42 protein-coding genes and 5 pseudogenes are annotated in these 55,498 nt (G+C 70.1%); 29 read left to right on the top strand and 18 right to left on the bottom strand.

Annotation, left to right across the window (positions count from 1 at the left end; translation table 11 throughout):
• The 8 genes from ACZ7G3_RS26470 to ACZ7G3_RS26435 all read right to left on the bottom strand — a co-directional run.
• Nucleotides 1-942 (bottom strand): carbohydrate kinase family protein (locus tag ACZ7G3_RS26470; protein WP_470928511.1); only part of this gene is annotated, 942 nt, incomplete at its 3' end.
• Nucleotides 939-2,072: a sugar phosphate nucleotidyltransferase gene (locus ACZ7G3_RS26465; RefSeq protein ID WP_470928510.1), complete on the bottom strand. Its 1,134-nt coding sequence runs from the start codon at nt 2,070-2,072 to the stop codon at nt 939-941. The genes ACZ7G3_RS26465 and ACZ7G3_RS26470, both read right to left, overlap by 4 nt.
• Nucleotides 2,065-4,158 (bottom strand): glycosyltransferase, encoded by a 2,094-nt coding sequence (locus ACZ7G3_RS26460; RefSeq protein WP_470928509.1) that lies wholly within the window; start codon nt 4,156-4,158, stop codon nt 2,065-2,067. Before ACZ7G3_RS26460 ends, ACZ7G3_RS26465 begins: the two co-directional genes overlap by 8 nt.
• A gap of 2 nt (nt 4,159-4,160) precedes the next feature.
• Nucleotides 4,161-5,630, bottom strand: coding sequence for a phosphotransferase (locus ACZ7G3_RS26455; protein WP_470928508.1), 1,470 nt, complete (start codon nt 5,628-5,630; stop codon nt 4,161-4,163).
• 7 nt (nt 5,631-5,637) lie between these two features.
• The gene (locus ACZ7G3_RS26450; protein WP_470928507.1) at nt 5,638-6,438 is read right to left on the bottom strand and encodes an ABC transporter permease; all 801 of its coding nucleotides are present in this window, start codon (nt 6,436-6,438) and stop codon (nt 5,638-5,640) included.
• A complete protein-coding gene (locus tag ACZ7G3_RS26445) occupies nt 6,435-7,244 on the bottom strand; it encodes an ABC transporter permease (protein ID WP_470928506.1) in 810 nt (269 codons plus the stop codon). Before ACZ7G3_RS26445 ends, ACZ7G3_RS26450 begins: the two co-directional genes overlap by 4 nt.
• Nucleotides 7,241-8,281, bottom strand: coding sequence for an ABC transporter ATP-binding protein (locus ACZ7G3_RS26440; protein ID WP_470928505.1), 1,041 nt, complete (start codon nt 8,279-8,281; stop codon nt 7,241-7,243). Before ACZ7G3_RS26440 ends, ACZ7G3_RS26445 begins: the two co-directional genes overlap by 4 nt.
• Nucleotides 8,282-8,283: 2 nt before the next feature.
• Nucleotides 8,284-9,576, bottom strand: a complete 1,293-nt coding sequence (locus tag ACZ7G3_RS26435) for an aspartate aminotransferase family protein (RefSeq protein ID WP_451691766.1) — start codon at nt 9,574-9,576, stop codon at nt 8,284-8,286.
• Nucleotides 9,577-9,835: 259 nt separating this feature from the next.
• Here ACZ7G3_RS26435 and ACZ7G3_RS26430 point away from each other — a divergent pair, with 259 nt between their 5' ends.
• A complete protein-coding gene (locus ACZ7G3_RS26430) occupies nt 9,836-10,903 on the top strand; it encodes a glucose-1-phosphate thymidylyltransferase (RefSeq protein WP_470928504.1) in 1,068 nt (355 codons plus the stop codon).
• Nucleotides 10,900-11,877 carry a dTDP-glucose 4,6-dehydratase gene (gene rfbB, locus ACZ7G3_RS26425; RefSeq protein ID WP_470928503.1) on the top strand — a complete coding sequence of 326 codons (978 nt, stop codon included), beginning with the start codon at nt 10,900-10,902 and terminating at the stop codon, nt 11,875-11,877. The genes ACZ7G3_RS26430 and rfbB overlap by 4 nt, the downstream gene beginning before the upstream one ends.
• A gap of 70 nt (nt 11,878-11,947) precedes the next feature.
• Here rfbB and ACZ7G3_RS26420 read toward each other — a convergent pair whose 3' ends face one another.
• Nucleotides 11,948-12,985: a LacI family DNA-binding transcriptional regulator gene (locus tag ACZ7G3_RS26420; RefSeq protein WP_470928502.1), complete on the bottom strand. Its 1,038-nt coding sequence runs from the start codon at nt 12,983-12,985 to the stop codon at nt 11,948-11,950.
• Between the two features lie 243 nt (nt 12,986-13,228).
• On the opposite strand from ACZ7G3_RS26420, the gene ACZ7G3_RS26415 reads away from it, so the two are divergent.
• From ACZ7G3_RS26415 to ACZ7G3_RS26365, 11 genes and pseudogenes are all read left to right on the top strand, one after another.
• A complete protein-coding gene (locus tag ACZ7G3_RS26415; RefSeq protein ID WP_470928501.1) occupies nt 13,229-14,503 on the top strand; it encodes an extracellular solute-binding protein in 1,275 nt (424 codons plus the stop codon).
• Between the two features lie 25 nt (nt 14,504-14,528).
• The gene (locus ACZ7G3_RS26410; RefSeq protein WP_470928500.1) at nt 14,529-15,551 is read left to right on the top strand and encodes a carbohydrate ABC transporter permease; all 1,023 of its coding nucleotides are present in this window, start codon (nt 14,529-14,531) and stop codon (nt 15,549-15,551) included.
• Nucleotides 15,548-16,432 carry a sugar ABC transporter permease gene (locus ACZ7G3_RS26405; RefSeq protein WP_470928499.1) on the top strand — a complete coding sequence of 295 codons (885 nt, stop codon included), beginning with the start codon at nt 15,548-15,550 and terminating at the stop codon, nt 16,430-16,432. Before ACZ7G3_RS26410 ends, ACZ7G3_RS26405 begins: the two co-directional genes overlap by 4 nt.
• A gap of 27 nt (nt 16,433-16,459) precedes the next feature.
• On the top strand, nt 16,460-18,145 hold the full coding sequence (locus ACZ7G3_RS26400; RefSeq protein ID WP_470928498.1) for a glycoside hydrolase family 13 protein: 1,686 nt from the start codon (nt 16,460-16,462) through the stop codon (nt 18,143-18,145).
• Nucleotides 18,133-19,191 (top strand): LacI family DNA-binding transcriptional regulator, encoded by a 1,059-nt coding sequence (locus ACZ7G3_RS26395; protein ID WP_470928497.1) that lies wholly within the window; start codon nt 18,133-18,135, stop codon nt 19,189-19,191. Before ACZ7G3_RS26400 ends, ACZ7G3_RS26395 begins: the two co-directional genes overlap by 13 nt.
• 413 nt (nt 19,192-19,604) lie before the next feature.
• Nucleotides 19,605-21,305: a carbohydrate-binding module family 20 domain-containing protein gene (locus ACZ7G3_RS26390; protein WP_470928496.1), complete on the top strand. Its 1,701-nt coding sequence runs from the start codon at nt 19,605-19,607 to the stop codon at nt 21,303-21,305.
• A gap of 148 nt (nt 21,306-21,453) precedes the next feature.
• Complete coding sequence (locus ACZ7G3_RS26385; protein ID WP_470928495.1) at nt 21,454-24,594, top strand: alpha-amylase family glycosyl hydrolase; 3,141 nt, start codon at nt 21,454-21,456, stop codon at nt 24,592-24,594.
• Nucleotides 24,595-24,695: 101 nt separating this feature from the next.
• Entirely contained in the window at nt 24,696-29,999 is a 5,304-nt protein-coding gene (pulA, locus tag ACZ7G3_RS26380) for a pullulanase-type alpha-1,6-glucosidase (RefSeq protein WP_470928494.1), read from the top strand.
• A gap of 434 nt (nt 30,000-30,433) precedes the next feature.
• Nucleotides 30,434-30,751 (top strand): alpha-amylase, encoded by a 318-nt coding sequence (locus ACZ7G3_RS26375; protein ID WP_470928493.1) that lies wholly within the window; start codon nt 30,434-30,436, stop codon nt 30,749-30,751.
• 700 nt (nt 30,752-31,451) lie between these two features.
• Nucleotides 31,452-32,030, top strand: a pseudogene (locus tag ACZ7G3_RS26370) (tyrosine-type recombinase/integrase); the annotation flags it as partial.
• Nucleotides 32,031-32,124: 94 nt separating this feature from the next.
• Nucleotides 32,125-32,361 (top strand): annotated as a pseudogene (locus ACZ7G3_RS26365) (CGNR zinc finger domain-containing protein); the annotation flags it as partial.
• Nucleotides 32,362-33,276: 915 nt separating this feature from the next.
• Here the strand turns inward: ACZ7G3_RS26365 and ACZ7G3_RS26360 are convergent.
• Nucleotides 33,277-34,011 carry an SDR family NAD(P)-dependent oxidoreductase gene (locus ACZ7G3_RS26360; RefSeq protein WP_470928492.1) on the bottom strand — a complete coding sequence of 245 codons (735 nt, stop codon included), beginning with the start codon at nt 34,009-34,011 and terminating at the stop codon, nt 33,277-33,279.
• A gap of 149 nt (nt 34,012-34,160) precedes the next feature.
• On the opposite strand from ACZ7G3_RS26360, the gene ACZ7G3_RS26355 reads away from it, so the two are divergent.
• Nucleotides 34,161-34,793 carry a TetR/AcrR family transcriptional regulator gene (locus ACZ7G3_RS26355; RefSeq protein WP_470928491.1) on the top strand — a complete coding sequence of 211 codons (633 nt, stop codon included), beginning with the start codon at nt 34,161-34,163 and terminating at the stop codon, nt 34,791-34,793.
• A gap of 35 nt (nt 34,794-34,828) precedes the next feature.
• Here ACZ7G3_RS26355 and ACZ7G3_RS26350 read toward each other — a convergent pair whose 3' ends face one another.
• Nucleotides 34,829-35,098 carry a rhodanese-like domain-containing protein gene (locus ACZ7G3_RS26350; protein WP_470928490.1) on the bottom strand — a complete coding sequence of 90 codons (270 nt, stop codon included), beginning with the start codon at nt 35,096-35,098 and terminating at the stop codon, nt 34,829-34,831.
• A gap of 489 nt (nt 35,099-35,587) precedes the next feature.
• On the opposite strand from ACZ7G3_RS26350, the pseudogene ACZ7G3_RS26345 reads away from it, so the two are divergent.
• Both ACZ7G3_RS26345 and ACZ7G3_RS26340 read left to right on the top strand, forming a co-directional pair.
• Nucleotides 35,588-35,796, top strand: a pseudogene (locus ACZ7G3_RS26345) (transposase); the annotation flags it as partial.
• A 23-nt stretch (nt 35,797-35,819) separates the two neighbouring features.
• Nucleotides 35,820-36,020 (top strand): GntT/GntP/DsdX family permease, encoded by a 201-nt coding sequence (locus ACZ7G3_RS26340; RefSeq protein ID WP_470928560.1) that lies wholly within the window; start codon nt 35,820-35,822, stop codon nt 36,018-36,020.
• A 760-nt stretch (nt 36,021-36,780) separates the two neighbouring features.
• Here ACZ7G3_RS26340 and ACZ7G3_RS26335 read toward each other — a convergent pair.
• The gene (locus tag ACZ7G3_RS26335; RefSeq protein WP_470928489.1) at nt 36,781-36,981 is read right to left on the bottom strand and encodes a DUF6233 domain-containing protein; all 201 of its coding nucleotides are present in this window, start codon (nt 36,979-36,981) and stop codon (nt 36,781-36,783) included.
• Between the two features lie 282 nt (nt 36,982-37,263).
• Between ACZ7G3_RS26335 and ACZ7G3_RS26330 the strand changes: the two genes are divergently transcribed.
• Entirely contained in the window at nt 37,264-37,680 is a 417-nt protein-coding gene (locus ACZ7G3_RS26330) for a VOC family protein (RefSeq protein WP_470928488.1), read from the top strand.
• A gap of 52 nt (nt 37,681-37,732) precedes the next feature.
• On the opposite strand, the gene ACZ7G3_RS26325 is transcribed toward ACZ7G3_RS26330, so the two are convergent.
• Complete coding sequence (locus ACZ7G3_RS26325; RefSeq protein WP_470928487.1) at nt 37,733-38,341, bottom strand: ABATE domain-containing protein; 609 nt, start codon at nt 38,339-38,341, stop codon at nt 37,733-37,735.
• 92 nt (nt 38,342-38,433) lie between these two features.
• Between ACZ7G3_RS26325 and ACZ7G3_RS26320 the strand changes: the two genes are divergently transcribed.
• Both ACZ7G3_RS26320 and ACZ7G3_RS26315 read left to right on the top strand, forming a co-directional pair.
• Entirely contained in the window at nt 38,434-39,222 is a 789-nt protein-coding gene (locus ACZ7G3_RS26320; RefSeq protein ID WP_470928486.1) for an MBL fold metallo-hydrolase, read from the top strand.
• 32 nt (nt 39,223-39,254) lie between these two features.
• Entirely contained in the window at nt 39,255-39,767 is a 513-nt protein-coding gene (locus tag ACZ7G3_RS26315) for an ester cyclase (RefSeq protein WP_470928485.1), read from the top strand.
• Nucleotides 39,768-39,943: 176 nt separating this feature from the next.
• Here the strand turns inward: ACZ7G3_RS26315 and ACZ7G3_RS26310 are convergent, their stop codons facing one another.
• A complete protein-coding gene (locus ACZ7G3_RS26310; RefSeq protein ID WP_470928484.1) occupies nt 39,944-41,449 on the bottom strand; it encodes a SulP family inorganic anion transporter in 1,506 nt (501 codons plus the stop codon).
• A 398-nt stretch (nt 41,450-41,847) separates the two neighbouring features.
• On the opposite strand from ACZ7G3_RS26310, the gene ACZ7G3_RS26305 reads away from it, so the two are divergent.
• Nucleotides 41,848-42,276, top strand: coding sequence for a MerR family transcriptional regulator (locus ACZ7G3_RS26305; RefSeq protein WP_470928483.1), 429 nt, complete (start codon nt 41,848-41,850; stop codon nt 42,274-42,276).
• 56 nt (nt 42,277-42,332) lie between these two features.
• Here the strand turns inward: ACZ7G3_RS26305 and ACZ7G3_RS26300 are convergent, their stop codons facing one another.
• Together ACZ7G3_RS26300 and ACZ7G3_RS26295 are read right to left on the bottom strand one after the other, a co-directional pair.
• Entirely contained in the window at nt 42,333-43,037 is a 705-nt protein-coding gene (locus ACZ7G3_RS26300; RefSeq protein WP_470928482.1) for a VOC family protein, read from the bottom strand.
• Nucleotides 43,038-43,098: 61 nt separating this feature from the next.
• Complete coding sequence (locus ACZ7G3_RS26295) at nt 43,099-43,755, bottom strand: TetR/AcrR family transcriptional regulator (protein WP_470928481.1); 657 nt, start codon at nt 43,753-43,755, stop codon at nt 43,099-43,101.
• A gap of 64 nt (nt 43,756-43,819) precedes the next feature.
• Between ACZ7G3_RS26295 and ACZ7G3_RS26290 the strand changes: the two genes are divergently transcribed.
• The 3 genes from ACZ7G3_RS26290 to ACZ7G3_RS26280 all read left to right on the top strand — a co-directional run bounded on the left by ACZ7G3_RS26290 (nt 43,820) and on the right by ACZ7G3_RS26280 (nt 48,279).
• Nucleotides 43,820-45,238: an MFS transporter gene (locus tag ACZ7G3_RS26290; protein WP_470928480.1), complete on the top strand. Its 1,419-nt coding sequence runs from the start codon at nt 43,820-43,822 to the stop codon at nt 45,236-45,238.
• A gap of 2,022 nt (nt 45,239-47,260) precedes the next feature.
• Nucleotides 47,261-47,623, top strand: coding sequence for a hypothetical protein (locus ACZ7G3_RS26285; protein WP_386491576.1), 363 nt, complete (start codon nt 47,261-47,263; stop codon nt 47,621-47,623).
• Nucleotides 47,620-48,279, top strand: coding sequence for a nucleotidyl transferase AbiEii/AbiGii toxin family protein (locus tag ACZ7G3_RS26280; RefSeq protein WP_470928479.1), 660 nt, complete (start codon nt 47,620-47,622; stop codon nt 48,277-48,279). The genes ACZ7G3_RS26285 and ACZ7G3_RS26280 overlap by 4 nt, the downstream gene beginning before the upstream one ends.
• Before the next feature lie 102 nt (nt 48,280-48,381).
• On the opposite strand, the pseudogene ACZ7G3_RS26275 reads toward ACZ7G3_RS26280, so the two are convergent.
• Nucleotides 48,382-48,725, bottom strand: a pseudogene (locus ACZ7G3_RS26275) (pPIWI_RE_Y domain-containing protein); the annotation flags it as partial.
• A gap of 229 nt (nt 48,726-48,954) precedes the next feature.
• On the opposite strand from ACZ7G3_RS26275, the gene ACZ7G3_RS26270 reads away from it, so the two are divergent.
• From ACZ7G3_RS26270 to ACZ7G3_RS26245, 6 genes and pseudogenes are all read left to right on the top strand, one after another.
• Nucleotides 48,955-50,394, top strand: coding sequence for a class I adenylate-forming enzyme family protein (locus ACZ7G3_RS26270; protein ID WP_470928478.1), 1,440 nt, complete (start codon nt 48,955-48,957; stop codon nt 50,392-50,394).
• Between the two features lie 50 nt (nt 50,395-50,444).
• Entirely contained in the window at nt 50,445-51,395 is a 951-nt protein-coding gene (locus ACZ7G3_RS26265; protein ID WP_470928477.1) for an ACP S-malonyltransferase, read from the top strand.
• Complete coding sequence (locus tag ACZ7G3_RS26260) at nt 51,395-52,666, top strand: cytochrome P450 (RefSeq protein ID WP_470928476.1); 1,272 nt, start codon at nt 51,395-51,397, stop codon at nt 52,664-52,666. The genes ACZ7G3_RS26265 and ACZ7G3_RS26260 overlap by 1 nt, the downstream gene beginning before the upstream one ends.
• A 201-nt stretch (nt 52,667-52,867) precedes the next feature.
• Nucleotides 52,868-53,347 (top strand): annotated as a pseudogene (locus ACZ7G3_RS26255) (arginase family protein); the annotation flags it as partial.
• Between the two features lie 116 nt (nt 53,348-53,463).
• Complete coding sequence (locus tag ACZ7G3_RS26250) at nt 53,464-53,853, top strand: arginase family protein (protein ID WP_470928475.1); 390 nt, start codon at nt 53,464-53,466, stop codon at nt 53,851-53,853.
• An 89-nt stretch (nt 53,854-53,942) separates the two neighbouring features.
• Complete coding sequence (locus ACZ7G3_RS26245) at nt 53,943-54,689, top strand: thioesterase II family protein (protein WP_470928474.1); 747 nt, start codon at nt 53,943-53,945, stop codon at nt 54,687-54,689.
• A gap of 128 nt (nt 54,690-54,817) precedes the next feature.
• Here the strand turns inward: ACZ7G3_RS26245 and ACZ7G3_RS26240 are convergent, their stop codons facing one another.
• Complete coding sequence (locus ACZ7G3_RS26240) at nt 54,818-55,015, bottom strand: hypothetical protein (RefSeq protein ID WP_470928473.1); 198 nt, start codon at nt 55,013-55,015, stop codon at nt 54,818-54,820.
• Nucleotides 55,016-55,498: the final 483 nt, after the last annotated feature.

The raw sequence follows: 55,498 nt of genomic DNA, 5'->3' as shown, positions 1-55,498 counted from the left end.
TCTACCCCCCCTCCCCCCCCCCCCCCCCCCCCCCCCCCCCCCCCCCCCCCCCCCGCGCAGGCCGGGCAGGTCGATGAACTCGGTGTGGGTGCCGGCGGCACCGCAGGCGAAGGCCCCGGACACCGATCCGGCCAGGACGCACTCCTCCACCGGCCGCCCTTCGAAGTGGGCGTGGAGGAACGCGGTGACGAAGGCGTCGCCGGCTCCGTTGGAATCGACGACGGGCCGCTCCGGCCGCACGGCCGGGAAGTGGCGCACCCCAGCCTCGCCCCGCACGAGCACGTGGCAGCCGTCCGCTCCGTCGGTGGCCACGACGAAGCGGGCCCGGCCCTCGTCGACGATGCCGTGCAGGACCTCCGGAAGCCGGTCGCGGACGGCCGCGGCGCTCATGAAGACGTAGTCGGAGGCGAGGGCGTAGGTGCGATGGTGGGGGTCGACACCGTCCCAGTCGTGCAGGTCGGTGGAGCTGGTCACCCCGAGCCGGTGGACGTCCTCGTACAGGTCGCGGTTGTGCCCCACGATGGAGAGGTGGACATGGCGCGCCCGCTCCAGGTGGGGCAGGTAGAAGGCGCGCGGCAGCCGCAGGTCCGCGGGGTGCCGGGAGTCGTAGAAGGAGAAGCGGCGGCCCTGCGCGTCGACCAGGTTGACGCCGCGCGGGGTGCCGTGCGGGGAGACCACGTGGCTGAAGTCCAGACCGTGCCCGGCGTACGCGGCGAGCACCGCGTGACCCTGGGGGTCGTCGCCGAGGAAGTCGATGAACTTGGTGGTGAGGCCCAGGGCGTGCCAGCCGAGCGCCACGCCGTTGCCGGTGTGCGCCACGTAGTCGTACACCGGAGGCACGTGCAGCGAGTCGCCCGGGGGGACCTCCAGTTTCTCGACGCGGACGACGGTGTCCACGCCGGCTCCGCCGACCACCAGGACGTCGTAAGGGGACGGGCTCATGTACGGGCTCCTTCCGCGACGGCCGCGGGGTCCTCGACCCGCTGCACCTGTCCGTTCTCCAGGACCACCGCCGAGTCGATGTCCTGACCGGGGCCGACCGTGGCACCGGGCAGCAGTACGCTGCGCCGGACCCGGGCGCCCGCCCCGACGGTGACTCCGGGGAAGAGCACGCTGTGCTCCACCCGGCCGTCGTTGACGAGGTCCGCCGGGACCAACGAGGCGACCACGCCCGGGGCGTCGGCCACCCAGCCCCGGTCCACCCCGGGCCGGACGGTCCTGGGCATCCGTTCGACCGGGAGCCCGGCCCGCGGCCCGCCGGCCGCGAGCATCAGGTGCGCCCGGTGGTAGCGCTCGACGGTGCCGATGTCCTCCCAGTGGCCGGCTACCTCGTGGCCGCGGATGTCCTCGCCGCCCGCGAGCATCGCGGGGATGACGTCCCGGCTGATGTCGTGCTGCCAGTCGGTGCCGTCCAGCTTCTCCAGGTAGCGGTGCAGCACCGCGGCGTCGAAGACGCAGAACGCGGCGAACACCAGGTCGCTGGTCGGTTCGGCCGGCTTCTCCACGAACTCGGTGAGCCGGCCCGCCCGGTCGAAGCGGACCATCCCGAACAGGTGGACCCAGCGCCGCTCGATCCGCTGGTAGGCGACGGTCAGGGCGGCGCCGGAGGCCCGGTGCTCCGCGATCAGCGGCCGGTAGTCGAAGCGGTAGACGTGGTCCGCGTGCAGCACCAGGACCTGCTCGCGGTCACCGCCGAAGACGTGCCCGGCCTTGCGGATCAGGGCGTCCGCGGTACCGCGCTCGGCCGGCCAGGTACGTGCGGGCAGCTCGCGGGGGAGCCCGGCGCCCGCGGCCCGGTAGGCGTCGTCGTACGGCCCGAAGTGCACTCGGAAGCCCGGGTCGCCGTTCCACACCCGGTACAGGTCGTCCATCAGCCGGCGTTCCTCGTACTGGGACAGCAGCAGTACTTCCCCCAGTCCCGAGTCGCGCGCGTTGGCGAGGCTGAAGTCGATCAGGCGGCAGGCGCCTCCGTACGGGACGAGCGGCTTCAGGCGCCCCTCGCCCAGCGGCCCCATGCGCCGTCCCTCGCCGCCCGCCAGCAGCACCGCGCGCACCCCTCCCCGCTCAGCCATGACGGGCCTCGTCCCAGGTGACCCGGCCGGAGGACAGCGTCAGCAGCAGCCGCGCCCCCGGCCGCGGCGGCGGTCCCTCGAACACGCCGGGCGCGGTGCGGCGCAGCTCCCGCACCCCGGGCAGCGCCCGGACCGCCGGGCCGCGCGGGGCCGGGATCACCAGCTCCACCCGCTCGGCGTGCGGCAGCCGGTACACCAGCCCGCCGTCGCCGCCGACCGAGCACCGCTCCCGCAGGGCGCGCACCTCCTCGGCGGCCACCGCGGCCGGGTGGCGGTCCACGATCCGTTCGCATGTACGGAAGTCGGCCCGCTCCCAGGCCGCGTGGAAGAACCGACGGGCGACCGGGGCGTCGACGGGGGCGCGGCGCGCGTACGCCGCCGGGTCGCCGTGGGCGAGGGCCGCCTCCTCGGTGATCTCCTCGTCCTTCAGCAGGTCGAACCAGCCGTGCCGCAGGGCGCGTTCGGCGGGCAGCTCGGCCGGCTCGCCCCGCCACAGGCGGCCGAACGCGGCGAGATGCAGGTCCGCGCAGTGTTCCCAGGTGAACTGCCGGGCGACCGCCGCCGCGCGCCGGGACAGCTCGCGGTAGCGGGCCGGGTCGTCGGACCACAGCGCCACCGCCTCCCGGATGCGCGCGGCGAGCGCGGCGGTGAGCAGCGGGTCGTCCTCGGCGAAGGAACGGTTGACGGCGAGGCCGGTGGTCTCCGGCTCGGGCCGGGCGTGCCGGAAGTGCGCCATGCCCTCCTGCGCCGTCGCGATGGGCACCGCCCCGCACACCATCGCCTCGCCCTGGGCGATGAGGAAGGTGTCCATCTCGAACTTGGAGGGGAACAGGCAGAAGTCGGCGGCCGACGCGTACTCGAACACCCGCCGCTCGTCCACCCGCTCCGACTCCAGGTGCAGCCGGCCCCGGTGCCGCTCGGCGACCTCGCGGAAGTAGGGGTCGTCGAGCGGGGCGCCGGAGATGCAGCGCACGACGACGTTCGCGGCCAGGCCGTCGCCCAGCACCCGGTCGACGGCGCGCATCAGCTCCAGCTGGCCCTTGTGGTGCAGGGCGTAGCGGGCGTTGTGGAAGAACGTCGGCAGCGCGGGATCCAGTCCCAGCCCTTCGAGCACCGCCGACCGGTTCACCTCGCCCGGGTCCCAGGCGAGCCACTGGTCGGATATGGCGCAGCCCCCGACGAACATCTTGTGCGCGTTCTCCTTCACGGCCTGCGCCAGGGGCAGGTGCGCGAAGAGCGCCTCGAAGGGCGTGTCCCGGAAGGAGGCGTAGAAGTCGAGCTGGCCGGGCGAGAGGAAGTCGATCAGGTCGGCGTTCTCCAGGACCAACCGGTAGACGGCCACGTGGTCCGGCGGGTACTCGTAGTGCAGATGGGTCAGTTGCTGGTACTGGCGTACCGCTTCGAGGTCCGGCCCGGCCGGCGGGTGCTCCTGCGGCAGGCCGTCCGGTGTGCCCAGGAGCTCGAGCAGGCGTCGGACCTCGGGCGCGTAGACCTTCTTGGTGATCGGCATGTTGCTCTGCACCGTGCTGACGACGTGCTTCGTCGGGTCGTCGCGCAGCGCTGCCGGCAGCAGGTAGTGGTAGAAGGGCTCGTGGGCGTGGACGATCGCCCGCTCCCCGCCGAACCAGTGACGCAGGAAGCGCACGCTGTCCACCTGGAAGACCAGCGGCTTGAAGAAGACCAGGTCCCGGCCCTTGGCGGAGTACGGCGGGTAGAAGGTGTCCGGGAGCCGGTCGAGGTGCTCGTTGGACAGGAAGTACAGGTCCACGCCGTCGAGGCGGATGCGGTGCGCGGTGGTGCGCACGGGCAGTCCGGTCTCGGCGGGGAAGCCGTGCCACACCTCCGGGTCGAGGACCAGCGGCAGCACGTACTCGTCCGAGTAGCCGAGGTCCTCCACCTCGTACCTGCCGCGCAGGTCGTCGAGTCTGCCGTGTGCGGGGGTGACGAGGGAGACCCGGTGCCCGCGGGCGGCGAACTCCCGGGAGAGGTTCCACAGGTACACCGAGGTGCCGCCCTGCAGGAAGGTGTGGTCGAAGCCGCAGCATTCGAAGTAGGTCTCGATGATGTGCATCGGGGGCTCGGTCACGTTCACGTCCTTGCTGGGAGGGCCGGGGCCGGGGTGCGGGCGCCGAGCGCGAGGGCGTGGCGCAGGTCGATCGCGGCGTGGTAGGGGCGGGCGTGGTCGGTGTTGTAGGCGAGTTCGTGCAGCAGCCGGTCCAGGTACAGCAGCCGGCGCAGGGGGTCGTCCACCGTGCGTCCGAGGAGCAGCCGCAGCACGTGCGCCCGCCAGACGTCGGCGGCGTGGAAGACCGGGCGCAGTGCGGAGCGCTGCCCGGGCGGCCGGTCGCCGGCGCCGTCCAGCGCGTCCCGCATCGTCTCCATGGAGTCGACGCCGAGGCGCCGTGCGCTCTCGAAGGCCGCCTCGTCGGCGGTGAAGTACTCCAGGGCGCGCTGGACGGCGACCAGGTCCTGGACCGGCGACTGCGCGGCCCAGCCCGTCTCACCGGGGCCGAGGGCGGGGGTGGACATGTCGATGACGTTCATCGACCAGCCTCCGTCGTCGCGCGGCCGGCACAGCAGGTGGGACAGGTGCAGGTCGCCGTGGCACGGCCCCGAGGGGAACCCCGCCGGGGCGGCGTCGAAGGCGCTCCGCAGCGCGGCGGTCTCCTGCCGCAGGGCCGTGAAGGCGGCGGTGCGCGGGGCCTCGGGCAGGTCGATGTTCGCCGAGGCCAGTGCGTCCGTGCGGGCGGTGGCCCGGGCCAGCATCTCCCGTACCGGGTACGGCGGCACGGGACCCCGGCCGAGCCGGCCGGCCAGGTCGCGGTGGAAGCCGGCCAGGAAGCGCCCGGCGTCGCGCAGGTTGTCCGCGAGCGGGCGCAGGTGTGCCCGCACGACGTCGTCGAGTGGGCCGGGGGCCCGTCCGCCGGTCACCTTCGGCCACAGGGACCGCATGCTGTGTCTCAGCGGCAGGTCGATCCCGTCTCCGGGGGCGTACCGGTAGAACACGCCCAGCGGGCGGTGGGTGCCGTCCGCCGGGTCGGCGTAGGCGTAGTCGCCCGCCCAGTCGGGGGTGCGGCCGGTCCCTTTCATCAGCCGCAGGAGTTCCGGCTCCCGGATGGTCTCGTCCAGCCGCCGGTAGGTCTTGTGGACGTAGGCGGTCCCGTCGCTCTCCACCAGGGACAGCACGTTGGAGGACCAGCCCCGCTCGAACGGCAGCCGGCGCACCGAGTGCGCGGTGAGTCCCGCGCCGCGGAAGAGCACCCGGCCGCCGCGGGCGGTGGGCAGCCGGCGTCCGGCGCGGACCGCGTCCAGCACGGCGGAGTCGAACTCGACGCTTCCGTGCGCCTCTTCGGCGCCGTGCCCCGTGGGTGCGGACCGCACCGGCACGAAGTAGCGCCGTCCCGACGCCGGCCCGCCGACGGCGGCCACGACCAGCAGGCGGGCGGTGGCGCCGAGGTCCGCGTGGTCGACGCACTCGAAGCGCTCGGCCCGCCGGCCGTCCTCGGGCATCCACGGGGCGGTGCGCAGTAGGGGGCCCAGATCGTCGTTTCTCAACATGCCAGGCTCAACTCCCGGTCATCTCGTAGCGGTTGACGCCGCGGCGCCAGACGGTCAGCGCGAGGGCCAGGGCGCCGGAGGTCACCACGGGCAGCCAGCCGAGCAGGCCGGTCCCGCCGCTCAGCAGGTAGACGCAGGGCACGTAGGCGGTGAAGGCGAAGGGGAGGACCCAGGTGAGCAGGGCCTTCAGCGAGGGGTGGTAGATGTCCAGGGGGTAGGCGGAGAACTCCGACACCTGGTTGGCCGCGTACATCGCGGGCATGCTCGTCACCGTCCAGAAGGACAGGGAGGCGAAGAGCAGCTTCACCGAGGTGTGCAGCAGCGCCCCGCACAGCACCAGCACGGGCGCCAGCAGCCACTGCACGGGGCTGAGCGACAGGCCGAGCTCGTTCCCCGCGTACCCCACCAGGACGGCGCCGACGACGAGTTCGCCGAGCCCGTCGGGGTGGAAGAAGCGCTCCGACAGCAAGGAGAACAGCGGGTCGACCGGCCGGACGAGGTAGCGGTAGAACTCTCCGCGCTGGACCAGTTTGCGGCCCAGTTCCCACAACTGGTCGGTGAAGAGGTGGTCGAGCCCGCGCGGCAGCAGGGAGAACCCCAGCAGGAACAGCACCTCGTGGTACGACCAGCCGCCCACGGCGGGGACCTGCCGGAAGACGAGGCCGACGACCGCCGTCTGGATGCCGACCCGCACCAGGAAGGCGCCCGCGCCGAGCACGAAGTCCATGCGGTACGTCGCCAGCCGGTGCAGGCCCACCCCACCCAGGAACCAGGCCAGCCGCAGGTACCGCGTCATGGTGCGCGTCATCCGCCGAGCACCTCCAGCCGTCCCAGGGCGGTGCGCCACAGCGCGGCGCACAGCAGCGACAGCCCCACTGCCCAGGCCAGTTGCTGGGCGACCAGCCCAGCGGCCTCCGCCCAGCCGTCGTAGCGGCCGAGCAGCAGGGTCAGGGGACTGTCGATCATTCCGCGGAAGGGCAGGGCCTTCGCGAGCGCGGCCAGCGGGCCCGGCATCAGCGCGAGCGGCACGAGCTGTCCGGCGAAGAAGGCGACGACGCTCTGCTTGACCATCCGCACGCCCCAGGTGTTGGTGGTGAGGAAACCGGTCATGCCGGTCAGCAGGTTCACGCAGAACGCCAGCAGCACCGACAGGACGGTGGAGACGGTGAACAGCAGCAGGTCCGCCGGCCGGGGCGCGGTGAGCGGGACGAGCAGCGCGAACAGGCCGAGGACCGGCAGGCCGACCAGGACGGCGTTGGCCCCCACCACGGGCAGGCAGGCGAAGAACCGCATCACCGGGTAGCTGACGGGGCGCACCAGCATGACCGCGACGTCACCCCGGTACACCTCGGCCGCGACCTCGTCGTCCACCCGGTTGGTGTGCAGCACCTGCAGGATCTGGGCCACCAGCAGGTAGGTGGTGATGTCCTCCACGGTGAAGCCGCCGGGCCCGCGGCCGGGTGTGCCCGCGTACACGGCGCGCCACAGGAAGACGGTCACCGCCGCGCCGGCGGCCGCGGTCATCGCGGTCATCGCGAACATCGAGCGGTACTGCAGCAGGGACTGCAGGCCGCTGGTGGCGAACGGCGTGTAGCGGCGCAGGCGGGCGGTCATGCGGCACCGTCAGGTGTACGGCCGGCCCCGCCGGGTGTGTCGCCGGGAACGCGTGCGCGGCCGTAGATCTTGCGGAGCACGTCCTCCAGGCCGGGTTCGGGGGCGTACCAGTCGGCGAGGTCGAAGTGGTCCAGGAGGAAGGTGAGGACCTGTCGGGAGGTGTAGCGGCCGGCCGGGTAGTCGACGCGGATGCGGCCGCCGTCGTCCGGTGTGGCGCGCACGCCCGGCAGACCGGCCTCGATGCGGGCGCGGACGGTACCGGCCGCGGTGCCGTCCCGGTGGTCGAAGACGACCGAGCGGTGGTCGGCGGTGCGCAGCAGGTCCTTCAGGGTCCCCTGGTGGACGACCCGGCCGTGGTCGACGACCAGGGCGCTGTCGCAGATCGCGCCGATGTCGGCGATGTCGTGGCTGGTGAGCACCACGGTGGTGCCCAGCTCCCGGTGGGCGCGGTTGACCAGGTGGCGCACCGCGTCCTTGAGCACCATGTCGAGGCCGATGGTGGGCTCGTCCCAGAACAGGACGGCGGGGTCGTGCAGCAGGCTCGCCGCGATCTCGGCGCGCATGCGCTGGCCGAGGCTCAGCTGCCGTACGGGGGTCGAACCCAGCGCGTCGATGTCGAGGAGCTCGCGGAACAGGTCGAGGTTGCGCCGGTAGACCGGCTCGGGGATGTCGTAGACGCGGCGCAGGATGCGGAAGGAGTCCGGCACCGACAGGTCCCACCACAGCTGGCTGCGCTGGCCGAAGACGACGCCGATGGTGCGGGCGTTGCGCTGCCGGTGCCGGTACGGCTCCAGGCCGGCGACCGTGCAGCGGCCGGAGGTGGGGGTCATGATGCCGGTCAGCATCTTGATCGTGGTCGACTTGCCGGCCCCGTTGGCGCCGATGTAGGCCGTCTTGGTGCCGGCCGGTATCTCGAAGGAGACGTCGTCGACCGCACGCACCACGCGGTGGCGGCGGGTGAGGAGGGTGGAGAGGCTGCCGAGCAGGCCGGGTTTGCGTTCGGCCAGCCGGAACTCCTTGACGAGGTGCTCCGCCACGATCACGCGATCACCCGTTCGAGGGCCTTCTCCAACAGCCGCAGACCCTCCTCGAGCAGGGCCTCGTCGAGGGTGAACGGCGGGGCCAGGCGCAGGATGTGGCCTCCGAGGGAGGTGCGCAGTCCCAGGTCCAGGGCCGTGGTGTAGACGGCCCGGGCCGTCTCCGGCGCGGGTGTGCGGGCGGCGGGATCGGTGACGAACTCCAGGCCCCACAGCAGTCCGAGGCCGCGCACCTGGCCCAGCCGGTCGAAGCGGGACTCCAGGACGCGCAGCCGGTCCTCCATGATCTCGCCGAGGACGCGTACGCGGTCGATCAGCCGGTCGCGCTCGACGACCTCGAGCGTGGCGCGGGCGGCGGCGATGCCCAGCGGGTTGCTCGCGTACGTCGAGGCGTACGCCCCCGAGGTGGCCGCTTCCGGCCTGCGCAGCAGCTCCGCACGGCCGGCGAGAACGGCGAAGGGGAACCCGCTCGCGGTGCCCTTGGACAGCATCGCAAGGTCCGGTTCGACGCCGAAGAGGTCACTGGCGAGGAAGGCCCCCGTACGTCCGCCGCCGGTGAGCACCTCGTCCGCGACGAGCAGGACGCCGCCCTCCCGGCAGGCGTCCGCGATGCGTTCCCAGTAACCCGGCGGCGGCACGATGACCCCCGCCGCGCCGAGGACGGGTTCGAAGACCAGCGCGGAGACGTTGGGCTTCTCGGCGATGTGCCGGCGCACCAGCGTCGCGCAGCGCACGTCGCACGACGGGTACTCCAGCTCCAGGGGGCAGCGGTAGCAGTAAGGGCTGTAGCCCAGCACGCTGTTGCCGCTGAACGCCTGGTGGCCGATGTCCCAGTGCACTAGCATCCTGGCCCCCATGGTCTTGCCGTGGAAGCCGTGCCGCAGGGCGCCGATCCGGTTGCGTCCCGGTGGCGCGGTGGCCTGGACGACCCGCAGTGCGGCCTCGACCACCTCCGCGCCGGTGGAGAAGAACGCGTAGGTGTCGAGCCGCTCGGGCAGCAGCCTGGCGAGCAGGTCCAGCAGGCCGGCGCGGTCCGGAGTGGCGCTGTCGTGGACGTTCCACAGACGGCGGGCCTGGGCGGTGAGCGCCTCGACCACCTCCGGGTGCCCGTGGCCCAGGGACTGGGTGAGGGTGCCGGCGGCGAAGTCGAGGTACTGGTTGCCGTCGAGGTCGGTCAGCACGGGACCGTGCCCCTCGGCGAACACCCGGCGTCCGTGAACGGCTTCCTCGGAAGCGCCCGGCGCCAGATGCCGGGCCTCCCGTGCCAGGTGCTGGGTCTGCCGTAAACCTGTCATCGCTGTCCCTGCTCGTCGGACCGGCTGTACGCGATCACCGGCGAACTGCGGTGTGACACACCACGGTTGGCGGTTCGACTTGAGTCAAACACTTGAACACAGATGACTGCAAGAGCTTGCGGATCGTTTCAGAAACTTGTTGCGAGAGGGTGCGGCAGTCTGCTTGAGTCGATGTGCCCACGGCGACGCCACGCCTCTCATGCGAGGAGAGACCTGTGAGAAAACGCCCCCCGACCGGTCCGCCCCCGCGGAGGCCGAGGTGAAGGCCCTGGTCCTGGCAGGCGGAACCGGCAGCAGACTGAGGCCGTTCACGCACACCGGCGCCAAGCAGCTGCTCCCCATCGCCAACAGACCCGTGCTGTTCTACGCGCTGGACTCCCTCGCCGCGGCGGGCATCCGGGAAGTCGGCGTCGTCGTGGGGTCGCACGGCCGCGAGATCCGCGAACTGACCGGCGAGGGCGCAGAGTTCGGGTTACGCATCACCTACCTGCAACAGTCCCGCCCGCTCGGCCTCGCGCACGCGGTGCGCATCGCCCGCGACTTCCTCGGTGACGACGACTTCCTGCTGTACCTGGGCGACAACTACCTCCCGCAGGGGGTCACCGACTTCGTGCGTCTTGCCGCCGCCGATGCTGCGGCGGCCAGGCTGCTGCTGACCCCCGTAGCGGACCCCTCCGCGTTCGGAGTCGCGGAGGTCGACGCCGAAGGGAACGTGCTGCGCCTGGAGGAGAAGCCCGACACACCGCGCAGCGCGCTCGCCCTCATCGGCGTGTACGCCTTCAGCCCGGCCGTGCACGAGGCGGTGCGCGCCATCGCCCCCTCGGCACGCGGCGAGCTGGAGATCACCCACGCCGTGCAGTGGATGGTCGACCAAGGGCTGCGCGTGCGCGCCGAGACCACCACCCGGCCCTGGCGCGACACCGGCAGCGCGGAGGACATGCTGGAGGTCAACCGCCACGTCCTCGACGGGCTGGAGGGCCGGATCGAGGGCAAGGTCGACGCGCACAGCACGCTGATCGGCCGAGTCCGGGTGGCCGAGGGCGCGGTGGTGCGCGGGTCACGCGTCGTCGGCCCGGTGGTCATCGGCGCGGGCGCCGTCGTCAGCAACTCCAGCGTCGGCCCGTACACCTCCATCGGGGAGGACTGCCGGGTCGAGGACAGTGCCGTCGAGTACTCCGTCCTGCTGCGCGGCGCGCAGGTCGAGGGGGCGTCCCGCATCGAGGCGTCCCTCATCGGTCGCGGCGCCGTCGTGGGCCCGGCCCCCCGTCTTCCGCAAGCTCACCGTCTGGTGATCGGCGACCACAGCAAGGTGTACCTCACCCCATGAACGCAGCGATCCTCGTCACCGGCGGGGCGGGTTTCATCGGCTCCGCCTACGTCCGCCACCTCCTGTCACCCCGAGGACCCGGGGGCACGGCGGTGACCGTCCTCGACAAACTCACCTACGCCGGCAGCCTCGCACACCTCCACGCGGTGCGAGACCACCCCGACCTCACCTTCGTCCAGGGCGACGTGTGCGACGCGTCCCTGGTGGACGCGCTGGCCCGACGCCACGACCAGATCGTGCACTTCGCCGCCGAGTCGCACGTCGACCGTTCCATCGCCGACGGCGGCGCCTTCACCCGCACCAATGTGATGGGCACCCAGGTGCTGCTCGACGCCGCGCTCCGCCACGGCGTGCGCACCTTCGTGCACGTCTCCACCGACGAGGTGTACGGCTCCCTCCCCCAGGGGGCCGCCAAGGAGAGCGATCCCCTGCGGCCCACCTCGCCGTACGCGGCGTCGAAGGCGGCCTCGGACCTGATCGCCCTGGCCCATCACCGCACGCACGGACTGGATGTCCGGGTGACCCGCTGCTCGAACAACTTCGGGCCCCATCAGCACCCGGAGAAGCTCATCCCGCGCTTCCTGGCCCGCCTGCTGTCCGGCGGCACCGTCCCGCTCTACGGCGACGGACGGTACGAGCGCGACTGGCTGTACGTCGACGACCACGTCCGGGCCGTCGAACTCGTCCGCGTGTCGGGCCGGCCGGGGGAGGTCTACAACATCGGGGGCGGCACCTCGCTGTCCAACCTGGAGCTCACGCACCGGCTGCTCGCCCTGTGCGGAGCGGGCCCGGAGCGGATCGAACACGTCGAGGACCGCAAGGGGCACGACCGGCGCTACGCGGTCGACCACAGCAAGATCATCGCCGAACTCGGATACCGGCCCCGCACCGACTTCGCGGCGGCCCTGGCCGAGACCGCCCAGTGGTACGAGCGCCACGCGGACTGGTGGCGTCCGCTGCTCGCGCCCGCGTGACGCCGGGCCGGACCGGGACCACGGGACCTCGGCCGCTCCGGCGTGTCGTGTCCGGGTGGTGGCCGGCGGGTCAGTGCCGGTCCGGCGGGCGCCGGCCGTCCCGCGGAGTGGCGGCGGTGGACCCCCGGACCACCAGTTCCGGCATGAGGACGAACTCGGTGCGCGGCGGCGGCGTTCCGGACATCTCCTCCAGCAGCGCGTCCACGGCGATCTGCGCCATCGCCTTGACGGGCTGTCTGACCGTGGTCAGCGGAGGGTCGGTGAAGGCGATGAGCGGCGAGTCGTCGAAACCGACGACCGAGAGGTCGCCGGGAACCCCGAGGCCCCTCTGGCGCGCGGCCCGGACGGCGCCGAGGGCCATCATGTCGCTGGCGCACACGACAGCCGTGCACCCCCTGTCGATCAGTGCGGACGCCGCTGCCTGGCCCCCCTCCAGAGAGAACAGCGAGTGCTGGATCAGTTCCCCGGCCTCCTGCGCGGACAGCCCCAGGTGCTCGTGCATACCGACGCGGAAGCCCTCGATCTTGCGCTGGACCGGCACGAAGCGCTCCGGTCCGAGCGCGAGCCCGATGCGCTCGTGTCCCAGCTCGGCCAGATGCGCCACGGCCAGACGCATGGCGGCCCGGTCGTCCGGGGAGACGAAGGGCGCCTCGATCCGGGGGGAGAACCCGTTGACGAGCACGAAGGGTACCCGCTGCCGGTGCAGCCGGTCGTAGCGTCCGGTGTCTGCGGTGGTGTCGGCGTGCAGCCCGGAGACGAAGACGATGCCGGCCACCCCGCGGCCCACGAGCATCTCGGTGAGTTCGTCCTCGGTCGATCCCCCCGGCGTCTGCGTGGCCAGGACGGGCGTGTACCCCCGGCGCGTGAGCGCCTGCCCCATCACTTCGGCCAGCGCGGGGAAGACGGGGTTGTCCAGCTCCGGTGTGATCAGGCCGACCAGCTCCGCACGCCGCTGCCGTGACGGGTACTCGTACCCCAGCGTGTCGAGTGCGGCGAGCACGGAGTCGCGGGTGTCCGTGGCCACACCGCGCGCGCCGTTGAGCACGCGGCTGACCGTGGCCTTGCTGACGCCCGCCTGGGCTGCGATGTCGGCGAGCCGCATGGTCATGGCAGGGCACTTTACCCGCTGGCCACCGCTGTGCCCACTGCGTGGGGAAAACGACGGGGCTGCGCAGTACGCCTGCCCATCGTCCGCACAATGGCTGAAATGACTTGCAGCAAAATGCTGCAACGCCTTTCGGTGTCCTTTCGTCCCTGTTACGTTCCTGGCAACCCCGGCGCCGCGCAGGAGCGGTTGGCGTGAGGCCTCGACGCCTCCGCCCAATTCCGGGAAGAAACAGGGGAGTTCACAATGCGGCGTGGCATTGCGGCCACCGCGCTGGTCGCGGCTCTGGCCATGACGGCTTCGGCATGTGGCGGGGACGACGACGGCCGGAACGGTGCCGGCGGGGGCAGCGGGGAGCTGTCGGGAACCGTCACCTTCTGGGACACCTCCAACGAGGCGGAGAAGGCGACGTACCAGGCCCTCGCGGAACGTTTCGAGGAGGAGCACCCGAAGGTCGACGTCAAGTACGTCAACGTGCCGTTCGGCGAGGCGAACGCCAAGTTCAAGAACGCGGCGGGCGGCAACTCCGGTGCCCCGGACGTGATGCGCACGGAGGTGGCCTGGGTCGCGGACTTCGCCAGCATCGGCTACCTCGCCCCGCTCGACGGCACGGCCGCCCTCGACGACGCGTCGGACTACCTCCCACAGGCCGCGGCCAGCACGAAGTACGAGGGGAAGACCTACGCGGTCCCGCAGGTGATCGACACCCTGGCGCTCTTCTACAACAAGGAGTTGCTGAAGAAGGCCGGCGTCCCGGCGCCCGCCTCCGTCGCCGAGCTGAAGACGGCCGCCACCAGGATCAAGGAGAAGACCGGCGCGACCGGCCTCTACCTGCGGGGCGACGACCCGTACTGGTTCCTGCCCTACCTCTACGGCGAGGGCGGCGACCTGGTCGACGAGAAGAACAAGACCGTCACCATCGACGACGAGCCCGGTGTGAAGGCGTACCGGATCCTCAAGGACCTGGTGGACAGCGAAGCGGCCATCACGGACGCGTCCGACGGCTGGAACAACATGCAGAACGCCTTCAAGTCGGGCAAGGTCGCCATGATGCTCAACGGTCCGTGGGCCATCGAGGACGTCAAGGCGGGAGCCCGGTTCAAGGATCCCGCCAACCTCGGAGTGGCCCCCGTCCCGGCCGGCAGCGCCGCCCAGGGATCACCTCAGGGCGGGTGGAACCTGTCGGTGTACGCCGGCTCGAAGAACCTCGACGCCTCCTACGCCTTCGTGAAGTACATGAGCTCCGCCGAGGTGCAGCAGGAGACCACCGAGAAGCTGAGCCTGCTTCCCACCCGCACCTCTGTGTACGAGGTGCCGGCCGTCGCGGACAACGAGATGGTGAGGTTCTTCAAGCCGGCGGTCGACAAGGCCGTGGAGCGGCCGTGGATCGCCCAGGGCAACGCCCTCTTCGAGCCCGTCCGGCTGCAGATGGCCAACGTGCTGGCCGGCAAGACCAGCCCGGACGAGGCGGCGTCGAGCACCGGCGACGCCTACCGCAAGCTGCTCAAGGACTACAAGTAGCCACGGGAAGGCGGACCGACGACCCATGGCTGTCGAGACCGGCCAGTCGGTGACGAAGGCCGCGGGCACACAGGGTGCCCCCGGCCGGGCCCACCGCACCGGCCACAAGAACCCCAGGACCCCGGGACGTCTGCGCAGGGCCCTGGCCACCCACTGGTACGCCTGGAGCATGGTCGCCCCCGTGGTGGCCGTGATCGGCGTGATCATCGGATACCCCCTCGCGCGCGGCGTCTGGCTGTCCTTCACCGACGCCAACGAGGCCAACGTCGAGCGCACCATCGGCGCCAACCACATCCCCGCGACGTACGAGCACGTCGGACTCGCCAACTACCGGGCGATCCTCAGTGACGGGGTCTTCTGGGACCGGCTCGGCTGGACCGTGGTGTGGACGGTCAGCTGCGTGGCGCTCTCCTTCGCCCTCGGGCTGGCCCTGGCCGTCATGCTCAACCGCACCTTCAAGGGCCGCACCCTGTACCGCACGGCCCTGGTCCTGCCCTGGGCGGTACCGGCGTTCGTCTCCGTGTTCACCTGGCGCCTGCTGTTCAACGAACGCAGCGGCCTGTTCAACGAACTGCTCACCGGCGCCGGGTTCGACGGGATCTCCTGGCTGAACGACCCCACCTGGGCGAAGATCTCCGTCATCGCGGTGAACGTCTGGGTGGGCGTGCCGTTCATGCTCATCGCCCTCCTCGGCGGCCTGCAGTCCATCCCCGGAGACCTCTACGAGGCCGCGGAGATGGACGGGGCGAGCCCCTGGCAGCGCTTCCGCCACATCACCCTGCCCGGACTGCGGTCCGTCTCGAGCACGGTCGTCCTGCTCAGCACCATCTGGACCTTCAACATGTTCCCGGTGATCTTCCTGCTGACCCGGGGCGGCCCGGGCGACGCCACCGAGATCCTGGTGACGTACGCCTACCGCCTGTCCTTCGTCATCAGCCCGCGGGACTACTCCACGTCCGCCGCCTGGGGCGTGCTGATCCTGCTCCTCCTGGCCCTCGTCACCGCGGCCTACCGCCGCGCACTGCGCACCCAGGGAGACACCTGGTGACCGACACGATCACGCGCACCCCCGTACGCACCGAGCCGCCGGCCTCCGTGCGCAAGCGCGGCGAGCGCGGCCCGCTGGCCTCGCTCGGACTGCACCTGACGCTGCTGACCGCCTCCGTCGTCGCGGTCTTCCCCCCGCTGTGGCTGCTGGCCACCTCCTTCAAACCGAAGACCGACGCGTTCGACACCTCGCTCGTCAAGGACTTCACGTTCGGCAACTACAGCCACGTCGTACGTGACACCGACTTCCTGTCCTGGCTGCAGAACTCGCTGGTCGTCGTCGGACTGACCACGCTGATCGGCGTCTTCATCTCCGCCACCACCGGCTACGCGGTGAGCCGTTTCCGCTTCCCCGGCATGCGCCCCCTGATGTGGATGCTCCTGCTCACCCAGATGTTCCCGGTCGCGGTGCTCATCGTGCCGCTGTACAACCTGCTCGCCGGCCTCGGGCTGCTCAACCAGCCGATCGGACTGGTCGTCACCTATCTCACCGTCGCCGTGCCGTTCTGCGCCTGGATGATGAAGGGCTACTTCGACGGCATCCCGGTCGAGATCGACGAAGCCGGCCGGGTCGACGGGCTCACCCCGTTCGGCACGTTCTGGCGGCTGGTGCTGCCCCTGGCCAAGCCGGGGCTCGCCGTCACCGCCTTCTACACCTTCATCACCGGCTGGGGCGAAGTGGCCTACGCGTCCGCCTTCATGACCGGCGAGGAGAACCTCACGCTCGCCGGAGGCCTCCAGACGTTCGTCAACCAGTACACGAGCGACTGGGGCGCGCTGACCGCGGCCGCCGTGATCATCGCGGTCCCCGCCGCGATCGTCTTCGGACTCGTCCAGCGGCATCTCGTCTCCGGCCTGACCGCAGGCGCCACCAAGTCCTGACCGTCCCCCAACGCAGGCAGGAGAACCATGACCCAGTACCTTGCCGAACCCGGCACCCGTACCCGACCCTCCGGTCCCGGCGAGCGTCCGGGCTGGTGGCGGGAGGCCGTGATCTACCAGGTCTATCCCCGCAGCTTCGCCGACAGCGACGGCGACGGGGTGGGCGACCTCCAGGGCATCCGCTCCCGGCTGCCGTACCTGAGGGACCTCGGCGTCGACGCCGTCTGGCTCAGCCCCTTCTACGTCTCGCCCCAGGCCGACGGCGGTTACGACGTCGCCGACTACCGGGCCGTCGACCCCGTGTTCGGCACGCTGCTCGACGCGGACGAACTGATCCGTGACGCGCACGCCGTGGGACTGCGCGTGATCGTCGACGTGGTCCCCAACCACTGTTCGGACCAGCACGACTGGTTCCAGCGTGCCTTGCGTGAGGGTCCCGGCTCCCCGCTGCGCGACCGCTTCCACTTCCGGCCGGGACGCGGGACCGCCGGGGAGGCTCCCCCCAATGACTGGGAGTCCATCTTCGGCGGCCCCGCCTGGACGCGCACGAAGAACCCGGACGGCACACCGGGGGAGTGGTACCTCCACCTCTTCGCTCCCGAGCAGCCCGACTTCAACTGGGACAACCCGGCCGTGCGGGACGAGTTCCGCTCCGTCCTGCGCTACTGGCTCGACATGGGCGTCGACGGCTTCCGCGTCGACGTCGCCCACGGCCTGGTCAAGGCCGCGGGGCTGCCCGACATGGGGCGCACCGGGCAGCTGCACCTGCTGGGCACCCAGCCCCTGCCCTTCTTCGACCAGGACGGCGTGCACGAGATCTACCGCTCCTGGCGCAGGATCCTGGACGAGTACCCGGGAGAGCGCGTCGGCGTCGCCGAGGCGTGGACACCGAGCGCCGAGCGCACGGCCAACTACCTGCGGGCGGACGAGCTGCACCAGGCGTTCAACTTCAACTACCTGGGAGCCGGCTGGGACGCCGGCGCCCTGCGCCGGGCCATCGACGAATGCCTCGACGCCATGCGCCCGGTGGGCGCGCCCAGCACCTGGGTGCTGTCCAACCACGACGTCGTCCGGCACACCACCCGCCTCGCCGTGGACGGTCCCGAGCAGGGGGTGCGCCGGGCCCGCGCGGCGACGCTGCTGATGCTGGCCCTGCCGGGGTCCGCCTACCTCTACCAGGGTGAGGAACTCGGCCTGCCGGAGGTGACCGACCTGCCGGACGAGGTGCGGCAGGACCCCTCGTTCTTCCGGGACAACGGGCAGGACGGGCTGCGGGACGGCTGCCGGGTGCCGATCCCGTGGTCGGGGACCGAGGCGCCGTACGGCTTCGGACCCGTCGAGGGCGGACCGAGCTGGCTGCCGCAGCCGGCGAGCTGGAGGCACTTGTCGGTCGAGGCGCAGTCCGGTGACCCGGGCTCGACGCTGGAGCTCTACCGCAGTGCCCTGGCACTGCGCCGGGAGCACCCCGCCCTGGGCGCCGGCGACGGCGTCGAGTGGCTGGAGGCCCCCGAGGGCGTCCTCGCCTTCCGCCGCACCGCGCGGGTCCCGGGCGGCCGGGCCTGGGACGGCGATCTGGTCTGCACCGTCAACCTGACCGGTGCGCCGGTGCGGTGGACCCCGCAGGGGCGGCCGCTGCTCAGCAGCTGCGAGCCGGTGACCGAGGGCGACGCGGCCGTGCTCCCCGCGGACAGCACCGTCTGGTGGGCGGTGTGACCCTCTCCCTGACGCGGGGTGCCGAGCACGGCACCCCGCGGCTCACCGACATCGCCGCGCAGGCCGGGGTGAGTGAGGCCACGGCGAGCCGCGTGCTCAACGGGAAACCCGGAGTCGCCCCCGCCACCCGGCGGCGGGTGGTGGCCGCACTCGACGTACTGGGCTACGAGCGGCCCGTACGGCTGCGCCAGCGTAGTGCCGGCCTGATCGGGCTGGTGATCCCGGAGCTCACGAACCCGATCTTCCCGGCTTTCGCCCAGGTCATCGAGCAGGTGCTGGCCGGGCACGGATACACGCCCGTGCTGTGCACGCAGATGCCCGGCGGGTCCACCGAGGACGAACTGGTGGAGCAGATGGAGGACCGGGGCGTCACGGGCATCGTCTTCCTGTCCGGGCTGCACGCGGACACGACGGCCGACCCGGTCCGGTACCACAAACTCGCCTCCCGAGGACTGCCGTTCGTTCTGGTGAACGGCTACAACGAGCGCATCACGGCGTCCTTCGTGTCGTCCGACGACCGGTCCGCGGTACGGATGGCGGTGCGGCACCTGGCCGACCTGGGGCACACGCGGGTCGGACTGGCCGTCGGCCCCACCCGTTTCGTGCCGTCGCGGCGCAAGGCCGAGGGCTTCCCCGCGGCCGTGCGCTCCTTCTGCGGGATGCGGGCGGAAGAGGCCGAAGCGCACATCGAGCGCACCCTGTTCACGGTGGAGGGAGGCCATGCGGCCGCGGCGGCGCTGCTGGACAGGGGGTGCACCGGCCTGGTCTGCGGCAGTGATCTGATGGCCCTGGGGGCGATCCGCGCGGTGCGCGAACGGGGCCTGTCGGTTCCGCACGACGTCTCGGTGATCGGGTTCGACGACTCTCCGCTGATCCCGTTCACCGACCCACCGCTCACCACCGTGCGTCAGCCGGTGCAGGCGATGGCGACCGCGGCGGTGGGGGCGCTGCTGGAGGAGGTCGGCGGAACCCCCGTGCAGCGGACCGAGTTCGTCTTCCAGCCGGAGCTGGTCGTGCGCGGTTCCACGGCGCGGCGCGGCGGGTGAGCGCACCGGCCCGGGGAAGAGGCTCCGCAGCCGGCCCGGTCGGGGCTGCGGGGCGGCATGAAGGCTGCGGAGCCCCGGCTGGAGCCCGGTCCGGCGGGCCGGGCGCGTGGGCTCCGACAGCTGTCGAGGCCTCCGGTCCGCCGGACCGGGCGGTGATTGAACGTAACACCGCTGAAACGCTTGCGAAAGACTTTGCAGAGCATCAATTTTGCCTCGTGCCAGTGATGTTGAGGTTTCCGGAGGGAGAAGCAAGAGTCCCGTCGTGAAGGGTTGACCGATGGTGAGGGGGCTCGTACGGTCTCGATCGCAACAACTTGCTGACGTGTTTCAGCAAGTCCCCCCACAGGCCTGCCGGGCAAGGCGCGTTGCTGCGTGAAGGCCTCTCATCCGCATCAGGTGGATCAGGAGGAACTATGGCCAACAAGACCGTGGCCACTGCACTCGCCCTCGTGGCGGGAGCCGCTGTGGTCGTCACGGCACCCGGGACCGCGCAGGCGGACCCGCCCGGCGACAAGGACGTCACCGCGGTGATGTTCGAGTGGAACTTCAACTCCGTCGCCAAGGCCTGTACCGACGACCTCGGGCCGGCCGGGTACGGGTACGTGCAGGTGTCACCGCCGAACGAGCGGGTCCAGGGGCCGCAGTGGTGGACCGCGTACCAGCCCGTCAGCTACAAGATCGGCACGAGACTGGGCGACCGCACCGCCTTCAAGAACATGATCGGCACCTGCCACGCCGCCGGCGTCAAGGTCGTCGTCGACACGGTCATCAACCACATGGCCAACAGCGCCGGCACCGGAACCGCAGGTTCCTCCTACAGCAAGTACAACTATCCCGGCCTGTACTCGTCGTCCGACCTGGACGACTGCACGAGGGACATCGACAACTACGGGGAGAGCTGGAACGTCCACCACTGCGAACTGTCCGGCCTGCCCGACCTGGACACCGGCGAGGAGCACGTCCGCAAGACGATCGCCGGGTACCTGAACGACCTGCTGTCCCTCGGGGTGGACGGCTTCCGCGTCGACGCGGCCAAGCACATCCCACCGGGTGACCTCGCCAACATCAAGGGCAGGCTCAGCAACCCGGGTGTCTACTGGAAGCAGGAGACCATCGGGGCGCCCGGCGAGGCCGTGCAGCCCGGCCAGTACACCGGCACCGGTGACGTCCAGGAGTTCTCCTTCGCCAAGGACCTGAAGCGCGTCTTCTCCGGCGAGAAGCTGGCGTACCTGAAGAACTTCGGGGAGGCCTGGGGCCACGTCCCCAGCGGCAAGGCCGCCACCTTCGTGACCAACCACGACACCGAGCGCCACGACACGACGCTGACCTACAAGGACGGGGCCAACTACACTCTCGCCCACGTCTTCATGCTGGCCTGGCCGTACGGCTCACCGGACGTCCACTCCGGCTACGAGTTCAGCAACGATGCGGGCGGCCCCAACAACGGCCAGGTCAACGCCTGTTACACCGACGGGTGGAAGTGCCAGCACGCCTGGCGCCAGATCGCGAGCATGGTCGAGTTCCGCAACACCGCCGGCAGCGCGGGTGTCACCAACTGGTGGGACAACGGCAACAACGCCATCGCCTTCGGCCGCGGTGACAAGGCCTACGTCGCGATCAACCACGAGTCCGGCTCGCTCAACCGCACCTTCCAGACGTCGCTGCCCGCCGGCACCTACTGCGACGTCCAGAGCGGCAAGCCCGTCACCGTGAACGGCTCCGGGCAGTTCACCGCGACCCTCGGCGGCAACACGGCGCTCGCCCTGCACACGGGAGCGACCAGCTGCTCCGACACCGGCCCGGACCCCGACCCCGAGGCCAAGGCCGGGGCCTCGTTCAGCGTCGACGCCACCACCGCCTGGGGCGAGAACATCTACGTCACCGGCGACAACGCCGCGCTCGGCAGCTGGAACCCCGCCGCCGCGCTCAAGCTCGACCCGGCGAGCTACCCCGTGTGGAAGCTCGACGTCGCCCTCCCGGCCGGCACCTCCTTCGCGTACAAGTACCTCCGCAAGGACGCCTCCGGCAAGGTCACCTGGGAGAGCGGCGCCAACCGCACCGCCACCGTCCCGTCCAGCGGCAAGACGCTCCTGAGCGACTCCTGGCGCAGCTGAACCAGGCAAGCGCTCCGTCTCGCCGACCGAAGGACCGCCCGGTCCGCCTCCCTCGAGGCGACCGGGTGGCCCGCCTTGTTCGCGCCGGCCCCCGCCGCCGCGCACCAGGCCGCCCGTCCCGTTCGACCGGTGAGGAGAAGAAGGCCCCATGACCGGTTTACCGTCCCGGCGCAGAACCGCCCGATTGTCGGCCGTCGCACTGATCCTGTCCGTACTGCCGGCCCTTCCGTCCACCACCCCGCCCGCGGACGCCGCGACCCCGCGACCGCCGTCCGATCACGCGCTCGCCCGCGCCCCGTCGCGCCCCGCCCCGTCGCGCGAGCAGTTCTACCTGGTGCTGCCCGACCGCTTCGCCAACGGGACCGCCTCCAACGACGAGGGCGGCCTGACCGGCGGCCGCTCGCGGACCGGCCACGACCCGACCGACAAGCACTTCTACCAGGGCGGTGACCTGAGGGGCCTGATCGAGAAGCTCGACTACATCAAGGGTCTGGGCACCACCGCCCTCTGGATGGCCCCGGTCTTCAAGAACCGGCCCGTGCAGACCATGAGCGGCACCGAGATGGCCAGCTACCACGGATACTCCATCACCGACTTCACCCGGGTCGACCCCCACTTCGGAACCAACGCCGAACTGGCGGAACTCGTCGACAAGGCCCACGCCAAGGGCATGAAGGTCTTCTTCGACGTCATCACCAACCACACCGCCGACACCGTCGACTACGCGGAGAAGACGTACGGCTACCGCTCCAAGGGAGCGTTCCCCTACCTGGACGCCGAGGGCCGCCCCTTCGACGACAGCTCCGGCATGCGCGAGGTCGACGAGGACGGCTTCCCGTACACGCCGCGCCCCCGCCCCGGCGAACACGACACCAAGGTGCCGGCGTGGCTGAACGACCCCACGATGTACCACAACCGGGGTGACTCCACCTTCGCCGGCGAGAGCGCCCTGTACGGCGACTTCAAGGGCAACGACGACCTGTGGACCGAACGGCCCGAGGTCGTCGAGGGCATGCGGCGGATCTACGAGACGTGGGTCAGGGACTTCGGCATCGACGGCTTTCGCGTCGACACGGCGAAGAACGTCAACATGGCCTTCTGGACCCAGTGGGCCACGGCGCTGGACGCCTACGCGGCCCGGCAGGGGAAGCGGGACTTCTTCATCTTCGCGGAGGCCTTCTCGGCCGACCCCGTCGTCATGGCGCCCTACCTGACCGAGGGCAGGCTCGACGCCACGCTCGACTTCCCGCTGCAGGCCGCGCTCCGCAACTACGCGTCGCGCGGGGGTCCCACGCGCGACCTCGCGCACGTCCTGGCCCAGGATTACCGCTACACCACGGACAAGGCCAACGCCTACGGCGAGGTGACCTTCCTCGGCAGTCACGACATGGGCCGCATCGGGAGCTTCGTCAGCCAGGACAACCCGGGCGCGGGCGATGCCGAGCTGCTGCGCCGGGACCGGTTCGCGCACGAGCTGATGTTCCTTTCGCGGGGCAATCCGGTGATCTACGCGGGCGACGAGCAGGGCTTCACCGGATCGGCGGACGATGTGTACGCCCGGCAGACGCTGTTCGCGTCGAAGGTCCCGGAGTACCTGGACGACGACCAGATCGGCACGGAGCGCACGCATGCCTCGGACGCGTACGACCCGGCGCATCCGCTGTACCGGTCGATCGCGAAGCTGTCGGAGCTGACGAGGCGTCATCCGGCGTTGCGTGACGGTGTGCAGGAGGAGCGGTACGCGGACGACGGCCCGGGTGTGTACGCGTTCTCGCGCACGGATGCGAGGCAGCGGGTGGAGTACGTCGTCGCGGTGAACAACGCGGCGGAGGCCCGGACGGTCGGGGTGCCGACGTACTCGGCGGGGATGGACTTCCGTGGGGTGTACGGGTCGTCGGTGCGGGTGCGCAGTGGTGCGGACCGGAAGGTGAGGGTGGAGGTGCCGCCGCTGTCCGCGGTGGTACTGAAGGCGGCCAGGCCGCTGGCCACTGCGGCCACCGGGCCGTCGGTGTCGGTGCAGGCTCCGGCGGCCGGTGCGACCGGTGACGTGGAGATCTCCGCCGAGGTGGACGGTGGCGGGCTGAACCGGGTGGTGTTCGCCGCCCAGGTCGGCAACAGGCCCTGGCGCACGCTGGGTTCCGCCGACCACGCCCCGTACAGGGTGACCCAGCACCTGCCGGACACGGTGCGTGCCGGGACGCCGCTGCGCTACAAGGCCGTCGTCGTCGACGGCGCGGGACGCACCGCGAGCGACACCGCCGCCACCACCGCCGGGCAACCCCCCGCCCCCGAGAAACCGACCGCGAAGCGACACCACGTGGTCGTCCACCACCGGCGCGCGGACGGCGACTACGACGGCCTGCTGCTGCGGACCGCCGACGGTACGACGATCCGGTTCACCGGCCGCGACGCCTACGGGGCCTTCGCGTGGATCACCCCCGGCTCCGGTACCGGCGCCATCCGGTTCACCATCGAGAAGGACGGAGTCCCCGACGGACCCGAGCGCGTCCTCGACGTCGCCGTGTCCGGCGAGGTGTGGACCGAGCAGAACAACACGACGGTCCTGACGGCCAGACCCCAGTCCGCCTACCCGCCCCAGGACGGCACCAAGGCCGTGCTGCACTACCACCGGCCCGACGGCGACTACGACGGCTGGGGCCTGCACACCTGGACGGGGTCCGCCGACCCGCCCGAGTGGAACGACCCCATCCTGCCGGTGCGCGAGGACCCCTTCGGGCTCGTCTTCGAGGTGCCGCTGAACGACGGAGCCGCCTCCCTCAGCTACATCCTGCACAAGGGGCAGGAGAAGGACATCCCCGACGACGAGGCCCTCGACTTCTCCCTCTACGGGAACGAGGTCTGGCGCGTGGCGGGCGACCCCACCTATCTGACGCCCTCTCCCGGTGGCGCCTTCGGCCTCGACCTGCGCGCGGCGGAGGCCACCTGGATCGGTGACGACACCGTCGTGTGGGCGGGCGAGGGCAGCGGCGTGGCCAGTCAGCAACTGGTGTACGCCACCGACGGCGACCTCACGATCGAGAACGGCGCACTGACCGACGAGGGACAGTGGCTGCGGCTCGTACCGACCGAGCTGACCGAGACCCAGAGGTCCCGCTACCCCCAGTACGCACAGGCCTCGGCGTTCCGCGTGGACCCGCGGGACCGCGACCGCGTCGGCCAGGCACTCCGCGCCCGGCTGATCGCCACCCAACGCGCCGACGACGGGGCCCTGCTGGGCGCGACCGGCGTGCGCATCGAAGACACCCGACCGGAAGGAACCGGCAAGTGATCGGCTCGCTCCCAGACCGAAGAGGCCGAAGAAGACGAAGAGGCCGCCCCGGCGGCACGAACCACGGAACCGTGCCGGGACCCACGGCCGGCCCTACGACCATGGCCGCCGCAGTCGTCGTGGCCGCACTGCTCGCCACGGCGCTGGGCACACCCCAGCAGGCAGCCGCGGCACCGCCGCCTCCCGGTCCGCCGTCCGACGCCCGGCTCGCCGCCGAGCCGGCCCGCCACGACCTGACCCGGGAACAGGCGTACTTCCTGCTGCCCGACCGGTTCGCCAACGGATCCCGGGCCAACGACCGCGGAGGGCTCGGCGGCGACCGGACCGCGACGGGATTCGACCCGACGGACAAGGGCTTCTACCAGGGGGGTGACCTGAGGGGCCTGATCAAGAAGCTCGACTACATCAAGGGCCTGGGCACCACCGCGATCTGGATGGCGCCGATCTTCAAGAACAAGCCGGTGCAGGGAGGTGGCGAGTCCGCCGGCTACCACGGCTACTGGATCACCGACTTCACCCAGGTCGACCCGCACTTCGGCACCAACGCCGAGCTCGCTGAACTCATCGACAAGGCCCACGCCAAGGGCATGAAGGTCTTCTTCGACGTCATCACCAACCACACCGCCGACACCGTCACGAACACCGAGAAGAAGTACGGCTACCGCCCCAAGGGTTCCCATCCCTACCTCGACACCCAAGGACGTCCGTTCAACGACAGCTCCGGTATGGGCAAGGTCGACCGGGACAGCTTCCCCTACACGCCCGTGGCGAACGAGGACGAGGCCGACGCCAAAGTCCCGGCGTGGCTGAACGACCCCACGATGTACCACAACCGTGGCGACTCGACGTTCGTCGGCGAGAGCGGCCTCTACGGCGACCACACCGGTCTCGACGACCTGTGGACCGAACGGCCCGAGGTCGTCGAGGGCCTGGAGAAGATCTATCAGAGGTGGGTCAGGGACTTCGACGTGGACGGCTTCCGCGTCGACACGGTCCGCAACGTCGACATGCCGTTCTGGACGCAGTGGGCGACCGCGATCGACGCCTACGCCGCGAAGAGGGGACGCGAGGACTTCTTCGTCTTCGGCGAGACCCTCTCCTCGGACCCGGCCGTCACGGCGCCCTACGTGACCGAGGGCCGGCTCGACGCCACGCTCGACTTCCCGCTGCAGAACGCCATCCGCGGCTACGCCTCCCAGGACAAGCCTGCGAGCACCCTCTCCGGCGTCCTGGCCCAGGACTACCGCTACACCAGCGACAAGGCCAACGCCTACGAGCAGGTCACCTTCCTCGGCAACCACGACATGGGGCGCATCGGCAGTTTCATCAGTCAGGACAACCCGGGCGCGGGCGATGCCGAGCTGCTGCGCCGGGACCGGTTCGCGCACGAGCTGATGTTCCTGTCGCGGGGCAATCCGGTGATCTACGCGGGTGACGAGCAGGGCTTCACCGGACCGGGCGGGGACAAGGGTGCCCGGCAGACGCTGTTCGCGTCGAAGGTCCCGGACTATCTGGACGACGACCAGATCGGCACGGAGCGTACGCATGCCTCGGACGCGTACGACCCGGCGCATCCGCTGTACCGGTCGATCGCGAAGCTGTCGGGGCTGACGAAGCGGCATCCGGCGTTGCGTGACGGTGTGCAGGAGGAGCGGTACGCGGACGACGGCCCGGGTGTGTACGCGTTCTCGCGCACGGATGCGAGGCAGCGGGTGGAGTACGTCGTCGCGGTGAACAACGCGGCGGAGGCCCGGACGGTCGGGGTGCCGACGTACACGGCGGGGATGGACTTCCGTGGGGTGTACGGGTCGTCGGTGCGGGTGCGCAGTGGTGCGGACCGGAAGGTGCGGGTGGAGGTGCCGCCGCTGTCCGCGGTGGTACTGAAGGCGGCCAGGCCGCTGGCCACTGCGGCCACCAGGCCGTCGGTGTCGGTGCAGGCTCCGGCGGCCGGTGCGACCGGTGACGTGGAGGTCTCCGCCGAGGTGGACGGTGGCGGGCTGAACCGGGTGGTGTTCGCCGCCCAGGTCGGCAACGGCCCCTGGCGCACCCTGGGTTCCGCCGACCACGCCCCGTACAGGGTGACCCAGCACCTGCCGGACACGGTGCGTGCCGGGACGCCGCTGCGCTACAAGGCCGTCGTCGTCGACGGCGCGGGACGCACCGCGAGCGACACCGCCGCCACCACCACAGGACAACCCCCCGCCCTCGAGAAACCGACCGCGGTGGACCGTCCCTACGCCGTGGTGCACTACCGGCGGACGGACGGCGACTACGACGGCTGGCAGCTCAAGTCGTCTGCGGGAACCGCGGACTTCACCGGCCGCGACGCCTACGGAGCCTTCGCCTGGGTGAAGCTGGACGACGGTGCCGGCGACGTGACCTACACCGTAGAGAAGGACGGCGACGCGGACGGTCCGCGGCGCACGCTCGAGGCGGCGAAGACGGGTGAGGTCTGGATCGAGCAGGGCGAGGACGGACAGGCGGTGACCGCGCCCGAGGGCGCCTACCCGCCGCAGGACGAGAAGAAGGCCGTCCTGCACTACCACCGTGCCGACGGCGACTACGACGGCTGGGGCCTGCACACCTGGACCGGTGCGGCGAACCCGACGGACTGGTCGAAGCCGCTGCAGCCGGTCGGCAGGGACAGCTTCGGTGTAACCTTCGAGATACCCCTCGCCGACGGCGCCACGTCCCTCAGCTACATCATCCACAAGGGTGACGAGAAGGACATCGCCAGCGACCGGTCTCTGGACTTCGCCACCTACGGCAAGGACGTCTGGCTGATCGGCGGAACCGCGGACTACCTGCTGCCGACCGTGGGCTCGGCCCCCGACCTCGACCTGGGCGCCTCGAAGGCCCAGTGGATCGACGCGGACACGGTGGTCTGGAACGTCAAGGCCACCGACGCCACCAGCCAGCAGCTCGTGTACGCCCCCAAGGGCGACATCACCGTCAAGGACGGCGCCCTCTCCCACGAGGGGCACTGGCTGCGTCTGGTGCCGACAACCCTCAGCGACGCCCAGAAGGCGAAGTTCCGGCACCTGAAGGACGGCACCGCCTGGTCCGTCGACCCGCGTGACCGGGACCGGGTGCGGGAGGCGCTGCGCGGCCAGCTCGTCGCCACGCAGCGGGCCGCCAACGGCGCGCTGCTCGCGGCGACGGGTGTCCAGATCCCCGGCGTGCTGGACGACCTCTACGGCGCGGCGCGCAAGGCCCGCCTCGGGCCCGTCTTCGACCACCGGGGCAGGCCCACCCTGTCCGTCTGGGCCCCGACCGCCAAGAGCGTGTCCCTCGAGCTGGACGGCCGGCGCGTACCCATGCGCCGGGACGGCGGCACGGGTGTCTGGTCGGTGACCGGATCCCGCGCCTGGAAGGGCAAGCCGTACCGGTACGCCGTCACGGTGTGGGCCCCGACGGTCCGCAGGACCGTCACCAACAAGGTCACCGACCCGTACTCCGTGGCACTGACGGCCGACTCCGCACGCAGTCTCGTCGTCGATCTGAAGGACAGGTCCCTGGCGCCCGCGGGATGGTCCGGGCTGGACAAACCCCCGGCCGTTCCGCTCAAGGACGCGCAGATCCAGGAACTGCACGTACGTGACCACTCCGTTGAGGACTCGACCGTCCCGGCAGCTGAGCGGGGCACGTACACCGCCTTCACCGAGAAGAACTCGGCGGGCAGCAGGCACCTCCGTGCTCTGGCCGAGGCCGGCACCTCGTACGTGCACCTGCTCCCGGTCTCCGACTTCTCGACCGTTCCGGAGAAGGCCGCCGACCGGGCCGCCCCCGGATGCGACCTGGCCTCCTACCCGGCCGACTCCGCCGAACAGCAGGAGTGCGTGGCGAAGGCCGCCGCCAAGGACGCCTACAACTGGGGCTACGACCCCTACCACTTCACCGTCCCCGAGGGCTCCTACTCCAGTGACCCGGACGGGACGCGGCGCACGGTCGAGTTCCGCAGGATGGTCAAGGCGCTCAACGAGGACGGCCTGCGGGTCGTGATGGACGTGGTCTACAACCACACCGTCGCGAGCGGCCAGGCCGACGCCTCGGTCCTCGACAAGGTGGTGCCCGGCTACTACCACCGGCTGCTCGCCGACGGCTCGGTCGCCACTTCGACCTGCTGCGCCAACACGGCTCCCGAGAACGCCATGATGGGCAAGCTGGTCGTCGACTCGGTCGTCACCTGGGCCAAGGAGTACAAGGTCGACGGCTTCCGCTTCGACCTCATGGGCCACCACCCGAAGGCCAACATCCTCGCCGTCCGCGAGGCCCTCGACGCGCTGACCCCCGAGAAGGACGGCATCGACGGCAAGAAGATCATCCTGTACGGCGAGGGCTGGAACTTCGGCGAGATCGCCGACGACGCCCGCTTCGAGCAGGCCACGCAGAAGAACATGGCCGGCACCGGCATCGCCACCTTCTCCGACCGGGCCCGCGACGCCGTGCGCGGCGGCTCGCCCTTCGACGCCGACCCCGGCGTGCAGGGCTTCGCCTCCGGCCTCTACACCGACCCCAACTCCTCGGCGGACAACGGTACCGAGGCCGAGCAGAAGACCCGCCTGCTGCACTACCAGGACCTGATCAAGGTGGGGCTGACGGGCAATCTCCGGCAGTACCGTTTCATCGACACCAGCGGCAAGGAGGTCACCGGCTCCCAGGTCGACTACAACGGCGCTCCCGCCGGATACGCCGACGCCCCGGGCGACGCCCTCGCCTACGCGGACGCGCACGACAACGAGACCCTGTTCGACGCGCTCGCGTACAAGCTCCCGGCGGACACGTCCGCCGACGACCGAGCCCGCATGCAGGTCCTCGCCATGGCGACGGCCACCCTCTCGCAGGGCCCGGCGCTCTCCCAGGCGGGCACCGACCTGCTGCGTTCGAAATCCCTGGACCGCAACTCCTTCGAGAGTGGTGACTGGTTCAACGCGATCCACTGGAACTGCGCGGACGGCAACGGCTTCGGCCGCGGGCTGCCGTCGGCCGCCGACAACGGGGCCAAGTGGTCCTACGCCGAGCCCCTGCTCGGTGCGGTGAAGGTCGGCTGCCCGCAGATCCAGGGCGCCTCGGCCGCCTACCGGGACCTGCTGAGGATCCGTACGACGGAGAGTGCCTTCTCCCTGGACACGGCCGCGCAGGTGCAGTCGGCGCTCTCCTTCCCGCTCTCGGGCAAGGACGAGACGCCCGGCGTGATCACCATGAGACTGGGTGACCTGGTCGTCGTCTTCAACGCCACGCCCGACCGGCAGTCCCAGCGGCTGACGGAACCGGGCGGAGGCACCTACCGGCTGCATCCGGTGCAGGCCGCCGGTGCCGACCCCGTGGTCAGGACGGCCACCTACACGAAGAGCACCAGCACCTTCGAGGTGCCGGGCCGCACCGTGGCGGTCTTCACGCGCTGACAGGAAATGGCCCACGAAGTGCCCGTACCGGCAGCCCGGTACGGGCACTTCCGTATGTGGGGCCGGCACCCGGAACGGGGGAGGGACGACAGCTTTCGGTCTTGTCGCGGCTGCCTCACTGAGCGCGGCCATGTGTTCGTTTATCGACGGCAACGCGGCCTGGTGGCAGGAGTAAGACATGCCGCTTTATCCGGCAGTAACCTTACTGGCTTCGCGGGTTCATCCGTCCGGCTGTGTCCTGTCATCCTGCGGTGTGATGTCGGCTCTGGCCACTGAGCTGCGTGTTCATGAGGAGTCACGTCTTCTGGGTTTATTGAAACAGGCACCGCAAGTTGCTGGAACTTGCCGCAATGTTTTACATGCCCCTGCCGGACCCCCGTACTCTGAGGATGTCCGTTCAGCAAGTGAAGGGGAGCACTTTGATGAAGCGGTTTGTGCGTTCAACTTTCGCGACGTGCGCGATGGCTCTGGCCCTGGCGGCGCCCGCCACGGTGGCCCACGCCGAGTCCCAGGAGACTGCGGGGAACCAGACCCCCGCACCCGCGTGCCTGACGTACAGCCCGGGATGGCGCTACACGTTCGTGATCAACGACTGCTCGACCGCCCACAGGGTGAAGGTCCTGTACGGCGACGGAATGGACGTCCCCTGCCAGGAGGTGGCCCCGCGGAACTGGTTCACCTTCCCGGGCTACGGAACCGAGGGGAACACGATCAAGGGCATGGTCCTGTGCGACCATGCCGACGGTGCCTGACCGCGCGGTCGCACGGCGGAACGGGCGTGCGCTCCCGGCCTGTCGGGAGCGCACGCTTTTGCACTTGCCGCAGCGGCCCCGATCACTGGGCGCACTCCGCCGTGTGCGGACGGCAGTGAACTCGCGACAGGGAGGGGACTACCTGCCACTTCCACCGGAGCGAACCTCGCTCGCCCTCCGAGCCGGCCCGGCCCCTGTGAGGGCACACCGGCCAGGCGTTGCCGGCCCAGGCCACTGAGCTGGAGTTCTTGGCGGCAGGAGTCGTTGTGAGCGTTACTTGACGGGTCGTCAGGCAAGTCGGCATCCAATCAGCGTTGGACCGGGGCAGTCTTGGGTACGTGCGCCCGGTTGACGGCTCCGCGGCAGCTGGCCTTGCGCGGATCGTGCAGGTGAGAAGCCTGCGGGCCGCGGCGCACGATGTTCTGGAAAGCCTTCGAGCCGAAGACATGCCGGTGTACAGTGAAGGACGCCCCTGACCTGCAAAAAGCAGGCGGGGAGCCGTCTTCTAGGAGTCCAAAGTGCTGCGTACTCTGTTCAAGTCCAAGATCCACTAACTGGGCATTTGTGCAGGTCAGAGGCATGTTCGGACCGTCCAGGTCAGCAAATGGTCAGCATCGGTCGCGGGAAGCCCTCCGCTTGCTGGCCCGGTGGCCGCGGCAGTCGGGCCTTGGCGCAGACGCCCGGCTCTCGCTCGGAAGGTCCGGACCTGGCATATGTGAGGCGGGCTCTGTCTGTGGCGGGTGAGGATCTTGCGCTGGAGATCGTGACGATGGTGGGGTGCGGGCTGCGTAACGGCGAAGCGCGGGCCGTGAACATCAACAATCTGGTGGCGGATGACGTATACCGGGTGCACGAGCAGATCCACTCCAACACGCACCGGCCGGCGAAGCTGAAGCACCGCAGGCTGGGGGAGTTCCGGGAGGTGCCGCTGCCCCGCTCGGTCCGGGAGGCGATCGAACACGACGAGGAGAAGCACGGCACCAGACGGGAGGGGTATCTGTTGCGGGGGTCGAGCGGGTACTACACGGAGCCGATGGCACGTCGACGCGTCCGCACGCTCTTCGAGAAGCTGCCTGCGGTGGACGGGATGGGGATGTACGGCTTCCGGCACTACTTCGCCTCCAACGCCCTGAGCAGCGGCATCCAGATCACCGACGCGGCCGAGTGGATGGGACACAAGTCGATCGAGGAGACGTACCGCACCTACCGACATCTGATGCCGGGGAGCATCACCAAGGCAGCACGTCTCCTGGACGCAGGACTTTGGGACGCGGCTTGACGCCGTGGCGAAACCTGTCGGCGCTGCCCGCTGGTTAGGCCGTACCGGCATCATGCTGAGAGAAACGTCCTGGGACGGAGCCCAGGGCATGCGCCGCGTCCAGGCGCACCCCACCGACCAGGCCGTCAACCACGCCCTGGCGACCCTCGCCGCCGACGCCGCCGACCTGCTCACCGGCCCCGACGCCGACCTCCTCGCCGCCTGCGGCTCCGCACCCTGCGACCGCTTCCTCCTGCGTACCCACGGCCGGCGCCACTGGTGCTCGACCCGCTGCGGCGACCGCGCCCGCGCCGCCCGCGCCTACGCCCGCCGCAACGGCACCCCGGACTGAACGAGCATCCTCACCGCGAGCACCCCGGAATCGAGCGGCGGCTGCTGTACGGAGAGGCCTGGGGCTCCGCCCTTTCCCAGGCCGAAGCGCACCCCGAGCGCGCCACCGAGGTCGTGCTCTCCCGTGTCATCGCCGGACAGCGCGCCGAGACCGACTGGACCTACCGTGGTCTGCGGCGCTTCTTCCCCGTGAACGGCAGGAGTTCCTTGACACCGTCGGCGCCGGACCCCGCGACGACGTCGTCCGCGCTTGCGAACGCCTCGCCCAGGGCGAGGATCCTGCCGTGCGTGTACGTGCGGTCCGGGTCTGGAGCCGCTGTCGCGACACCGTCCGCTCCGCTGGCGGGTCTTGCCCGTCCGTGCTCGGTGAGCTCCCCTCGACGAGCAGACCGCAGTGGCCTGTGCCTCCTCCCGCTACCACGCCAACGGCGCAGGGGACCGGCGAAGGCGCCCTCGTTCGCGACGCCGTCAAGCTCGCCGGCATCTCGGGCACCCTCATTCACGGTCGACTCGACCTGGCCAGTCCGCCCGCCATCGCACGGGAACTCGCGCAGCAGTGGTCCGACGCCGGCCTCCGGCTCGTCGGCGAGCCCGGCGCCCCGACGGGTGATCATCCCCTCGTGCCAGTGCTCGACGCCCCTGCGGGCCTCAACGTCGCCACACCGTGGCTGACCGCGGGAGCCTCGGTTCGATGAGCGGCGGTAAGACACTCATGTCGGCTGCCTGCGAACCCTCCTGGGCGCTGACGCGGGCACCGTCCCTGCGTCGCCGGACGGCTCCTCGCCGGACCACTGCGGTCGCTCGCTCCAGGACCTCGGCGACCTGGTCACCGAACCACGCGACCCACGCCCGCACGAGGCACTCGCCGCCGCCCCCGCGCTTGACCCGGGGCGCGCTCCGCTCCGCCTCGGAGGCGCTATGCCGCGGCCTGCGGAGTCCGCGGCTCGGGGTGGAACTGCTCGACGCGGTCGCGCTCGGTGTACATGTTCCAGTAGTGCTCCGCGAGGTCGTCCGGGTCGACAACCGGGAACTGCGGACCGTCAGCTGCCTCGAACGCGGCCTGGGCCGCGGCGGACACCTCGCTGCGGGCGATCAGGGACCCGATGGTCAGGGCGCCGACGTAGATGTCTGTGCCGGCCAGCTCGGCGTTGAGGGAGTACAGGTAGTTACGGGTGGCGGACATCACCGGACCCAGACCGCTGAGACGGGGCATCGGCTGCGCCGCTGAGTAACCCTGAGCCAGGAGGAAGGCACCCTCGCCGCGCTCGGTCCACTCCGGCAGCACGGCCCGGACCACCTCGACCGGGGTGAACAGCAGAAGCGGACACAGGTCTTGCAGAGCAGCCGCGTCCAGCTCGGCGGCCGGGATGAAGCCCTGGTCGCCACTGATCGGCCCGTACTCGACCACGTCGATCCGGCCGAAGCGGTCATGGATCGCCCCGACGAGAGCGGGCACCTCGGCGGACCTGGAGAGATCAGCGGGGAACGCGACAGCCTCGATGCCCTCGCCGGCGAGCTCCTCGACGAGGTCGTCCAGCCGGTTCTTGCGGCGGGCCACCAGCGCGACGCGGAAACCTTCGCGCCCGAAGCGGCGAGCCACGGACGCACCCAGACCGGTACCGGCACCGAAAATGGCGATCACTTGGGACATGGGACTACTCCTTACCGAAGCAACATTATTTGACCCCTGGGTCAACTTGCATGGCGACGGTAACATTTAACTTGACCTATGGGTCAGGTTAGATCGCCGGAAGATGCGACCATAGGGGTAGCAGCGCCAGATCGAGGAGGAACGACCGGATGCGGGCCGACGCGCAACGGAACGCGGAGAAACTGCGGGCGGCTGCCGCAGAGCTCTTCCAGGAGCGCGGCCTCAAGGCGCCCCTGAAGGAAATCGCCCGCCGGGCCGGTGTCAGCCACGGCACTCTCTACAACCTCTTCGGCAGCCGCGAGGCGCTCATCGACGAAGTGGTGAGCGGCCTGGCCGCGGACCGTCTCGGCGAAGCCGCCGAACGCGCCCTGTCCTTCGAGGAGGCCTGGGAGGGGTTCGCGTACTACGTCGAAAGGGTCTGTGAACTACAGGCCACCGATCCGGCGGTCGCCGACGTCGTCAGCGGACGCTATCCGGCCGCCGAGTGCCTGATGGCCATCTGCGGCCGGATGAAGGATGCCGCCGCACGGATCATCGAGCGAGCCCGGCTGGACGGCGCCGTCCGACCGGACTTCACCGCTGAGGATCTCCTGCTCTTCTTCGGCACCAACGCTCTGCTCGCCCGCGCGGTCGCGGACACCGCGCCCGACGGCTGGCGCCGCCAAGTCGCCTTCTTGCTCGACGGGCTGAACACGGAACCGGCGCAAGGGCCGCTTCCCACCGCCCCGTTGGCCCCGCAGCAGGTGTACGACGTGATGGGCAGGCTCGCCGGTACGCCGTAGCGGGTGCGGGAGGCGCAAAGAAGCGGAAGGACGTCTCACCCTGTCTCTTCGGGCTGCCTGCCCTTCTTCTCGCTGAGCACCTTCGTGGCGAACACGCCGGTAGCCGCCACTGGCCCCGCGCTGCCCAGGGGCCGGTCCATATCGCTTCGAGCGGTGCTTGAGGTGCCGTGGTTCGCGTTCGTCAGTGCCAGTGAGCGGGCTCCGGGGATGTAGCCGGCGGCGTACTCCTCTGCGGGGCGTACGCCGATCAGGCAGACGTTCGTGCTGTTCATCCGGTGGAGCAGTTGCTGACGGGTGAGCGGCATGGTGTCCGCCGGCCCAGGTGGACGGCCCGGGCATGACTGGCTTCGGCGAGATGATCATGGGCCACCTTCTGGAGCAGCTCGACTCGAGTGACTACGTCATCGCCTGCCAGTTGGTAGCGGATGCGGGCGTCCTTGCGTCGAGAGGGACGACCCTATGTGCGGGCCCTGCCGCTCATCGCCGTGGACAGCGTCCAGGCAAAGTCGGCGAGGACCTCGCCAAGCAGCGGGAGTGTCCAATAGACGGCGGATCCGATGATCAAGGAGACGCCTGAAATGTGCGAGACCATCAGCGAGCGCGAGTCGGTGGAGGAGCCGGTCGTCGAGTCGGCCGCGGAGGCGGTATCGGACGAGCAGTTGATCTCGATGCTGGTCGACCGGGCCCGTTCCGACGGGCTGCAGCTGACTGGTGAGGGAGGGCTGCTGCAGCAGGACCAAGCGAGTGCTGGAGTCCGCCCTGGAGGGCGAGATCACCGACCACGTCGGCCCGGTGAGGCCGCCGCGACCGAGCGGTTCCTGGAGTTCTCAGAGAAATGGGCCGGCAAGTATCCGGCCGTGATCAAGCTGTGTCCGACGCCTGGGCCGAGATGGTGCCCTTCCTCTCCTTCGACGTCGAGATCCGCAAGGTCATCCGCAGCGCGAACGCGATCGAGAGCGTGAACGCCCGCATCCGCAAGGCGGTCCGGGCCCGCGGGCACTTCCGTCGGACCTCTCCCAGCCGGAGATCGCGCTCGTCGTCGTGGCGGTGGCGGCCGGCGGCACGGTGCTGTCGCACGTCAACGACTCCGGTTTCTGGCTCTTCAACCGGTACATGGGCATCGACATCCGCACGACGCTGAAGAGCTGGACCCTGATGGAGACGTTCCTGGGCCTGACCGCGTTCGCCATCGCCGCCCTCCTCAGCGGCGTCCTGGCCCTGGCCTGAACGACCCGGCCCGGTCGCGCCGGAGCCTTCGACATGGTGGTGAGGGCGGTGCGCCGACCGGCGGCACGGCCCTCACCATCGGGTTCTTGTGCCCGCGGCGGGAGGCTCGTCAGTAGTCCCTACGTTGTTGCATGGGATGAGCGAGCTATTCGTAGGGTTGGCTCACCCAGGGGTGCCGGGTGTGGCTCTCAGTAGTCTGCCGCGACTCGGCTGCTGCTTAGTAATCGCGAACCGATCGCTGAGTAGGTACTGGCCAGCGAGGTCGTCTGCGGGATCCGCATGGCGTCGGATGGTCGCCCCAACCCTTTGGTGGCCTCCACTGCGCGCCACCAAGAAGTGGGGGGCGCAATACGTGAACACAAGAACTTGACAGGGAACTGTGCTCGTCCGAGCACTGCACGCGCCTGTCAGGGGCGCCGGCGATGGCCTGGGTTGGATTCCGCAAGGGTCTCCTGAAATGGACAGGTCCCGCGACTTCCCCAGTGCGTGAGGCGAACTCTACGGACAGCAGGGGGACAGCACTCGGTTGACGTGGAGCCGAAGGTCGACAGAGTTGGTGCACCAGGGCCCCTTTCTGGCGGTGCACCGCGACTCCGTCCGACGACCGGTTGGCACGGAAGGCATGTACGAGCGCGTTTCGCTCCCGACGGCGTACGCTGCTGACCGGCTTCGCCGGATCCCCTCGTTGGGGATCGGGGTATGGCGGACCTGTGGGCTCCGGGATCTCCACAGCAGGCAGAGGGTAGCGGCAATCGCTTTGCTATCCGTGCCCTTGACCGAGTTCAAGCGCCGGGACCAGTACAGTCGCCGCGTCGCAGTCGGTGCAGGCGCGAGCGTCCTCTCGCATCAGAGCGTCCAGGGCTTCCAGCGTGCCCAGCTCCGTTCCACTCCCAGCGGCGTGGCGGCATGTGGCGTCGTGCACGACCGTCCGGCCACGGCGTCCAGGCGCGGGGCGGACCACTCAGCCGGGGGCCGGCTGCGGTGGAGGGGCGGGAAGACGCCGGGTCGGCACGCCGGATAGATCCACTCCTTCGATGGGCGTCAGCTGCCGATCGGTCACCCAGACGGTGTACTCGGCCGCCTCGGCCCCTTCCTACTGGTGAAGGGGCAGTGTTCCGACCCTGCGCTATTCGGCTTCCTGTGCACGAGTATTGATCAGGGCTCCGGCGCGCTGGGTGGGGCTCGTTCCGCCGGCGGCCGAGGGATCTGGGAGGTAGCGGCCTTCGGACTTAGGATGAGCGGCATGTCGCCCGATGCCTCTCCGTCCTCCGTCTGGCCGGTCCTGCACTACGACGACACCAGGGCGGCGTTGCGCTTCCTGGTCAGCGTGCTGGGGTTCGAGCAGGTGGTTGCCGCACCGGATGAGCACGGCGGGATCGGGCACGCCGAGCTGCGCTGGCCTGGCGGTGGCGCGTTGGTGTTCGGTTCGACCCGGCACACGGGCAGCGTGCATGGGCGTATGCGAGCGGGAAGTAGCGCTGTCTACGTGGTGAGCGATGACGTGGACGCGGTACACCGGCGAGTGGTCGACGCCGGCGGTGTGGTTCTCGAAGTGCCGCATGAGACCCGGTTCGGGTCGGGCGCCGCGGCGTATGCGTGCACGGTGCAGGACCCGGAGGGCAACCTGTGGACCTTCGGCACCTACCGCGGCTCTTGCTGAAGGGAACTCTCGTAGCCACCTGACGGCCCGTAAGCGGACTTTGGGTGGTGCGTCAGTCCGGGGTGCCGTTGCGGCGGGCGTAGGCGCGGGCGGCGCGGGCGCGGTCGCCGCAGCGGGTGGAGCACCAGTGGCGCCGGCCGTGGGTGCGCAGGAGGAAGCGGTCGCAGGGTGCGGAGCCGCAGGCGGCGAGGAGGTCGGCGTCGGGGCCGGTGAGCAGGTCGGCGGCGTCGGCGGCGAGGGTCGCCAGGGCGTGGTTGACGGCCTGGTCGGTGGGGTGCGCCTGGACGCGGCGCATGCCCTGGGCTCCGTCCCAGGCGAGGAGAGGTGCGGTGGGCACGGCCGTGAGGGCCTCGTTCACCGCGCGCAGGGATTCCTCGGGCGGGGTGGTGGAGTCGACGCGGGCGGCGAACAGGGCCCGGACGTGGCCGCGCAGCGTGCGCATCCGCTGGGCGCACACCTCATACAGCTGCACGTCCGGAGTAGTCAGACCGTGGGCGGCGAGCCAGTGCATGGCAGATTCGGGAGCGGCGAGCAGGTCGTAGCTCTGGCCGGCGGGCAGGGTCGCGGCGGTGTCGGCGAAGACCAGGGAGCGGTACCGGTCGGCACCCGGAGCTGGGGGCAGTGCGGTCTGCGGTTTGTTGGTGGTCAGGGTGTCGTCCATGTCTCTCATGGTAGCGCTTGTGTTTTTCCGTGATGCTCGCTTAGTCTGGCATCACGTTAAACGTAGTCTTTTCCCGTGAGGAAGAGCTTCTGATGTCTCAGCTCGACGCTGCTCAGTTCCCGGTTCGCACGTTCGGCGGCCCGACCGTCCTGTTCGAGTACGGCGGTCTGCGCTTCCTGACCGCCCCGACCTTCGACGGCCCCGGTGACTACCCCTCGCCCGGCCCGACCCTGACCAAGACCGCCCCCTCCACCACCACCCCCGCCGACGTCGGCCCCGTCGACGTGGTCCTGCTCTCCCACGACGAGCACGCAGACAACCTCGACACCTCCGGCCGGGCCCTGCTCGCCGACGTCCCCCTCACCCTCACCACCCCCGGCGGCGGCGAGCGCCTCGGCGAGAAGGCCAGGGGCCTGGCCGACTGGGAGACGGTCGAGCTGGAGCGCCCGGGCGGCGGCACGGTCACCGTCACCGCCGTTCCGGCCATCCACGGCCCCGGTTCGCGTGAGGAGGTCGAGCCGTTCTCCGGGCAGGTCGTCGGCTTCGTCCTGACCGGGGAAGGGCTGCCGACGGTCTACGTCAGCGGCGACAACGCCTCCCTCGACGCCGTCAGGGAGATCGCCGAGCGCTTCGCCCCGATCGACACCGCCGTCCTGTTCGCCGGCGCACCCCGCTTCCCCATGCTCTTCGACGGCGGCCTGATCGTCCTGGACAGTGCTCAGGCCGCCGAGGCCACCCGGATCCTCGACGCCCGCCGCGTCGTCCCGGCCCACCACGACAGCTGGGCCCACTTCACCGAAGGCCGCGACGAGCTGGAGGCCGCCTTCACCGCCGCCGGACTGGCCGACCGCCTGGACGCGGACTGGCTCCAGCGCGCCTGAGCCCGAGCTTCTGCCAGGCGCCGGGACCCGGTGTGTGTGGGGCCCGCAACACGCAGGCCCTTGCTCCTGACAGCAGCCCCCGCGGTGTCCCCGGCGCCGTAACCAGTACGACAGAGAAGGACTTGATCACATGTTCACCGGAACCAACGCCAGCCTCGTGCGCCGCTTCTACCAGGCCCTTGAGCAGGGAGACTACGACGAGCTCATCGGCATGTTCCACCCGGACTTCGTCTTCTACCCCCAGATCGACACCCCCGGCCAGGCGCCGCGGGGTTCATCGACGCGGAGAAGAAGCACGTCGACGCCTTCCCCGACATCCGGCTGACGGTCACCGACACCGTCGCCGAAGCGACAAGGTCGGCGCCTACGTCGTGGTCGAAGGCACGCAGGGCGGCGACTTCTACGGCATCCCCCCGCGCGGAGCGCACATGCGCTTTTCGATGTTCAACCTGTTCACGTTCAAGGATGGAAAGATCATCGAGAAGCGGGCCTACTACAACAAGTCCGACATCATGGACCAGCTCACGGCCGGCGCCCCTGCCTGACGGCGCCGGCGGAGCCGGGCCCTGCCCCACATCCGATGGAGGGCATTGCACCCATATACAGCGTGGGACCGGTAGAGCCGACGGGATGCCGCGAAGAGCGAATAGGCACGTACGGCAAGCAGAGGACCCCGGCGGCTTGGCCGGGGTCCTCTGCTGTGGACGTGCTGCGCCGAGGGTCAGTGGCTGCCGGCAAGCTCGCCAGTGAGCTTGCCGTGGAGGTCGGCGCTGGGATCGTTCAGGCCGGTGATCTCCACCGTCTTGCCTCGCTGTGCGTACTTCGTCTCGATCGCGTCGAGGGCGGCGACGGAGGAGGCGTCCCAGATGTGAGCGGCCGAGAGGTCTATGACGACCCTCTTGGGGTCGTCGGCGTAGTTGAACTGGCCGACGAGGTCGTTGGAGGAGGCGAAGAACAGCTCGCCGGTGACCCGGTAGACGACGGTGGTCTTGTCGGGGTCGACCACGGCGGTGACCTGCGCGAGGTGGGCGACGCGCTTGGCGAAGATGACCATGGCGGTGAGAGAGCCGACGACGACGCCGACGGCGAGGTTGTGCGTGGCGACGACCGCGGCGACGGTGATCACCATGACTGCGATCTCGCCTGCGGGCATCCGCTTGAGGGTCTTGGGTGCGATGGAGTGCCAGTCGAAGGTCGCGAACGACACCATGATCATGACGGCGACGAGTGCGGCCATGGGGATGTCGGAGACGACCGGGCCGAAGGCGATGCACAGCACCATGAGGAAGCTGCCGGCGAGGAAGGTCGAGAGGCGGGTGCGGGCGCCGGAGACCTTCACGTTGATCATGGTCTGGCCGATCATGGCGCAGCCGCCCATGCCGCCGAAGAAGCCGGTGACGATGTTGGCGATGCCCTGGCCGATGGATTCGCGGGTCTTGTTCGAGTGGGTATCGGTGATGTCGTCGACGAGCTTGGCGGTCATCAGGGACTCCATCAGGCCGACCAGCGCCATCGCGAACGCGTACGGGGCGATCGTCGTCAGGGTGTCCAGAGTGAACGGCACGTCCGGCAGGCCGGGAACCGGCAGGGAGGAGGGCAGGTCGCCCTTGTCGCCCACGGTCGGCACCGCGATGCCGGCCGCGACCGTGATGACGGTGAGGATGACAATCGACACGAGCGGGGCCGGGATCACCTTGGTGACCTTCGGGAAGAACATCATCAGCGCGAGGCCGCCGATGATCAGCGGGTAGACCGGCCACGGAACGTCGCGCATCTCGGGCACCTGGGCCATGAAGATCAGGATCGCCAAAGCGTTGACGAAGCCGACCATCACCGAGCGCGGGATGAACCGCATCAGCTTCGCTACCCCGACCGCACCCAGGACCACCTGGAAGACGCCGGCGAGGATGACGGCGGCGATCAGGTAGCCCAGCCCGTATTCATGGTTAAGGGGGGCGATTACGAGGGCGATGGCGCCGGTGGCGGCGGAGATCATCGCGCGGCGGCCGCCGACGATCGAGATGACCACGGCCATGGTGAACGAGGCGAACAGGCCGACCGCGGGGTCGACTCCGGCGATGATTGAGAAGGAGATCGCCTCGGGGATCAGCGCGAGGGCGACGACCAGGCCGGCCAGGACCTCGGTGCGCCAGACTTTCGGGTTGTTCAGCCAGTCGGGCTTGAGGCCGCGCAGCCGCGCGGCGGGAGTCACAGCAGCAGAAGACAAGGGAGATGTGTACCTGTCGTGTGCGGGCACACCCCTTACGTCAGGCGGGGCGTGCGGGAAGGATGCGCGAGGGGCCGGGTCGGCGCCCCGCGGACGGCCCACGGGACGGGGCCGGAAGTCGAGGGGGGGTGGACGCGAGGCGGGGTGGCGCGCACGGGCGGCCGGGCGGCTCACATCCGGGGGCGAAGGGTCACGGCGGGCAGGCGGCGGCGATCGGCGTCATGGGCTCGCGCACGCTCTCTCCTGCAAGAATCGGATCTTCGCCGGGGGCGACATCGGCCCCGGAACGGCAGCAGCGGGGCAGCCGAGCCGCCCTCACCACGAATAACTCTACCCTAACGTTAGAGTAGAGGTCTGCGGGGCCGCGCGGAACGCGGTCCGCCCCGAGGAGAAGGGCCATGGACACGGGCGTGGACGGCAAGCACATGCAGATCGGCGAGGTCGCCACGCGGACGGAGCTGTCCCTGCGCACCATCCGGCACTACGAGGAGACCGGCCTGGTCATCCCCTCTGCCCGCTCCCAGGGCGGATTCCGCCTCTACACGGAGTCCGATGTGCAACGGCTCATGGTCGTCCGCCGCATGAAGCCCCTGGGTTTCACTCTGGAGCAGATGCGCGACCTCCTCGACGCCACCGATCGCCTCGACCATGCCGAGACGGCCGACGGCGCCGAGCGCGAGGCACTTCTGGAGCGCGTGCGGACCTACGAACAGGACGCCAGCCGCAAGATCGAGGAGCTGCGTATCCAGCTGAGCCGTGCCGAAGACTTCGCCGCCACACTCCGCACCCGCCTGGACGCCGCACACTCCCAGGGTGCCTCGGTCTGACCTCCGGGCATCGGTCGGCACCGCGCGCCATATAGCGGGCTGCCGCCTCAGCGGCTTCATGAGGCGGCAGCCCGGATGCGGAACGTCAGTCCGTCCGGGCTGGTCAGACGCTGTCCGCCGATGTGTTCGGGCCCGTGCGGCATCCCGTGTCCCAGCCCGCGTGCGCGGGCGTGTACGGCGTCCGGGTCGTCAACGGCGACGACGAGTTCCCAGCGAGGTTGAGGCTCCTTAGCGCCGTGTGTCGGGACGAAGTCAGCGCAGCTGGGGACTGTGCCGAGCACGTCCCGGTAGAAGCGGCGGGCCTGCTCGGGGCGGGGGCAGGCAAGGACCATGCGCTGTGGTGCGCGCGCCGACGGAGACCATCGGTTGGCAGGGTGTGTCTGCCACAGGGAGACGGCCGCGCCCACGGGATCGATCAGTGTGGCGATGCGGCCCTGGTCCCCGGCGTCGAACGGCGCGAGCACGAGTTGGGCACCCGCCGCGGTGGCGGCTTCGGTGCGGGCCTCGATGTCGTCGACGGCGAGGTAGTAGGCGATGTGCGCGGGAGTGCCCGGAGGGTAGAGCGGAGAGCTCAGGTCGCTCACGCCGCCGATCGGACGACCGTCGGCGAAGATCTTGATCGAGCGGCGCCAGTCGCTTTCGTCCACGGCAAACCGCCACCCCAGCACCGTGGAGAAGAAGGCTGCCGTTCCCGGCACGTCGTGCGTCTTGACGTCCATCCAGCAGAACTCGTTCAGCGCACCCAGGTGAGATGTCGTCAACTGCCTGCCTCCTTCCCTTGCCATGTCGACCAGCTGCCGTAGTAGCGGACTTGTCGTTCCCTCAGCAAGCCGTTTTGGGCTGGTAGCCGTGGAGGAAGGCCCGCACCCCGGCGGTGATGAGCGCGGTACGGGCCGGGGCGGACAGCGGCGCGGCACCGTAGTGGCTGCGCTCGGACACCGCACCGGAGGTCAGCAGGAGGAGGTGGTCGGCTGCCAAGACGGCATCATTCACGTCCAGGACACCGAGGTCGGCCAGGCGGCGCAGCTGGTGGGCGAGTTCGCGCTGGGTGCGCTGCGGGCCGGACCGGTCCCACGCCTGGAGCAGGCCGCGCGGCAGGTGCTCGGCCTCGGCCCGCAACCGGCGCACCACGGCGAAGTGGTCGGCGAACTCGGCGCGTGGCCTGTTCCAGGCCGTGGCCAGGGCGAGCAGGGCCGCCTCCAAGCGGCCCTGCTCGCCCACGGGTCCCAGGTGCCGCTGGGCGAGGTCGACCAGGACGTCGGCCACCCGTGTGGAGCTGTCCTCGATGACGGCGGCGAACAGCTCCTCCTTGCCCGTGAAGTGGTTGTAGATGGTGCGGGTGGACACCCCCGCCTCGGCGGCGATGGTCTCGATGCCGGCTGCGGCGAACCCCTCACGTCCGAACACGGCGCGGGCAGCCCTGGTGATGGCTTCACGCTTGGCGACGCGTCCCCGCGGCACACCGGTCGGTGCGGACACGCACACTCCCCTCAACTGCAATACGGGTATTACTTTTCTGCCACCGTCATTGTACTTTCTGAAGATGGTCAACCCGAGCGAACCGGAGAAGAAGACACTGGGCACCGGTAACCCGGACACCGGCGAGGACGCGGCTGCGGCGCGCACACGGTGGGGAACGGTCGCAGTCTCCGCGCTGGCCACGCTGCTGGTGGCCAGCGAACTGAGCATGGCAGCCTTCGCGCTGCCCCTCATCGCCGCCGACCTGGACGTCACCGGCAGTGCGACAGCGTGGGTGCTGCTGGCCTACCAACTGCCCCTGGCCGCACTCGCCCTGCCCGCCGGCCGGTGGATCGACCGCAGTGACCCCCGGCCCGTGTTCGCCGCCTCCCTGGTCCTGGTCGCCGTCGCCAGTGTGCTGGCCTCCGCCGCTCCACAGTTCTGGCTCCTCCTTCTCGCCCGGGTACTCCAGGGAATCGCGGCGGCCGCCTACCTCGCCGTCTACCTGCCGGTGGTGACCCTGGCCGTACGACCAGGCCAGCGCGGCCGGGCCATGAGCTACCACGCCACGATCATGATGATCGGCAGCATCGCCGTCGCACCCCTCGGCGGCTGGCTGGCCGACGCCCACGGATGGCGTGCGGTGTTCTGGGCCAAAGCACCCCTGCTGCTGACCGCCGCCGTGCTGGGCCTGCTCACCGTGCCCGCCCGCGCCCGAGGCAAGGACAACCCGGGGCCGGCGGGGCGAGCACTGGCGGGGGACGTGCTGCTGGTCGGGGCCGCGGTCACCGCCACCCTGCTGGCGATCGAGCAGAGCGGACACCGCCCGGCCTGGGCGGCCGTCCTCACCTTCCTTGCCCTCATCATGGCTGCGGGATGGGCACGCCTTAGCACTTCCCGGCCGGTTCTCCTGCTCCTGCGCCGTGGTCCACTGGGATGGCCCACTTTGGCGCTGACGCTCAACGCCTCGGTCATCGGCCTGATCACCTTCCTCCTGCCGTTCTTCATCAGTGACGTGATGCACCGCGGACCCGGACTCCTGAGTACCGCTCTGGTCTTCTTCATCGCCACCAGTGCACTGGCAACGCCGCTGGCCGGACTGCTGGCCGACCGTTTCCGCCCCCTGTCGGTAGCTGCCTGCGGCGGCGCTCTGACAGTCGCGGGGCTGCTCCCGATGCTCACCCTTTCCCCGGACGCAGGCCTGGCTGACCTGGCCTGGCGCATGGTGCTCCTGGGCACCGGGATGGCGCTGTTCAACTCGCCGAACATGACCGGGATCCTTGATGCCACCCCTGACAGCAACACCGGAACCGTCGGCGGCCTCACCAACCTGGCCCGCACCCTGGGTACCACTCTGGGACCGGCCCTGGCCGCACTCGGCTGGACCCTGGGCTCCGGCGGTACAAGCGGCTTCCGAAGCGGCGTGTGGGCCCTGGCCCTACTGACTCTGATCGCTTTCGCAGCCCTGCTGGCCGCCGGCCGCGCAGGCCGATCCACGATGTGAGCCCCTAGCCTTCTGAGCAGCGGTGCGCGCCGCATGGCCGACGGGCCGTTTGCTTCTTCAGCGCGACGACGTTGGCGCCGGGGGTGTAGGTGCCGCGCCCGGACCGGCGTCGCGCGTCACGGAGGATGCACCACTCCGCGAAGGGACGCAGGACCCGCACGCGCCTGGTCGGCAGGCCGTCGAGGGCGGCGTCAAGCCAGAGCCGAAGCCGCGCGAAGTTCTCGTCGCGCCGCGGCAGGACGCCGGTGGTGACGAGGAGTCCCGGAGATAGCGGGTACTGCCGTTCTGTTCCATTCCGTCGAGGACGCCGTGGGTGATCTCCGCCTTCTGGGCGACGAGATCGGCCAGGAGACGGGCGCCCTTGCTTGTGGCGAGCCAATTGCCGACCGCCCATGGGTCTGCGGCCCTGAGCTTGTCGCTGAGCGGGCGGAGCTGGGGCACCAGGTTGCCGTCCTCGTCGCTGAGGAGGCCCTGGACTCGGTCGCTGACGATGCATCGGCTACAACTCCCGTCGGCGTAGATGTTCCCGGGAAATCCGCAACGGCGGCAGGCGTAGTCGATCTCCGTGCCCGAGCACGGACCGCAGAGATCCTGTCCCCGTTCGGAGCGGCCCACCGGAACCCGGAGAGTGCCGCAGCCGGAGCAGGGGGCGGGGTTGCGGGTGCGGCGGCGGTAGCAGTGTCGCAGAGGGCTCCGACCGGCCATGTCGCCTTGCCGGTGACCGCGGCCGGCTCGCGCCGGCCGCAGCGCGAGCACTCGTGCTCCGGCTTGGGAGCATATGGCTTGCACAGGGCCGTCCCGTCCTCGCGCCGGGCGCGCCACAGCCACGCTGAGCATGTGTGACGAGTTCACCGGTGCGGACAGCGCCGTCCCTGCCGTGATCGCAAGTAGGGCACCGGCTACTCCACTCAGTGCTGTTGCTTTCGTATCCGCGCGCTGCACCTCGACGAACATCCTGTTGTCATCACTCGCAGGTGCGCCGGTTGTTGTTGAGACGTGCAGCGGGACGTTCTGCGACTCGGGTTCTTCCACTGCCTTCTCCTTGTCGTTGCCTTGCGGCTTGGAGTAGCAGTCTGGGCAGGCGGCCGGAACGCAGCTGCCCACCAGGTGGTAGCGATCGCGATCGATCGGTCACAGTCGGGAGCCTGGTTTGGTTTGAACCACGAGGCTGCCCGGATCGAGTGCTCCACAGGCGACGGTGGGGCAGCCAGTGGCGGGTCCACTCGACTGCCTAATGCTCTGGGGCCGGATGAAGCCCCAGGCTGCCGGGTTCGTTGAACGACTTCCAGGTCGATGCAGAGGATGGCTCCGTGCTCAACGAAGTGCTTACCTGGCACATCGTCAGGTAAGTCAGCATCTGGTCAGCATGAGTTCTCGCATACTCCGAGGCAGGTGCTCGAGCGGGTCCTTGGACGGCGATGGCACAACAGCCGGGTTCTACGCGGAAGCGCAGGTGGGGAACCTTCTTGCCCAAGAAAGGTCGATGTTTCTGAGCATCTTCGAGTGTGAGGAGTGTCGGTGTACAGTGAACAACGCCCCTGACCTGCAGAAAGCTGGCGGGGAGCCGTCTTCTAGGAGTCCAAAGTGCTGCGTACTCTGTTCAAGTCCAAGATCTAGCATCTGGGTGTTTTTGCAGGTCAGAGGCTTGGTGGCCTCGCTCAGGTCAGCAAACGGTCAGCATCGGGCGCGGGAGTGTCCCAGCTTGCTGACGGGTGGCCGCCATGACGGGTGACCTCGACAGGTCTCTGGCTCCCACCAAGGCCGCAGCCGGACCCACCGCGGCGGCACCTCCGCGTGACCTGCTGCGTCATGATCGCCCGCACCCACGAGCGGGGCTGGTTCCGGGTCTGCAGGGCCGCCGGTTGCCGCGCCACCTGGGGGCCGGCGCGGGTCGTCGATGTTGCGCTAAGCGCCACTGGGTCAGATGTCCGAGTGAAGGGCGGGCGGCCGCCCGACCCGTACGTACGACAGGGGACCCCCGTATCCGCCATGCCGCCGCCTCCCAGCAGCCATACTGGATGCATGGACGCGACGATCACCGCCCCCCGCGCCGAGGTGCTGCGGGACCGCTACCGCAGCCGACTGCCCGAGCGCTTGCAGGAACTGGCCGGCCCCGTCGAGGGGGACGTGGACCTGCCGCTCCACATCGTCTGGTCCGGGCGGACGAGCTACAGCCTGGACCGTCCGAAGTCCCGCATGACGCTCTACCGGACCGTCCTCGCCGAAGGACAGAGTGAGGACCTGGTGGCCCTCCTGCACCACCGGCTGCTCGCCGAGCAGTGGCCCGTGCTGCGGCGTTTGATCAGTCCCTACATCCGCGAGGTCTGGGAGGACGCCTTCCCCGAGCTGCTCCGCACCGCTCCGGCTGACACGACCGCCGCGTGAAGCTCACTCCGCTCCACGAGCGTCTCCTCGCCGACATTCTCGACCTCGGCTCCCCCTACCCTCTGGTCCTCACCGGCGGATACGCCGTGCAGGCCCATGGCCTGGTCGAACGCTTCAGCCGTGACCTCGACGTCGCCACCGAGAACCCCGCTCCGATGCGCGAGATCGTCGCCTCGCTCACGGCAGGCCTCAGCGCGCGCGGATGGCGGACCACGCAGGTCCAGACCGATCCGCTCAGCGGCCGGTTCCTCGTCACCGATCCGGACACCGGCGAGGAGTGTGAGGTCGACGTCCTCAAGGAGGCGTTCTGGGCTCCGCCTGCCCAGACCCCCTACGGCCCCGTTCTTTCCCTCGACGACGTGATCGGCACCAAGGTCCGTGCCCTCGCCGACCGCGGCACCGTCCGCGACCTCATCGACGTCCAGGCTGCCTCCCGCCACCGCTCCACCGCCGACCTCGAATCCCTGGGCCGCCGTCGCGCCCACGACGAGTTCAGCCTCGAAGACCTCCGGGACCGGCTGATCGGCGCGGACTGGTACGAGGACGAGGACTACACGGCGTACGGGCTCACCTCCCGGCAGATCGAAAAACTGAAGGCGTGGGCGCTGGTGTGGGCGGAGGATCTGGGTGCGCGAATGCATGACGAGAACACCTGAGACGCGGTTCCATCGAGACCGCGAACTCCTCGGCCGCGGTGAGCACCGGCCGGGTGACCAGCAGCCGCCGGAACTCGGTGTACGCGTCACCTCGCCGTGTTCGCGGCACAGCCGCAGTGCGGCCCGGACGATTTCCCGGTCACACAGGGCGAGGGCGCTGTCCTGCGTCTGCTCCGCCCATTCGTGGCACGGCTCGGTCGGCCGTAAGGCGTCCGCGTCCAGCAGCAGGTCCCCGGGCCCACCGCGTTGGCGGGAAGGTCGACCGGCCAGTCGGCCACGGGACGTTCCCGACACCATGACAGTAGGTCCGGGAGGATCACCAGAGGCTCAGCGCCCCGCTTCAGATAGGCGAGCACGGTTCGGTCCAGACGACCTGGATGCCGAGCGAGCGCAGCGACACCCGGTTCCCGTAGATCCGCCGGGATGGGCCAGTCCGGTACGTCCATGCGGTTAAACATGGACGACAGTAGCGCCTCGACCGGTCCCTCGACTTGTCCCGGAGAATGGGATTGTTCCTGTTCAGGCGGTGTTAGGGGACAGATAGGGGTTCTGTGGCGCGGCTCATCCACATACGTTCGCTGTCCGTAAGTCCACGACGGCCTGTCCGTGCGGTCAACTCTCGTCAACGCTCAGCAACGGGAAATGTTCTCAGCACCGGGAAAGGGGGCGGCGCCGATGACGCCGAACATATTCACGGGTGATTCGGCGCGCACCTTCGCTGAATTCGAGACCGATACGTTGCGGACCGCGGCGGTCCTGCGCGCGGACGGTGTCCGCCCTGGCGACCGGGTCCTGCTCAAGGCCGGCAACTCGGCGGCCTGGCTGAACGCGTTCTTCGCGCTGATGCACGTCGGCGCCTCCATCGTCCTGGTCGACCAGCAGGAGCACGCCCGCGAGACGGCGCGGATCATCGAACGCACCGGGGCCAGAATGTGCCTGTACGACGAAGACGCCCCCATCCCCGTCGATGCGGGCCGGCCCCGCTATCTGTACGGGCTGCTCGTCGACGCGGCCGGCCGCACCCCCGCCGACCGGTCGCTGTCCTTCGACACCTGGTGCGCCCTGCCGGACGGCCTGATCATGTGGTCCTCCGGCTCCACCGGCACCCCGAAGGGCATCGTCAAGTCCGGCGCCCGCTTCCTGGAGAACCTGCGCCGTAACGCCGAGCACATGGGCCACGGGCCCGGTGACGTCCTGCTGCCGCTGCTGCCCTTCGCGCACCAGTACGGACTGTCCATGGTGCTGATCGCCTGGCTGGCCGAGTGCTCGCTCATCGTGGCTCCCCACCGCCGCCTGGACCGCTCGCTGCTGATGGGCGGGCAGTGCGGGGTCACCGTGCTGGACGCCACCCCGGCCACCTATCGCAGCATCCTCAACCTGGCCCGCCGGCAGACCGAGGTGTGCGGTGCCCTGGCGAAGGTGCGCATGTTCTGCAGCGGTGCCGCCCCCCTCGACCCGGCCTTGTCCGACGAGTACGCCGGCTTCTTCGGCCACCCGCTGCTGGACAGCTACGGCAGCACCGAGCTCGGCAACATCGCCTTCGCCACCATCGACAACCCGGTCGCCTGCGGCCGGGTCATGCGGGGCCTGGAGCTGACGATCCGCGACGACCTGGACAACGACCTGCCGCCCGGGGAACTGGGCGAGATCGTCGTCAACACGCCCGACATGATGGCCGGTTACCTCGCCGAGGACGGCACCCTCGCCCCCGTCGAACAGGGCTGGTACCGCACCGGAGACCTGGGCCACCTGGACGTGGCGGGCAACCTGTTCGTGGCCGGCCGCAAGCTGGCCGTGCACCGAATGGGCTACACCCTCTACCCGGAGATCATCGAACGCAAGGTCGCCGCGGCCGGCTGCTCGGTCAAGGTGATCGCCCTGCCCGACGGGGCGCGCGGCAGCGAACTCGTCTTCTTCGTCGAGGACCCGGCCGGCCGGGACGCGGCCCACTGGCGCCAGGTCATCAAGGACGCCCTGCCCGCCTACGAACACCCCAACCGCGTCACCGTCATCGACGGCTTCCCCCTCAACCGCAACGGCAAGCCGGACCGGCGCGCCCTGGAGCGGCAGGCCGCGGGGGACCGCGACGCGGAGGCCCTGGCCGGGTCCGCCTGACCGGCGGGCCGGACGGCATCCGTACGACGAGTCACACAGAACGGACACTGATGACCACCGACCAGGCACGCACCGCCGTGGTGTTCCCGGGCATGGGCCCGTCGCGCTTCACCGAGGTGGGCAAGTTCATGATGATCGACCCGTTCGTCCGCGACCGGCTCGCCGTCGCGGACGAGGCACTGGGTCGTTCCGTCCTCGACGGATTCCGCGGCGACGGCGACGACTACGGGGAGTTCACCCAGATCGCCTTCCTCGTCAACTCGGTAGCCCTCGCCGACCGGGCACGCGAGATGCTCGGCGAGGACCCCGACGTCTGCGTCGGCTTCAGCTTCGGCCTGAAGGCCGTGTCCGCCTTCTCGGGCGCCCTGCCGTTCTCCGAGACCGTCCGCCTGGCCTTCGAACTCGCCGGTTGCGAACGGAGGTTCTTCGAGGAGCAGTACCAGGACCTGGTGACGCTCGTCGTCACCAGGCTGCCCGCTGATCCGCTGAACGAGGTCCTGTCCGAGCTCGCGGACCGCGGCGAATTCCACGAGATCTCCGGCCACCTCGACGACGGCATGTACCTGATCACCTTGCGGGAGCCGGCCCTGGAGGACGTCCAGCGGCACATCAGCGCCCTGGGCGGCTACTCGCTGTACACCATGAAGCCCCCCGCCCACTGTCCGGCGCTCTACGGGCTGCGCGACCGCGTCGAGGAGGAGGTGCTCGCCAAGTTCGACCTCCAGGACCCGCGCCTGCCGATCGTCGCGGACCACGACGGCTCCCTGGTGACCACCGCCGAGCAGCTGCGCACCCTGCTCCTGGACACCTTCGACCACCCCGTCCACTGGCCCTCGATCGTTGCCACCCTGCGGGCCGAGGGCGTGACGCAGGTGTACGTCACCGGCCCCGATCGGCTCATCAACCGCCTCGACTCCACGACCCGTGCCTTCGACGTCGTAGCCCTCGGGCCGGAGCAGGCGCTCCGGCCCGCCCGCACCGCCTGGCGCAGGGAGCAGTGATGGCCGTACTGGCCGACAGCCGGCTGGCCGGATGGAAGTTCAGCGCCAAACTGGGCGCGACCCGTGCGCTGCTGCGGGCCATCGGCGTGTTCGGCGACCCGTTCACCCACCTTCTGATGGGCCAGGAGGACCCCTACCCGCTGTACGCGCGGGTACGGCAGCGCGGGCCGCTGCACCGCAGCCATCTGGGCACCTGGGTCACCGGCAGCCACCAGGTCGGCAGCCGCATCCTGCGCGACCGCTCCCTCTTCCTCAACCGCAAGGAGGGCGGCGTCCCGGGGCACGAGATCATGGACGACATCCCGTGGAACAGCTCCATCCTCGGCCTCGACCCGCCCGACCACACCCGGCTGCGCCGCCTCGCCCAGCCCGCGTTCGGGCCCAAGATGATCAGCAAGTACCAGGTCGAGGTGGAGAAGCTCTGCCACGGGCTGATCGACAAGGCCGTCACGGCCGACGGGTTCGACCTCATCGAGGACTTCGCGGGCCCGCTGCCGCTGCTGGTGATCGGTGAGCTGCTGGGCGTGCCGGAGGAGTACCACGAGCGGTTCATCCGGGCCAGGCGCAAGGTCGGCCCGGTGATCGACGGCGTCAAGTCACTCGCCATGGCCCGCGACTTCCGCGCCGCCGTCGACGACCTCGACGAGGTCTTCACCGAGCTGATCGCGGTGCGCGCCGCCGACCCGGGCGACGACCTGGTCAGCCGGCTCACCCTGGCCAAGGAGGACGGCAAGCTCAGCACCGAGGAGCTGCTTGCCTTCTGCACCGTGCTCGCCGTCACCGGCTTCGAGACCACCACCAACCTGATCGGCAACGCCGTCCTCGCCCTCACCCGCGACCGCGCGCAGTGGAACCTGCTGCGCGACGACCCCGGACTCGCCCGCGCCGCGGTCGAGGAGACCCTGCGCTACGACTCGCCCGCCCTCCAGGCCCAGCGCGTCCCGCACGAGGACACCGCGCTGCACGGCCACCACATCCGGGCGGGCAGCTCCATCGTGGTGCTGATCGGCGCGGCCAACCGCGACCCCGAGGTCTACACCGACCCGGACCGCTTCGACCTGACCCGCCGCGAGCAGGCCGAACACCTCTCCTTCTCCGGGGGCGTCCACTACTGCATCGGCGCCCCGCTGGCCCGCATGGAGGGCGAGACCGCCCTGCGCGTCCTGGTCGAGCGGCTGCCCGCCCTGCACGTCTGCGGCCCGGTAAGGCGCCGCAGCTCGCCGGTGATCAGCGGCTGCACCCGCCTGCCGGTCAGTGGCCGCGCCCGTTGACCGGCACCGGCCCGCGAGCGCGCGGCCGCCACAGCCCCGCACACCCAGCACCCTGAACGAGGAGAGAGATGAGCGAGACACCCGAATCGGAGAACTGGCGGCGGGAGGTCGACCGTTCGTTCCTGCCCCGGGCGCACTCCCGGTCCCATCGACCTGCGCCGCTACTACGTCCAGCCCTCCTACTCGGGCATCCCCACCTTCATGGGCGTCCCCCTGGCCCTGACCCAGGAGGACCTCAGGGCCGGCGAGGTGGACGTCGCCGTCGTGGGCTGTCCCGTGGACGTCTCCAGCGGCCACCGCGGAGCCGCCTACGGCCCGCGCGCCATCCGCTCCGACGAGCGCTACCTGTACAACACGCCCGAGGGATTCGTGCACTCGGCGACCCGCGTCAACCCGTTCAACATCCTGAAGGTGGTCGATTACGGCGATGCGGCCGTCGACCCGTTCGACATCGCTCGTTCCATGGAGCCCATCCGCGGCCTGGTCCGGGAGATCGCCCAGGTGGGTGCCCGACCGGTGGTCCTCGGCGGCGACCATTCCCTGCTGTGGCCGAGCGTGGGCGCCCTGTCGGAGGTGCACGGCCGCGGCTCCATCGCCGTCATCCACTTCGACGCCCATCCGGACTGCCACGAAGAGCTGTTCGGTCACCGAGCCACCCACACCACGCCGATCCGGCGGCTCATCGATGAGGAGATGGTGCCCGGCCCGAACATCATCCAGGTGGGGATCCGGACCATCTCCGGCCCGACGACCAGCTGTTCAACTGGATGCGACGGGCCGGCATGCGCTCGCACTTCATGGCCGAGATCGAACGCATCGGCCTGCCCGCCGTCGTGGACAAGGTCATCGAGGAGGCCCGCGCGGCGGCCGACCACGTCTACCTGTCCCTGGACATCGACGTCCTCGACCCGGCCTTCGCACCCGGCACCGGCACCCCCGAACCGGCCGGCCTCACCACCCGCGAACTCTTCACCGCACTGCGCCGGATCGCCCACGAGACCGACCTGGTCGGCATGGACGTCGTCGAGGTCGCCCCCCACCTGGACGCCGGGTACTCCACCGCCATGAACGCCCGCAGGGCCGTCTTCGAGGCGCTCACGGGCCTGGCCCTGAACCGTATCAAGATCTCGAGCAAGAACTACGCCAACCCGATCGTCGCCGGCGAGGTGCGCTTCCCCATGGGCTAGCAACCCCGTACGTTCCCGAAGCCCGTACGTCCCCGAAGGCGGGCCCGTCCCGCCATCGGTCGTCTCCGCCACCACGGATGGACCACACCATGACGACAGCCCCTTCGACCGACCTGTGGGTGCGGCGCTACCACCCCGCACCGGACGCATCCACCCGTCTGGTGTGTTTTCCTCACGCCGGAGGGTCGGCCAGCTTCTACTTCCCCGTCTCGGCGGCCCTGAACGGCGTGGCCGACGTGGCCGCCCTGCAGTACCCCGGCCGTCAGGACCGGCACACCGAGAAGGGCATCGACTCCATCGCCGAGCTGGCCGACCGGGCCCACGAGGCGCTGCGACCCTGCTCGGACCGTCCGCTCGTCTTCTTCGGACACAGCATGGGCGCCGTCCTGGCCTTCGAGGTCGCCCTCCGCTTCGAACGGGACGGCCAGGGACCCGTACACGTCTTCGCCTCCGGACGGCGCGCCCCCTCCACGTACCGTCCGGAGGACGTCCACCTGCGCGACGACGACGGCATCATCGCCGAGATGCGCAAACTCAGCGGCACCGATCCTCGGGTGCTGGGCAACGACGAGGTGCTGCGCATGGTCCTGCCGGCGATTCGCAGCGACTACACCGCCATCGAGAAGTACCGGGCCGACCCCGGCGCCACGATCGCCGCCCCGATCACGGTCCTCACCGGTGACGCCGACCCGCGGACCACCCTCGACGAGGCACGGGCCTGGGAACAGCACACCACCGGCGGCTTCGACCTCAAGGTGTTCCCGGGCGGCCACTTCTACCTCACCGAGCATGCCACGGAGGTGATCGAGGTCATCCGGGAGCGGCTGACGGACTGAGCCGGGAAAGCCACCGAGAAGACGCGCCCCTTCCAGGGCGCGTCTTTGTCATGTTACGGGACAGAAAAAACCCGGTGGCCGAGGACGGGGGATGCATCGACCACCGGGAGTCTCTGAGGGCAACCAATTCAGTTGTGCGCGGCCTTACGGGAACGAGAGGCGGTTATCACGATAATCGCCAGTCCGAGGAGGCCGATCGCGATACTCACCCACGAGGGTGTGCTGTCCGGCAGCAGCGCCGTGACACCAAATTCCGTGTCCCAGACTTTTTCGGTCACGAAGGATCCGAGTCCCTGGACCGCCAGGACCATGCCGATCCACAGCATGCCGCTCCTCAACATTGTTCCGGTGAGCGCCGCGTGCCTCTCACGCTCGGCCCGGCACCCGACTTCCGGCTGCCGACAAGAACAATTCAACACCGTTCGCAGCTGCCTCCGTCAGTGGGAAACGTTGGCACCACTACCGACGAAAGTAGCTATTCGGCCGTCCATCGTGCCCCGCCTGTGCGCCTGGCGGCCCTCCTCGGCGCAGCCGCCCCGTGACCACCGAAGCAGCAGGTCAGCCCGCCAACTACTGCTCCACGTCGATACCTACTAGGCTCGCTGTGACCAATGCGGCGACAAGCCGGTGTGTACGGGGGTGAGTTGGCTTGCGGGCAGGCTGGACTGCCGGTGGGCGCCACTCGCATGAGGCTGCCTGGCGTCCTTCGGCTACGGATGTTGTTCTGGTTGTCGGGCTCGTGGCGCTCAATGTGTATGTGGCGGTGTGGAGTGGTTTGCCGGAAGGGGGTCGTTCCGGTGTGGGGCGTT

It is taken from the genome of Streptomyces sp. NPDC037271 (assembly GCF_055603605.1).
The sequence above is the reverse complement of the archived record's forward strand: the minus strand, read 5'-3'. Positions and strand labels throughout refer to the sequence as shown.

Bases quoted from the DNA above. Each gene is read 5' to 3' on its own strand.
- ACZ7G3_RS26465 (WP_470928510.1), bottom strand. From the start codon at position 2,072: ATGGCTGAGCGGGGAGGGGTGCGCGCGGTGCTGCTGGCGGGCGGCGAG.
- ACZ7G3_RS26455 (WP_470928508.1), bottom strand. From the start codon at position 5,630: ATGTTGAGAAACGACGATCTGGGCCCCCTACTGCGCACCGCCCCGTGG.
- ACZ7G3_RS26450 (WP_470928507.1), bottom strand. From the start codon at position 6,438: ATGACGCGCACCATGACGCGGTACCTGCGGCTGGCCTGGTTCCTGGGT.
- ACZ7G3_RS26445 (WP_470928506.1), bottom strand. From the start codon at position 7,244: ATGACCGCCCGCCTGCGCCGCTACACGCCGTTCGCCACCAGCGGCCTG.
- ACZ7G3_RS26435 (WP_451691766.1), bottom strand. From the start codon at position 9,576: ATGACAGGTTTACGGCAGACCCAGCACCTGGCACGGGAGGCCCGGCAT.
- rfbB (WP_470928503.1), top strand. From the start codon at position 10,900: ATGAACGCAGCGATCCTCGTCACCGGCGGGGCGGGTTTCATCGGCTCC.
- ACZ7G3_RS26420 (WP_470928502.1), bottom strand. From the start codon at position 12,985: ATGACCATGCGGCTCGCCGACATCGCAGCCCAGGCGGGCGTCAGCAAG.
- ACZ7G3_RS26415 (WP_470928501.1), top strand. From the start codon at position 13,229: ATGCGGCGTGGCATTGCGGCCACCGCGCTGGTCGCGGCTCTGGCCATG.
- ACZ7G3_RS26410 (WP_470928500.1), top strand. From the start codon at position 14,529: ATGGCTGTCGAGACCGGCCAGTCGGTGACGAAGGCCGCGGGCACACAG.
- ACZ7G3_RS26400 (WP_470928498.1), top strand. From the start codon at position 16,460: ATGACCCAGTACCTTGCCGAACCCGGCACCCGTACCCGACCCTCCGGT.
- ACZ7G3_RS26390 (WP_470928496.1), top strand. From the start codon at position 19,605: ATGGCCAACAAGACCGTGGCCACTGCACTCGCCCTCGTGGCGGGAGCC.
- ACZ7G3_RS26385 (WP_470928495.1), top strand. From the start codon at position 21,454: ATGACCGGTTTACCGTCCCGGCGCAGAACCGCCCGATTGTCGGCCGTC.
- pulA (WP_470928494.1), top strand. From the start codon at position 24,696: ATGGCCGCCGCAGTCGTCGTGGCCGCACTGCTCGCCACGGCGCTGGGC.
- ACZ7G3_RS26360 (WP_470928492.1), bottom strand. From the start codon at position 34,011: ATGTCCCAAGTGATCGCCATTTTCGGTGCCGGTACCGGTCTGGGTGCG.
- ACZ7G3_RS26355 (WP_470928491.1), top strand. From the start codon at position 34,161: ATGCGGGCCGACGCGCAACGGAACGCGGAGAAACTGCGGGCGGCTGCC.
- ACZ7G3_RS26350 (WP_470928490.1), bottom strand. From the start codon at position 35,098: ATGCCGCTCACCCGTCAGCAACTGCTCCACCGGATGAACAGCACGAAC.
- ACZ7G3_RS26330 (WP_470928488.1), top strand. From the start codon at position 37,264: ATGTCGCCCGATGCCTCTCCGTCCTCCGTCTGGCCGGTCCTGCACTAC.
- ACZ7G3_RS26325 (WP_470928487.1), bottom strand. From the start codon at position 38,341: ATGGACGACACCCTGACCACCAACAAACCGCAGACCGCACTGCCCCCA.
- ACZ7G3_RS26320 (WP_470928486.1), top strand. From the start codon at position 38,434: ATGTCTCAGCTCGACGCTGCTCAGTTCCCGGTTCGCACGTTCGGCGGC.
- ACZ7G3_RS26305 (WP_470928483.1), top strand. From the start codon at position 41,848: ATGGACACGGGCGTGGACGGCAAGCACATGCAGATCGGCGAGGTCGCC.
- ACZ7G3_RS26290 (WP_470928480.1), top strand. From the start codon at position 43,820: ATGGTCAACCCGAGCGAACCGGAGAAGAAGACACTGGGCACCGGTAAC.
- ACZ7G3_RS26285 (WP_386491576.1), top strand. From the start codon at position 47,261: ATGGACGCGACGATCACCGCCCCCCGCGCCGAGGTGCTGCGGGACCGC.
- ACZ7G3_RS26270 (WP_470928478.1), top strand. From the start codon at position 48,955: ATGACGCCGAACATATTCACGGGTGATTCGGCGCGCACCTTCGCTGAA.
- ACZ7G3_RS26265 (WP_470928477.1), top strand. From the start codon at position 50,445: ATGACCACCGACCAGGCACGCACCGCCGTGGTGTTCCCGGGCATGGGC.
- ACZ7G3_RS26260 (WP_470928476.1), top strand. From the start codon at position 51,395: ATGGCCGTACTGGCCGACAGCCGGCTGGCCGGATGGAAGTTCAGCGCC.
- ACZ7G3_RS26250 (WP_470928475.1), top strand. From the start codon at position 53,464: ATGGCCGAGATCGAACGCATCGGCCTGCCCGCCGTCGTGGACAAGGTC.
- ACZ7G3_RS26245 (WP_470928474.1), top strand. From the start codon at position 53,943: ATGACGACAGCCCCTTCGACCGACCTGTGGGTGCGGCGCTACCACCCC.
- ACZ7G3_RS26240 (WP_470928473.1), bottom strand. From the start codon at position 55,015: ATGCTGTGGATCGGCATGGTCCTGGCGGTCCAGGGACTCGGATCCTTC.